The organism is Micrococcus sp. GPGPB33 (assembly GCF_037853785.1).
GTDB lineage: Bacteria > Actinomycetota > Actinomycetes > Actinomycetales > Micrococcaceae > Micrococcus > Micrococcus luteus.
Map to the genome: position 1 here is coordinate 1,188,955 of NZ_JAQMWO010000002.1, position 56,869 is coordinate 1,245,823.

Genomic DNA, 56,869 nt, shown 5'->3' on the forward strand with positions numbered 1-56,869 from the left:
TCGAGCATGCGCCCGTTCACGAGGTGGGCGGCCCGCACGCCGGCGTCGTGCTCGGGGAAGATCACGTGGTTCGCCCCGATCCGCTTGAGGATCGTGCCGTGCGCCTCGCTGATCGCCTTCACCCAGATGTGGGGGATCTCCAGGTCCACGAGGTTCACGGTGATCAGCACCGATGCCTCGATGGAGGTGCCCACGCCGACCACCGCCGTCGAGAAGTCCTGCGCGCCGAGCTGGCGCAGGGCCTCGGGGTCGGTGGCGTCCGCCTCCACCACGTGGGTGAGCGAGGGGGCGAAGCGCTGCACGAGGACGGGGTCCCGCTCGACGGCGAGCACCTCGCGGCCCTGTGCGACGAGCTCCTCGGCCGTGGCGGCGCCGAAGCGGCCCAGCCCCACGACGAGCACGGGGGCGTTGGGATCGGTGCGCTGCGGGGTGTCAGCCAATGACCGGCCTCTCGACGGGGTAGCGGTAGAGCACGCGCCGCTGGCGCAGGGCCAGGGCGGCGGCGAACGTGATCGTACCAACGCGGCCCGCGAACATCATGGCCGTCAGGACGTACTTGCCGGCCGGTGGGCTCTCCGCGGAGACGCCCACGGAGAGCCCGCACGTGCCGAACGCGGAGATCACCTCGAACAGGGGCCGCTGGAGGGACTCGTCGGTGATGTGCACCAGCGCCAGAGTGGCCACGAGCACGAGGGTGGCCCCGAGTGCGAGCACCGCGATGGCCACGCGCAGGGACTCGGGGGCGATCGTGCGGCCGTGCGCCGTCACCTCGCGGTCGCCGCGCGCCTCCGCCACGATCGCGAGGAACATGATCGCCAGCGTGGTCACCTTGATGCCGCCCGCGGTGGAGGCGGACCCACCGCCCACGAACATCAGCGCGTCCATGAGCAGCAGGGACTCGGGCTGGTGCGCGTTCGTGTCGTCGATCGCGAAGCCTCCGGAGCGGGTCATCATGGAGCCGAACAGGGAGTGCCCGACCCGCTGCCAGAAGCCCATGCCGGCCTGGGTCGCCGGGTTGCCCGCCTCGAAGAAGAAGAGGGCGACGGCGCCGAGCACCAGCAGGGCCAGCGTCACCTCGACCGTGAGCTTGGTGTGCAGGTTCCACTCCCGGAATCGCCACCCCTTCTCCAGCAGCACCATGACCACGGGGAAGCCGAGCGCACCCAGGAACACGCCGACGCCGAGCACCGTGATGATCACCGGGTCGTGCATGATCTCCGGCAGGCCGTCCACGTGGAGGGTGAACCCGGCGTTGTTGAAGGCGCTGACCGAGTAGAAGACCCCGTGCCACAGGCCGGTGAGCCACGAGCCGGAGATGGCCGCGAACCGCGGCACGAGGAAGAACGCCAGCGCGGCCTCGGCGGTCAGCACCGTCACGACGACGACGCGCAGCAGCCGGCCGACCTCGCCGAGATTCCCGGAGGTCATGCCCGCCTGCTGCGTCGCCAGCTTCGACCTCAGACCCAGATGCCGGGAGACGGCCAGCGTGAGCAGCGAGGCCATCGAGAGGATGCCCAGGCCGCCGATCTGGATGGCCACGAGGATGATCACCTGGCCCGCGGGGGACCAGTGCACGGCCGTGTTGACGGTGGTCAGACCGGTCACGGAGAAGGCGGAGACCGCGGTGAACATGGCGTCGTGCAGGGGGGTGGCGTGGCCGTCCGCCGCGGCCCACGGCAGGGCGAGGAGCCCGGTGAACACCAGGGCCATGAGGGCGAAGGCGGAGAGGGCGGCGCGGGCCGGGGAGCCGCCCACCACCGAGCTGACGGCGCGGCCCGAGCGCCGCAGCACCGTGCGCAGGTCGGTCGAGGACTCCAGCGTGGAGGCCTGGCCGGGCCGGGGAGGCCGCCGGGCCGGCGCACGCCGCCGTGGCGGCGGGCGCGCGGAGTCGGACGGAGACCTGCCACGGGGCACCTCCTGCGCGGGGGGACGGGGAACGGACCGGCTCCCAGTATCGCGCGCCCCGTGGCCCGCGCGTCACGCGGGCAGGACATCCGAGGCGATCGTCGCCACCGTGTCGCCCGGAGCCCTAGGCTGGACCGTGATGAGCACCACGTCCACCCCTCCCGCTCCCACCCCCGCCGCTGTGGTGTGGGACTCCAGCCTGCTCCGCTACCGGTTCAGCGCGGAGCACCCGATGGCGCCCCTGCGGCTGGACCTCACGCACCGGCTCGTGGAGGCGTTCGGCCTGCTGGACGCCCCCCACGTGCGGATCATGGAGCCGCCCGTGGCCACGGACGAGCAGCTCGCCCTCGTCCACGACCCCGAGTATGTCGCCGCCGTGCGCCGGGCCGCGGCGACGTCGTCGGCCGAGGACGGCCGCTTCGGCCTGGGCACCGAGGACTGTCCCGTGTTCCCGGACCTGCACGAGTCCGCCGCCCGGATCGCGGGCGGCTCCCTCGTCGCCGCGGAGGCGATCTGGTCCGGCGAGGTGGACCGCGCCGTGAACTTCGCCGGTGGCATGCACCATGCCGCCCGGTCCTCGGCGTCCGGGTTCTGCATCTACAACGACTGCGCCGTGGCCATCCAGCGCCTGCTGGACCTCGGCGCGGAGCGCGTGGCCTACGTCGACGTGGACGCGCACCACGGCGACGGCACGCAGTCGATCTTCTACGACGACCCCCGCGTGCTCACCATCTCCCTGCACGAGACGGGCATCAGCCTGTTCCCGGGCACGGGCTTCGCCAACGAGATCGGCGGCTCGGCCGCCCAGGGCACGGCGGTGAACGTCGCGCTGCCCCCGCGCACCGGCGACGCCGGCTTCCTGCGCGCCGCCCACGCCGTGGTCCCGCCCCTGCTGGAGGCGTTCGCCCCGGACGTGCTGGTCAGCCAGCACGGCTGCGACGGTCACCGCACGGACCCGCTCGCCGACCTGCGGCTGAGCGTGGACGGCCAGCGCCAGCTCGCGTTCGACGTCGGCGACTGGGCCGACCGGTTCGCGCACGGCCGGTGGCTGGCCACCGGGGGCGGCGGCTACAACCCGCTGCGGGTGGTGCCGCGCGCGTGGGCCCACCTGACCGCCGCCGTCCTGCAGACCCCGATCCCCGTGAGGAGCGAGATCCCCGCCGCCTGGATCGAGCACGTCCGGGCCCTCACCGCGGACGAGCTGACCGGGGACATGTCCGTGCACGAGGGGGACGACGCCGAGCGGATCCCCACCGTGATGGGCGAGGACGCGGACGTGTGGTGGCGCTCGTGGGAGGTGGGCTACGACCCGGCCGACCCGGTGGACCAGTCGATCATGGCCACGCGCCGCGAGGTGTTCCCGCTGCACGGGCTCGACCCCTGGTTCGACTGAGCCGGTCCCCGTCCCGGTTCGACCGGGGCCCGTGCGGCCGGTATTGTGGCCGAGAACGTTTCCAGGCGTTCCACATCCGGTGGAATGCGGGTCGGCGTGTCCGGCGCCCCGGATGCCTGCGGTCCCACGACCGCCGACCCTCGCCCCGATTCAAGGAGTCCCCATGGGATCTGTGATCAAGAAGCGCCGCAAGCGCATGTCGAAGAAGAAGCACCGCAAGCTGCTTCGCAAGACCCGTCACCAGCGTCGCAACAAGAAGTGATGCCCGCGCCCTCCGGGCGCTGACGAGACGAAGCCGCCGTCCCCTTCCGGGGGGACGGCGGCTTCGTCGTGGACGGCGATCCGTAGAGTGGGGCCATGACCGCCGACCTGCCTGCCGCCACCGCCCGCGTCCAGCTGCTCGTGAAGCCCGGCTGTCACCTGTGCGCCGAGGCCGAGGCCACGGTGGTGCAGGTGTGCGACGCGCGGGGCGAGGCCTGGGAGGCCGTCGACGGCGCCGCGCACCCGGCCCTGCTCGAGCGGTTCGCGGACGAGGTGCCCGTGCTGTTCGTCGACGGCGTCCAGCGCGACTTCTGGCGTGTGGACCCGGCCCGTCTGGGCCGGCTCCTGGACGCCCCGCGGGCCTGAGCGGGCTCAGCGGCGCGCGAAGCGCTGCCAGGCCTTCAGCCGCATGTACTCCGTGGCGTCCGGGCGGTAGGCGAGCACGATGCCGGCGACGCCGAGGCCCACCCACACGAGGTCCAGCGGGCTGAACGCCCCCATCACGGCGTTGGAGACCAGCACCAGCACGGACAGGGACGCCAGCACCGTTCCGACGATGCGCGCGGCGCGCGAGCCGCCGCGGATCGCGAACGCCACCCACAGGTAGACGAGGAACGCGAGCACGCCGAACACGGCCGCCGTCGTGGCGAGGGCCGGGAGCATCCCGTCCATCATGGTGCGCATCTGCTCCGCCTGGTCGGCGGGCAGATTCATCTGTTCGACGGACCGGTCCAGCTCCTGCTGGATCGCGGCCTGGCCCTCCGGCTGGGTGATGGCGAAGGCCGCCAGCAGGGTCGTCGCCAGCAGCAGGAGGCCGCCCGAGACGATCAGCCAGAACGCGGCCGTCAGGGAGCGCGGCCGCGGGGGCAGCTCGACCGGGCCGGGAGACTGCCAGCCGGCGGGGCCGTGGGGAGAGGGGGCCTGGGGCATCCCCGCCTGGCCCGGGGCGCCGTACGGAGCCGCCGGCGGTGCGCCGTAGGGGTCCTGGCCGTACGGGCTCGCGCCCGCCGGGTCGGAGGAGCCCGGGGTCGGCCCCTGCGGGGCGGCGCCGTAGGGGTCGGTGCCGTACGGGTTCTGGCTGCCGTGGGGATCGGTGGGCGAGGTGCCGGACATGGGGCCTCCTAGCGACGCCGACGCTCGCGGCGTCTCGGTGCGGACGGGGGTGGCGGCGCGGTCGCGCCGAGCTGTGCCCCACGCTACCGCCGGGGCCACCGGTCCGCCTCTGCCAGACTGGCCCCATGCAGACGCTCGCCACCGTCCACCTGGTCCGCCACGGAGAAGTCCACAACCCCGATCGTGTCCTCTACGGCCGCCTGCCGGAGTTCGGGCTCTCCGAGCTCGGCCATGAGATGGCCCGCGGCGCGGCCGCGTGGTTCGCGGAGCGCGCCGTGCAGACCGGCCGGGCACCCGCCGTCGTCGCCGCCTCCCCGCTGACCCGCGCGCAGCAGACCGCCGCGCCGATCGCGGCCGCGTTCGACCTGCCGCTGGTCACCGAGCCGGAGCTGATCGAGGCGGAGAACGCCTTCGAGGGCATGTCCCAGGTGGCCGCATCGCTCAAGCGGAACCCACGGCTGTGGCCCAAGCTGCGCAACCCCCTGCGCCCGTCCTGGGGTGAGCCCTACCGCGCGCAGGCGGCGCGCATGCTCGCCGTCGTGGATCGGATCCGGGCCGATGCTGTGGCGGCCGATGGACCCGGCGCCGAGGCGGTGCTCGTCTCCCACCAGCTGCCGATCTGGGTGACGCGCCTGGCCGTCGAGGGCCGTCCGCTGTGGCATGACCCGCGCCGCCGCGAGTGCTCACTGACCTCCGTGACCTCGCTCGTGTTCGACGAGGGGCGGACGGTGCCGCGCGTCGAGTACCACGAGCCCAACCAGGCCCTGCTCAAGGACGCCTCCTCCCTGCCCGGGGCCTGAGCCGGACCCCGCCCCTCCCACGGGCCGCGGGTGTGACGTCCAGGGTTCAGTCAGAATGCGGGGCGGACAGTAGACTTCCAAGGTCCCCGGAATCCAGCGCCGCGCATCCCCTGGAGGGCAGTCACGCCATGCACACCCCGCCCCGTCCGTCCCGCCGCACCCTGCTGACCGGCCTCGCCCTCGCCAGCCTGGCGCCGGCGCTCGCGGCCTGCTCGGGCGGTGACGACTCGCTGACGCAGCAGGCCGGGAACGCGGACGGCAAGAACTACATCGCCGGCGACGGCTCCGTCCTGGAGATCGCCCCCGCCGAGCGCGGCGCCCCCGTGGAGTTCGCCGCCGAGCTCTTCGACGGCACCCCCGTGACCGGCGCGAGCCTGCGCGGCACCCCCGCCCTGCTGAACTTCTGGTACGCCGCCTGCGCGCCGTGCCGCGTCGAGGCCCCCCACCTCGTCTCCCTGCACGAGCAGTTCGCCCCGCAGGGGGTGCGGTTCCTCGGCGTGAACGTCCGGGACACCGTCACCACCGCGCAGGCCTTCGAGCGCACCTTCGAGATCCCCTACCCGTCCATCGAGGACGCCCGCGGGGACGTGCTCCTGAACATGACCGACTACGTGCCCCCGCAGGCCGTGCCCTCCACCCTCGTCCTGGACGTCGAGGGCCGCGTGGCCGCCCGCGTGCTCGGCGCCGTGGAGGAGTCCACCCTGCGCGCCCTGCTCACCACCGTGGTGGACGAGGCCGCGGCCTGACCCGGCCGCCGTGTCCATGCAGAGCAACCCCTTCGCCGAGATCGCCCTCGACGGCTCCCTGCTGCTGGCCGCGCCGATCGCCGTGCTGGCCGGCCTGATCTCCTTCCTCTCCCCGTGCGTGCTGCCGCTCGTGCCCGGCTACCTCGGGTACGTCACCGGCCTCGGCGGGGACGTGCTCACCAGCCGCCGCCGCGGGCGCCTCGTGCTCGGCTCCGTGCTGTTCGTGCTCGGGTTCGCCGTGGTGTTCGTGGGCATCACCGTGGTGTTCACCCAGGCCATGGTCTGGCTGCGGCGCGACGGCGCCTGGGTCACCCCCGTGCTCGGCGTGCTCGTGATGCTCATGGGCCTCGTGTTCCTCGGCGGCGGCGGCCGGCTTCAGCAGGAGCGCCGCGTCCACTTCAAGCCCGCCGCCGGCCTGGTCGGCGCGCCCCTGCTGGGCATGACCTTCGGCCTGGGCTGGGCGCCGTGCATCGGCCCCACCATGGCCGCCGTCCTGGCCATGTCCACGGCCAGCTCCGGCTCCGTGGGCCGCGGCGCCCTGCTCGCCTTCCTCTACTGCCTCGGCCTGGGCCTGCCGTTCGTGCTCATGGCCCTCGGCATGGAGCGCGGCATGCGGGCCCTCGGGTTCTTCCTCCGGCACCGCGTGCTGATCATGCGCCTCGGCGGCGCCCTGCTGATCGCGCTGGGCCTGCTCATGGTCACCGGCGTCTGGACCGCCTGGACCACGCAGCTGCAGCTGTGGTTCGCCAACGAATGGGAGATGCCCCTGTGAGCTCCAAGGCCGCCCGGACGCGCTCCGAGCCCGTCACCCTGCCGCGCCTCGGCCTGGCGGGCACCCTGCGCTGGATCTGGACCCAGCTGACCAGCATGAGCACCGCGCTCATGCTGCTGCTCCTGCTCGCCGTCGCCGCCGTGCCCGGCTCCCTCGTGCCCCAGCGCCGTGCCGGCCCCGAGATCGTGGACCAGTGGATCGAGGACAACCCCGTGTGGGGCCCCGTCCTGGACGCCCTGCAGTTCTTCGACGTCTACAACTCCGTCTGGTTCTCGGCCATCTACCTGCTGCTGTTCGTCTCCCTCGTGGGCTGCGTGTGGCCGCGCGCCATCCAGCACGCCAAGGCCCTGCGCCAGCCCCCGGCCCGCACCCCCGCAACCTGACGCGCCTGCCGGCTTCCGGCGTCGTGGTCCTGGAGGACGGCGGCCCCGGCCCCGAGGAGGCCGTGGCCAGAGCCCAGGCGTGGCTGCGCAAGCGCCGCTACCGCGTGGAGCACCGCCCCGAGGCCGGCGGCGCGTCCGTGGGCGCCGAGCGCGGATACCTGCGCGAGATCGGCAACATCCTGTTCCACGTCTCGCTGATCGGCGTGCTCGTGTTCATGGCCTACGGCGGCATGACCAAGTACGGCGGGCAGAAGATCATCGTGGAGGGCGAGGGCTTCGCCAACAACCTCGTGGCCTACGACTCCTTCACCCCCGGCACCTACTTCAGCGCGGACGACCTCCAGCCGTTCTCCCTCACCCTCGACTCGTTCGACGCCGTGTTCGAGCGGCAGTCGGAGACCACCTACGGCCAGCCGCTGGACTACACCGCCGTCATGGACGTCCGCGAGGGCACCGGCGGCGAGCTCCAGCGCCAGATCCTTAAGGTCAACCAGCCGCTGGACATCGACGGCGTGCGCGTCTACCTCGTGGGCAACGGCTACGCGCCCGTGGTGACCATCCGCGACGGCGCCGGGGACGTGGCCTTCCAGGGCCCCGTGGTCACCCGCGTGTTCGACCAGAACTACGGCTCGCAGGCCACCATCAAGGTCCCCGACGCGCGGCCGGACCAGCTGGGCTTCGTCGGCTTCTTCCTGCCCTCGGCGGTGGAGGACGAGGAAGGCGCCGCGTTCTCCGCGGACCCCGAGCTGCTCAACCCGGAGCTGCAGCTGAACTCGTACTACGGGGACCTCGGCCTGGACACCGGCCGCCCGCAGAACGTGTACGTGCTGGACACCGCATCCCTCACCGAGCTCAACAGCCGCACCAACGAGAACGGCGGCATCGTGCTCAGCCCGGGCCAGACGTACGAGCTGCCCGAGGGCAAGGGCTCCATCAGCTTCGACGGCGTCCGCCGCTACGTCGGCCTGGACATCCACTACGACCCGGGCAAGTGGGGCGTCGGCGTGTTCGCCGGCACCGCCCTGCTCGGGCTGGTCATCAGCCTGTTCGTCCGCCGCCGCCGCGTGTGGGTCCGCGCCCGCACCGACGAGGCCGGCCGCACCCGCGTGGAGTACGCGCTGCTCGCCCGCGGCGAGGAGTTCGGCTTGCACGAGGAGCACGTGGCCCTGCGCTCGGCCATGGAGCGCTGGTGGCCCGTCGCCGCCACCGAGACGGCCGACGACGCCGCGGCCGGTGCCGCCCCCCAGTCCACCCCCACCGCCCCCGAGACCCCCGCCGGCCCCGCCGACGCCCGATCAGGAGACTGACAGTGTTCAACCCCACGGCCCCCGTGAACGAGCAGCTGGCGCTGTACAGCGACCTCTTCATGCTCATCGCCGCGCTCGTGTACGCGGCGGCGTTCATCCTGTTCACCATCGACATGGCCACCGCCTCGGCCACCATCCGCCGCCTCGAGGCCGACCTCGCGGCCCAGCGCGGGCAGGTGCGCACCGCTCCGGCCCGCGAGACCGTGGGGGTCGCCGTCGGCGGGTCCACGGCGGTCGGCGCGAGCGACTCCGACACGGCCCGGCCGGCCGCCGCCGAGCCCGGCGTCGACGCGGACGACGACCTCGTGGACGAGGACATGGACTACACGGGCGGCGGCCGCCGCCCGGTCGCCAACGTGGCCGTGGCCGTGCTGGCCGTCGGCTGGGCGCTGCACGCGTTCGCCGTCGTCGCCCGCGGCCTCGCCGCCTCCCGCGTGCCGTGGGGCAACCTGTACGAGTTCATGACCACGGGCGCGCTCGTGATCACGACCGTCTACCTGCTGTTCCTCTTGCGCAAGGATCTGCGCTTCGTGGGCACGTTCGTCACCGGCATCGTCGTGGCGATGATGTGCGCGGCCACCATGGGCTTCCCGACGCCGGTGGGCCACCTCCAGCCGCCGCTGCAGACGCCGTGGCTCGTCATCCACGTGTCCATCGCCGTGCTGGCCAGCTCGCTGTTCGCGCTGACCGCCGCGATGTCCGTGCTGCAGCTGCTGCAGGACCGCGCGGAGAAGCGCGCTGCGGCGGGCGAGCGCTCGTGGGCGTTCCTGCGCCTCGTGCCGGCCGCGCAGGGGCTGGAGAACTGGTCCTACCGCCTCAACGCCGTCGGCTTCGTCATGTGGACCTTCACGCTGATCGCCGGTGCGATCTGGGCCGAGGCCGCGTGGGGCCGCTACTGGAACTGGGACACCAAGGAGGTCTGGACCTTCGTGATCTGGGTGGTGTACGCGGCGTACCTGCACGCCCGCGCCACCCGCGGCTGGACCGGTGCCCGCGCCGCGTGGCTGAGCATCGTGGGCTTCCTGTGCATCGTGTTCAACTACACGATCGTCAACACGTACTTCCCGGGCCTGCACTCGTACGCGGGTCTGCCCGGCTGAGTCCGGCGGGGCCCCTCAGGCGCGCGGCCCGTCGCCGTCCGGGTCGGCGTCGTCGTCGCCCTGCTCCCGACGACGGCGCAGCTCCTCCTCGCGGGCCCGCAGCTCGGCCTCGCGGCGGTCCAGGTCCTGCTCGCGGGCGTCCTGGCGGCGCTGCACGCGCAGGCTGCGCAGGAACGCCTCGTCGTCGTCCGGGGCCCCGGAGGGCCGGGGTGCGGCCCGTCCGCCCGCGCCGGCCGGGCGGGCGCGGCCGAGCAGCAGCCACAGCAGCGGCCCCACGAGCGGCACGAGCACGATGACCGCCACCCACGCCGTCTTCGGCAGGCTGCGCACCTCGCGGGCGGGGGTGAGCAGCGCCTCGAACAGCGCGTAGAGGGTCAGTCCGGCGAGGATGATCGCGGCGGGGATGATGAAGCGGCCCATCCCGCCAGTCTAGGCGCGGGCTGTGGGGTCGGCGGGCGGGCGGGGCGTCCGTCCTCGTAGGATGGACCGGTGCGCATCTTCTTCTACGGTCTGGTCCGCGTGGTCGTCTTCGTCGCCCTGTGGGCGCTGTTCTACTACGTGATGGACCTCGGGATGATCTTCGGGGTGATCGCGGCCACGATCCTGACGTTCGCGATCAGCTACCTCTTCCTCGGCCGCCTGCGCACGGGGGCCACCGAGGACCTGTCCGCCGCGTGGGAGGGCCGCCCGGGCCGCCGGGGCCGCACCGAGACCGCCGACGCGGACGCCGAGGACGCCTACACCGAGGGCCGGTTCCGCGAGTGAGCCCCGCGGGGCGACGGGGCGGATGACGCCGCCGGCGCCGCCGTCATCCCGTGCGGCTCAGAGCAGCGCGCCGAGGGTGAACGTGATCGCGTAGACGATCCCGATCACGCCGGTCGCGCGCAGCACCGGAATCAGCGCCCGGCGGTCGTCGGCGCGCAGCACCGTGCGGATCGGCCGGATCGCGAGCAGGCCGCCGATCGGCACGAGCAGCAGCCCCGGGTGCACCGCCACCCAGAACAGCGGCAGCAGCAGGGCGACGGCCAGCATGACGGCGTAGGACGCCCGCGCGGGTCCGTCGCCCAGGCGGGCGGCCAGCGTCATCTTCCCGACCTCGCGGTCCGTGGGGATGTCCCGGATGTTGTTGGCCATGAGCAGGGCCGTGGAGATCAGCCCACAGCCGATCGCGCCGGCCCAGGCCAGGCCGCTGACGGCGTCGGCCTGGGTGTACGTGGTGCCGAGGACGGCCACCAGCCCGAAGAACACGAACACGAACACCTCGCCGAGGCCGAGGTACCCGTACGGCCGCTTCCCGCCGGTGTAGAACCACGCGGCCAGCACGCAGGCGACGCCGACCAGCAGGAACCACCAGTGCCCCGAGAGCAGGATGAGCCCCAGGCCGGCCAGCCCGGCGAGGCCGAAGGACGCGAAGGCCGCCTGTTTCACCTGGACCGCGGGCACGAGCCCGGAGACGGTGAGCCGGAAGGGGCCGACGCGCTCGTCGTCGGTGCCGCGGATGCCGTCCGAGTAGTCGTTGGCGTAGTTCACGCCGATCTGCAGCGCGAGCGACACCACGAGGGCCAGCAGCGCTGCGCCGAGGTGGAAGGAGCCGAGCTCCGCGGCGGCGGCCGAACCGACGATCACGGGGGCGATCGCCATGGGCAGCGTGCGCAGGCGCGCGGCGGCGACCCACTGGGAGAGCGTGGCGGCCATGGGCGGGGGTTCCTCCTGGGGAGCGGGGTGGGCAGCGGCGCGCGGCGGGCCGGGTCGACGGCGGAGCACGGCCGGGGCCCGACGTCGGCCGGGCCCGGCTCATTCTCCCACGCGGGCGGGGCGGCGCTCAGCCGGCGGTGAACCGGGCGGCCAGGGCCTGCCGGTCGGTCTTGCCGGTGGAGAGCAGCGGCAGTGCGTCGAGGACGAGCCACGTCTTGGGCACCGCGGCCGCACCCAGCGCCTCGCGCACGTGGGCGCGCAGGACGGCCTCGTCGGGGGCCGCGGCCGGGTGGGCGGGCACGACGGCGGCGCACAGCCGGGCGCCCCACTCGGGATCCGGCACGCCGGCCACGTGGGCCGCCGCGACGCCCGGGTGCGCCTCGAGCACCGCGGTCACGGCCGCCGCGGACACCTTCACCCCGCCCGTGATGACGACGTCGTCCAGGCGGCCGGTCACGGCCAGCCGCACGCCGCCGTCGTCGGTGGGGGAGAGCACGCCCGTGTCCTCGGTCAGGAAGGTGCGGGCGCCGTCCGCGGCGGTGACGAAGTGGGCGGCGGTGCGGGCCGGGTCGTCGAGGTAGCCGGCCGCCACCATGGGCCCGGCCAGGCGCACGCGCGGCGGGGCGTCGGGGTCGTCCGGGGCCACCGCGGCGGCGACGCCGGGCAGCGGCACGCCGTCGTAGACGCAGCCGCCGCACGTCTCGGCCATGCCGTAGGTGGCGGTGAGGCGCACCCCCGCCGCCTCGGCCGCGGCCCGCAGCGCGGGATCGAGCCGGGCGCCGCCCACGAGCACGCGGTCGAAGGAGCGCAGGGCCGCCCGCCCGGCCGGGTCGGCGTCGGCCGCGAGGAGGCGGGCGAGCTGGGTGGGGACGAGCGAGACGAGCCGGGGGCCGGCATCGTCGGGCAGGGCGGCCGCCCCGGTGGCGAACGCCGCGGGCGTGAACGGGCCCGGGGGCAGGGCCACGGGTGCGGTCCCGGCCGCGATCGAGCGGGAGAGCACGGCGAGCCCGGCCACGTAGTGCACGCCGAGGGCCAGCAGCCACGCCCCCTCGCCGCCGAGCCGCCGGGCCGTGGCCGCGGCCGAGGCGCGCAGGGCCGCGCCGGTCAGGACGATCTGCTTCGGCGTGCCCGTGGACCCGGAGGTGCGCACCACGGCGACGGCGTCCGGGTCCCCGCAGCGGCGCGGGTCGCGGGCCTCGGGCCGGGGGAGCGCGGCGCCGTCGGCGGTCAGCTCGACGGGGGCGCCGCCGTCGAAGGCCGCCGCGAGGGCGTCCGTGGCGCGGGCGAGGGCATCGGCGGTGGCGGGCATGGCCCCGAGTGTAGGAGGCCCGACGGTCGGACGGACCCGCCCGGCGGACCGGATCCGCCCGGCCGGTCAGAGCATGAACGGCACGGTGGCGATCTTGACCACCATGATCAGCGCGAACAGCTGGGCGTACCCCTCGGTCACGCGGGCGTCGGTGGACCGGGAGAGCGCGTAGTCCAGGATCGCCGGCTGGCCCGTGATGCCCGCCAGCGCCCCGTAGGTGCGATCCACGGACTGCCCCAGCAGCCGTGCCGCGGCGATGAGCAGGGCCGCGGTCAGCGCGGTGAGCACGGCGGACATCAGGATGGCCAGCCCGCCGACCCGGGTGAACACCGTCTCGATGAACGCCGGGCCGGCGGCCAGGCCCACCACGCCCAGGAAGAGCATGAGGCCGAACTGCCGCAGCGTCAGCGCGATCTCCGTGGACGGCTCCCACACCGTGGGTCCCGTTCGACCGATCGCACCGAGGGCGAGGCCGACGAGGATGCACCCGGCCGCCGGGCCGAGGGAGAAGGAGGCCCCGCCCGGAAGCGGGATCGTCACCAAGCCCAGCAGGTAGCCCAGCGCCATGCCCGTGCCCAGGGAGATCCAGTCCAGGTTCGAGAGCCCCCGGGTCGAGTTGCCGAAGAAGTCGCGCACCGCCTCCATCCGCGGCGCGGTGGTCACGATGAGCACCCGGTCGCCGACCTTGAGCTCGGTCTGCGGGGTGGCCAGCGACTCGACGTCGTCGCGCCGCAGCCGGGCGACGTCGGTGCCGAAGCGCTCGCGCAGGGACAGCGTGCCCAGGCGGCGATCGGCCAGGGCGCGGGCCGTGACGATGACCATGGAGGTCTGCAGCGGGGTCATCACCCGCGCCGGGTCGGCGTCGGTGCGGCGGCCGAAGGCCTGCACGGCCGCGTCGATGTTCTTCTCCGTGCCGTCCAGGACGACCTCGTCCCCGGGTTCGATCCGGTCGGCGGAGCCGGCGATCCGGGCCACGCCGCCGTGGCGCAGCGCCACCACGCGCACCAGTCCCTCGGAGATCCCGGGGATCTCCCGCACGGCGAGCGCGGAGGTGGCGACCGCGGCGGTGAAGCGCAGCTTGCCGTCGGTCACCGGCGCCGGATCGCGCGGGGAACTGCTCCACGGGCGGGCGGCGAGCAGGGTGATCGCGATGATGGTGCCGACCACGCCCACCAGGTAGGACAGCCCGTAGCCCACGGCCGGGGCCTGCCCGCCGGTGAGCTGGTTCGCCAGCGCCATCGCCGGCGTCGCGGTGAGCGAACCCGTCCACACGCCGATCGCCGTCGGCAGGTCCAGGTTGAGCAGCGCGGCCAGCGGGTGCACCGTGAAGGCGGTGAGGATCACCACGACGACGGCGGCCAGCATCAGGGGCAGGTTGCGGCGCAGGTCCCGGAAGAACACCTTGCCGGCGCCGAGCCCGATCAGGTAGGCGAACAGGGCCAGGCCGAAGCTCTGGAACAGGGCCAGCCGGTCGCCGACGTCGGGCAGCACCGCCCCGACGAGCAGGCCCACGAACAGTGCTCCCGAGGCGCCGAGGCGGATCTTGCCCAGGGGGATGGTGCCGACGGCGGCGCCCAGGGCGACGGTGGCCATGAGGACGAGGATGGGCTGGTCGTTGAGCAGTGCGAGCATGGGCGGGTCCCCGTCCTGCCGTGGCGGTCGGTCAGAAGTGGTACGGGAAGGCGGACCAGTCCGGGTCGCGCTTCTGCAGGAACGCGTCCCGGCCCTCCACGGCCTCGTCCGTCATGTAGGCCATGCGCGTGGCCTCGCCGGCGAAGACCTGCTGGCCGGCCATGCCGTCGTCGGGAAGGTTGAACGCGAACTTGAGCATGCGCAGGGCCTGCGGGGACTGACGGTTGATGTCCGCGGCGTACTCGAGGGCGACCTCCTCGAGGCGCTCGTGGTCCACGGCCTCGTTCACCGCGCCCATGGCCACCATCTCCTCGGCCGAGTACTCGCGCGCCGTGAAGAAGATCTCGCGGGCGCGCTTCTGGCCCACCTGCCGGGCGAGCAGGGCCGAGCCGTAGCCGGCGTCGAAGGAGCCCACGGTGGCGTCCGTCTGCTTGAACTTCCCGTGCTCGCGGGAGGCGAGGGTCAGGTCCGCGACCACGTGCAGCGAGTGGCCGCCGCCGGCCGCCCAGCCGTTCACGACGGCGATGATCGCCTTGGGGGAGGTGCGCATCAGGCGCTGGACCTCGAGGATGTGGAGGCGTCCGGCGCGGGCCGGGTCGATGGTCTCGGCCGTCTCCCCCTCGGCGTAGCGGTAGCCGTCGCGGCCGCGGATGCGCTGGTCCCCGCCGGAGCAGAACGCGTGGCCGCCGTCCTTGGGGGAGGGGCCGTTGCCGGTGAGCAGCACCGTGCCCACGTCCGGGGTCATGCGGGCGTGGTCGAGAGCGCGGTAGAGCTCGTCCACGGTGCCGGGCCGGAACGCGTTGCGGACCTCGGGGCGGTCGAAGGCGATGCGCACCGTGGGCAGGTCGCGCACCCAGCGGCCGTCGGCGTCGCGCTCCACCTGGCGGTGGTAGGTCAGGTCCTCGAAGTCGAAGCCCTCGACCACGCGCCAGCGCGTGGGGTCGAAGATGTCGGAGACCTGCTCGGGCAGGCGGTCGCGGTCGGGGCGGGCGGCGTCGGGCTGCGGGGTGCTCATGGGGCCCGAGTCTAGGCCCGCCGGGCGAGACGGGGGTGGGCCGCCCACAGTCGGCGGAGCCGCCGGCCCGCACCGCACGACGCCGTCCCCCTCGCCGCCGTGCGACCCACGGTCACTCCCGCGGATCACCTCTCCGGCCAGTCCTCCGGCCCCGAGGACCCGGCGGCGTACTCGTCGAGGGGCACCCGCCCCGCGTCCCACGCCTCGATCACGGGGGCCAGGATGCGCCAGCACTCCTCCGCGGCGGCGCCTCCCACCGAGAGCATCCGATCCCCGGTGAGCACGCCGCGCATCACCTCGCCGTACGCGTCCACGTCCTCCTCGGCCAGGTCCGCCGCGAGCACGCTGCGCTCCGCGACGAACGGGGTGTCCGGCCCGTCCACGGCCAGCTCCACCCGCAGGGCCCGCGGGTCCAGTCCCACCACGATCCGCTCCCGCCCCGCGGCCGCCTCCAGCCCCGCGGGCACCCCCTCGGGCGGCCGCAGCGAGAGCACGACCTCCCAGCGGCGCGGCTCGAGCGCCTTGCCGGACCGCAGCCGGAACGGCACGCCCGCCCACCGGTCGGTCCGGACCTCCAGCTCCACCTCGGCGAGCGTCTCGGTCCCGTTCTCCGGGTCCACGCCCTCCTCGGCGACGTAGTCGGGCACGTCCTGGCCTCCCACCGTCCCCGCGGTGTACCGGGCCCGGCGCGAGGAGGCGACCGCGTCGTCGTCGCGCACGCGCGTGGCCCGCAGCACCTCGACGACGGCGTCCTGCAGCGCGTCCGGGGTGAGACGCCGCGGGGGCTCCAGGGCCACCATGGCCAGCACCTGCAGCAGGTGGGACTGGAGCATGTCCTCGAGAGCCCCGGTGCCGTCGTAGAACCCGGCGCGCCCCTCCAGGGCCAGGGACTCGTCCGCCACGATGTCCACGTGCTCGACGTCGGCCGCGCTCCACACGCGCTCCAGCACGCGGTTGGCGGTGCGCAGGGTGAGCAGGCCCGAGACCATCGACTCCCTGAGGAAGTGGTCCACGCGGAACACGTCCTCCTCCTCGGCGATCCGCCCCAGCAGCGCGTTGAGCTCGCGCGCCGACCGCTGGTCCGAGCCGAACGGCTTCTCCAGCACGATGCGCAGCCCCTCCGGGCGGTCCTCCACCTGCTCGAGCGCCGCGCACGCCTCGGCGGCGAGGTCCGGGTCCAGCGCCAGGTACAGCACGACGACGGCCTCCTCCCCGGCGGCCTCGCGGGCGGCGACGAGCAGGGCGCCCAGGTCCTCGGGGTCCGAGGCGTCGGCGGTGCGCCAGACGGCGCGCTCGACGAGGCCCGCCCGTGCGTCGGCGTCCAGATCCGTCTTTCCCACGGCCTCCTCGATGACGCCGCGCCACTCCTCGAGCGAATGGCCGTCCGAGTGGGCCGAGCCCACCAGGGTCACCTCCGGCAGGTCGTGGACGGTGAGGGCCCGGGCCAGCCCCGGCAGCAGGAGCCGTCGGGTCAGGTCACCGGTCGCGCCCACGATCACGAGCGCCACGGACGCGGCGGCCCGGTCGTCGTCGGGTGCCGGGGATGCTCCGGCGGGGCAGGGGTTCTGGACGTCGGGCATGGGTCCTCCTGGACGGGGCGGGCGAACGGAACGGGGGAGCGGGGCGGGTGCGCGGGCGGCGGCCGGGAGGGACCCGGCCGACCACGCCATTCTCTCGGTGACGTCGTCGTGGGTCCACGCCGCGCCCTCGACTGGCCCCGCCTCCCCCGGGGTGATGGACTGCCCTGCATGAGCGCCCAGCCCCGCATCGACGACCACGCCTTCCTGTCCCACCAGCTCAGCGGGGCACTGGTGTCCCGGGAGGGGGCGATCACGTGGCTGTGCCTGCCCCGCTTCGACTCGGCCTCGGTGTTCACCTCGCTCCTCGGCACGCGGGAGCACGGCGAGTGGAGCCTGGGGATCGAGGACGGCGAGGTCGCGGAGCGCGCCTACCTGCCGGGCACCCTCGTGCTGCGCACCCTCTGGCGGTCGCCGTCCGGGGAGGCCGAGGGGCTGGACTTCATGCCGCTCATGGACGCGGACGGCGTGGGGGACGCCCAGGGGGACGACGGCGGCCCCGACGGGACCGGGGCGTCCGAGGCGGCGCCGCGGGCCGACGTCATGCGGCTGGTCCGCTGCCTCGCGGGACGCGTGCGCGTGACGCAGTCCGTGTTCGCCCGCCTCGACTACGGCGAGGTCGAGCCGTGGGTCTCGCGTCAGGAGGACGCAGACGGGGAGTCGTTCCTGGCCGTCGTCGCCGGCGGGGACGCGCTCGCGGTGCACGGGCCGGACCTGGAGCCGGTGGACGGGCATCACGAGGGCACGACGGAGCTGGTCGCCGGGGAGTCCGCCCAGTGGTGCCTGACCTGGTACCCGGCGTGGGGCATGGCCCCCTCCGCGCCCCGCGCCGAGGACGTGCTGGAGGCCACCGTGCGCAGATGGCGCGGCTGGCTGGAGGAGTCGACCCGAGAGGCCCCGCGGGCGGACGACCCGCTCGCCGATCGGGTCCAGCGGTCCCTCCTCGTGCTCAAGGGGCTCACGCATCGGGCCACGGGCGGCATCGTGGCGGCCCCGACCACGAGCCTGCCGGAGGACATCGGCGGGGTCCGGAACTGGGACTACCGCTATGTGTGGCTGCGGGACACGGCGCTCGCACTGGAGGCCCTGCTCGCGTACGGACACGTGGAGGTGGCGACGGCCTGGCGCGACTGGCTGCTTCGCGCCATCGCGGGGGAGCCCCACGAGGTGCAGGTCATGTACACGCTCTCGGGGGAGCGGTACATGCCCGAGCGCGAGCTCGAGCACCTCCCCGGCCACGCGGACTCCCGGCCCGTGGTCGTGGGCAACGGCGCCGCGGACCAGTGGCAGGCGGACGTCATCGGCACCGTGATGATGGCGCTGTGCGCCCTCCGGGACGCCGGCGTCCCGGAGGACGAGTGGTCCTGGCCGCTGCAGAAGCGGCTCGTGGAGCGCGTTGTCGCGCATCGGGAGGACCCGGACCACGGGCTGTGGGAGATGCGCGGGGAGCCTGCCTTCTTCACGCACGGCCGCGTCAAGATGTGGGCCGCGCTGGACCGTGCGCTGCACGCCGTGGCCACCCACGGCGTGCCCGCCACGGAGGCGGAGACCGCGGCGTGGGAGCGCCACCGGGACGAGCTGCGGGAGGAGATCCTCACCCGCGGCGTGCACGCGGACGGCCACTTCACCCAGACCTACGGCTCGGATGCGGTGGACGCCTCCCTCCTCCAGATCCCCCACACCGGGTTCCTGCCCCCGGACGACCCGCGCATGCTCGCCACCGTGCGGCGGATCGAGGAGGAGCTCGTCACGGACACCGGCCTGGTGCTGCGCTACCGCCCGGACGGCTCCGACGGGTTGCCCGGTGAGGAGGCGCCGTTCCTCGCGTGCGCCTTCTGGCTCGTGGAGCAGTACGCGCGCACCGGCCGCCTGGACGACGCCGACGCCCTCATGGAGCGGCTCGACGCGTGCGCGAACGACCTCGACCTCATGGCCGAGGAGTACGACGACGGCCAGGACCGCATGGCGGGCAACTTCCCCCAGGCGTTCAGCCACCTGGCGCTGCTGCGCGCTGCCGACGCGCTGGCCCAGGTCCGCGCGGGCGACGGGTCCGGGGAGGCCGGAGACTGACCGGTTCCGGGCGAACACCCCGCCCCCGTCACACCACGCGGCGGGTCGCCCCCAGCGCGGTCAGCAGGAACGCGTACTCCCAGGCGGTGTCCTCCCAGCCCTGGTACCGGCCGGACGCGCCGCCGTGGCCGCCGTCCATCTCGGTGCGCAGCAGGATCGGGGCGCCGCCCTCGGCCAGGGGCGTGGCCTGGTCGCTCGTCATCGTCCGCCGCAGCTGGGCCACCCACTTGGCCGGCTCGACGTAGTGCACGCGGGTGTCGTTCAGTGAGGTCACCGCGGCGATGGCCGGGTAGTCCACCGCCCGCACGTTCTCATACGGGGTGTAGGCACGCATGGCCTCGTACACGGCCGCGTCCTCGATCGGGTTGCCCCACTCCTCCCACTCGAGCGCGGACAGCGGCAGCTCCGGGTCGAGGATGGTGGTGAGCGCGTCCACGAACGGCACCACGGCCAGGCACGCCCGGTACAGCTCCGGCGCGAGGTTCAGCACCGCGCCCATGAGCAGGCCGCCGGCCGAGCCGCCCATGCAGGCCACGCGCGCCGGGTCCGCCCAGCCGAGGTCCACGAGGTGCCGGGTGGCGTCCACGAAGTCCGTGAAGGAGTGCCGCTTGGCCAGCTTCTTGCCGTCCTCGTACCAGCGCCGGCCCAGTTCGCCGCCGCCGCGCACGTGCGCGACCGCGAACACCACGCCCCGGTCCAGCAGGGACAGCCGGGCCACACCCAGCACGGGGTCCATGGACAGCTCGTAGGAGCCGTAGCCGTACACCACGCACGGGGCCGTCCCGTCCGGGTTCACGTCGCGGTGCCGGATCACGGTGACGGGGATCCGCACGTCCTCCCCGGTCACCGACGACGGCTCGGAGGCCGGCGCCCACACCCGCTCGGCCACGTAGTCGGCCGGGTCGTAGCCGGGCACCTCCGTCTCGCGGCGCAGGTGCACCTCGCCTGTCGCCGCCGAGACGTCCAGCACGCGCGCGGGCGTGATCCAGGACGTGTAGGCCAGCCGCAGGAACGGGGACTCGGCCGCCGTCGCGGACAGATGGCACGCGTAGAGCTCCTCGTCGAACGCGGGCTCGCGCCAGTGCGCGGCCTGTCCGGCCAGCACGGCGTCCAGCTCGGCGACGACGACGCGCGGGGTCGTCTCCCGGCGCACGGCCAGGGCGGCGTGGGTCAGGGTGACCATGACGCCGTCGACCTTCACGTCCTCGCGGTGCGGGACGACCGTGCGCCAGGCGCCGCGGTCGGCGACGTCCGCCTCGGCGACCACCGAGAGCATCCCGTTGGGCGCGGCGACGGGGGCGCCGTCGTCGTCCAGGGCGCGGTCGTGGACCACGAGCAGCCGGCGGACGCCGTCGGCGTCGGTGACGGGCTCGACGTCGGCGAGCATCCGCCACGCGCGGGGGATCAGCACGCGCGGGGCGGGCAGGGGTGCGGCGGGGTCCTCCGGAAGATCGACCACGAGGGTCTCGGAGACCTCCGAGTTGCCGACGCCGATCAGCAGCTGGGTGCGGTCGGCGACGCCCTCGAAGCCGGTCCACATGCCCGGGTCGGCCTCCTCGTGCAGGAGCACGTCCTCGGCCGGGTCGGTGCCGAGCACGTGCGCCTTGACCTGGTACGGCCGCCACGAGTCGTCCCACACGGTGTAGAACACGCGGGTGCCCGAGCGGTCGAAGCGGACGCCGTGGGCCACGTTCTCGACCGCGTCCGGCAGGTCCTCGCCCGTGGCGATCTCGCGCACGCGCAGGGTGAAGCGCTCGTCGCCGGTGTGGTCCACGGCGTAGGCCACCCGGGTGGCGTCCGGGCTGATGTGCAGGCCGCCGAGCGCGAAGAACGGGTGGCCCTCGGCCTCGGCGTTGCCGTCCAGGATCACCTGCTCGCCCGGCAGGGCGGCGTCCGGGGTGATGACGGGCGGGGTCCAGTCGGCCTCGAGGTCACCGGTGTCGCGTGCGGGCACGCGGCAGTGGATCGGGTACTCGGCGCCCTCGCGGGTGCGCACGAAGTACCACCACCCGTCCCGGCGGGCGGGCACGGAGCGGTCCGTCTCCACCGTGCGGGCCTTGATCTCGCCGACGATCGCCTCGCGCAGCGGCGCCTGGTCCGCGGTCACGGCCTCGGTGTACGCGTTCTCGGCGGCCAGGTGCTCGAGCACGCGGGGCTCCGCCTTGCCGCGCAGCCACTCGAAGTCGTCCTGGAACGTGTGGCCGTGGTGGCGGCGGGTCACGGGCTCGGCGGCAACGGACGGCGGGACGGGGGCGTGCGTAGTGGTCTGGGGCATGCGGCCCATCCCATCACGCCGCGCGGGGCGGGGCCGACACCCCCGCGCCGCACACGACGACGGCGGCGCACCGGTCCGGTGCGCCGCCGTCGGGGGTGGCGGGTCAGTTCAGGCCGAGCGCCGCCCGGACCACGCCGAGCCCGAAGTACGCGACGAACGCGAGCGCCACGAACCACAGCAGCGGGTGCACCTCGCGGCCGCGGCCCTGGCCCGTGCGGATCACCGCGTAGGCCACCACGCCGGCGCCGATGCCGTTGACGATCGAGTAGGTGAACGGCATGAGGATGAACGTGAGGAACGCGGGGAAGGCCGCGCCCGGGTCGGACCAGTCGATCTGCACCACGTGCTGGCACATCATGAACCCGACCACCACGAGCGCGGGGGCCACGGCCTCGAACGGCACGAGGTGGATGAGCGGGGAGAGGAACACGGCCGCGAGGAAGAACAGGCCGGTGAACACGGAGGCCAGGCCGGTCCGGGCGCCCTCGCCGATGCCGGTGCCGGACTCCACGAAGATCTGGTGCGCCGAGCCGGAGGCGCCGCCGCCCACGGCGACCGCGAGCGCGTCCGCGGCGAGCACCCGGTTCAGGTCGGGGATGGAGCCGTCCGGGTTCACGGTGCCGGCCTCGCGGGCCAGGCCCACGGAGACGCCCATCGCGTCGAAGAACACGGAGAGCAGGATCGCGAACACGAGCAGGGAGGCCATCAGCCCGCCCACGGAGGTGAAGGCGCCGAACAGGTCCACGCTGCCGAGCAGGTGCAGGTCCGGGGCGGTCCACTCGGGCAGGGAGGGGGCGATCAGGGACCAGCCCGTGGGCACGGCGTTCCCGTCGGCGTCCACGGAGGGGCCGATGTGGAACACGGCCTCAAGCACGTTGGCGAGGATCGTCGCCGCGACGATGCCGATCAGGATGGCGCCGCGCACCTTGCGGATCACGAGGACCGCGGTCAGCAGCAGCCCGACGACGAAGACCAGCACGGGCCAGCCCTCGAGCTCGCCGCCCGTGCCCAGGCCCACCGGGACCGTGGTGTCGGCGGCGTCCGGCAGCCGCCGCACGAACCCGGCGTTGACGAGGCCGATCAGTGCGATGAACAGGCCGATGCCCACCACGATGCCGGACTTCAGCGCCTCCGGGACCGCGTCGAACACGGCACGGCGGAAGCCGGTCACCACGAGCAGCAGCATCACGAGACCGGCGACGGTGACGAGGCCCATCAGCTGGGGCCAGGTGAGCCCCGGCGTCGTGGCGATGGTGATGGAGACGAACGCGGAGACGCCCAGGCCCGCGGCCACCGCGAACGGGTGCCGCGCCCACACGCCCATGACGATGGTCATGATGCCCGCCACGAGCGCGGTCACGGCGGCCACGGCGGGGATGCCCAGGGTGTTCCCGGCCGAGTCGGGCCCGGACAGGATCAGCGGGTTCAGCACCACGATGTAGCTCATCGCCAGGAACGTGGCGAGGCCGCCGCGGAACTCCTGGCCCACCGACGAGCCGCGCTCGGTGATGCGGAAGTACCGGTCCAGGGCGCCGCGGGCAGCGGCGGGGGACGGGGCGGGCGAGGGCGGCGGAGAGGCGGTGCGGGAGGCCATGGCACCAGCGTAGTGACCCGGTCCCACGACGATCGCGCGCGTGCCGTCCCGCTACGCTCGCGGGCATGCGTCCCCGCTCCGCCTCCGCCGCCCGCACCCGGGAGGCGCTGCGCGACGCCGTGCAGATCTACGCCCCCTCCACCGTCTACGCCGTCGGCCTGGGCGCCATGACGCCCGCGCTCGCGGTGGCGGCGCTGGCCCTCGGCCTGGACGCGGCGCGGGCGGCCGCCGTCGTGCTGCTGGTGGGGCTCGGCTCGCTCGTGGCCAACGGGCCGGCCTCGGCGCTCGCGGCCCGGGCGGGGAGCGGGTCACCATGGTCGTCTCCGCCGTGCTCGGCACGGCCGGCGCGGGCCTGGCCTGGGCGACGACGGCCGGGGTGTCCTCCGGGCCGTCGGCGGCGGGGGTGGCCGAGCCGGGGCGGCTGGCGCTGTTCCTGGCCGCGGTGCTCGCCGTGGGCATGGCCGGGGCCGGGTTCAACCTGGCCCGCCAGGCGTACCTGGCGGTGGCGGTGCCGGCCACGCACCGGGCCCGCGCGATGTCCACGCTCGGCGGGACCGTGCGGATCGGGACCTTCCTGGGCCCGTTCCTGGGTGCCGCCGCGCAGGCCCCGCTCGGGCTGGACGGCGCGTTCGCCGCGGCCGCCGCGGCCATGGCCGTCGGCGCCCTGCTGTGCCTGCGGATCCGGGATCTGCCGGTGCCGGCGTCCGGTTCGGCGGCGGGGGAGGAGTCCGCCCCGGCCGGCCGGCCCCGCCTGCTGGACGTGGCGCGCGCCCGGCGCGGAGCGTTGCTCACGGCCGGCTTCGGTGTCGTGGCCGTCTCCGCCGCCCGCGCGGCGCGCAACGCCGTCATCCCGCTGTGGGCCACACACCTGGGCCTGGACGCGGCGACGGCGTCGCTCGTCTTCGGCCTGGCCGGCGCGGCGGACCTGCTGCTCTTCTACCCCTCGGGCCGGCTCATGGACCGCTTCGGCCGGCGCGCCGTGGCGGTGCCGTGCCTGACCCTGCTGGGGGCGGGGTTCCTCACCGTCAGCCTCACCCGGGAGCCGACGGCGTTCGCGGCGGCGGCGGTGCTGCTGGGCATCGGCAACGGCTTCGGCGCGGGGATCGTGATGACCCTCGGGGCGGACCACTCGCCGCCGAACGCGCGCGCCCAGTTCCTCGGCCTGTGGCGCTCGATGTCCGACGCGGGGATGCTCGCCGGGCCGCTGCTGCTCTCCGGGGTGACCGCCGCGGCCGGGCTGGCCGTCGGCGTCGGCTCCCTCGCGGTCGTCTGCGGTCTCGGAGCGGTCGTGTTCGCCGCGGTGCTGCCGCGCGGGCCGGGGGCCGTGGCGGACCCGCCGGCCGTCGTCGTGCGCTCCCGCTGACCGGGGCGCCGGGCCGTCGGCTCAGTCGGCGGTCTCGTCCGGGGGGATGGTCTGCCCGGAGGCCTGGTCGTCGAACACCATGTACGTCTGCGTGTCGACGACGCTCGGCAGGGTCTGCAGTTCGTCGAAGATCACGCGGCGCAGGTCGGCGGTGTCCCGCGCGCGGACCAGCAGGATCACGTCCATGTTCCCGCCCACGAGGGAGACGTGGGAGACCTCGGGGATGGCCAGGAGCGTGGCGCGCAGCTCCCGCCAGTCGTGCTGACGCAGCTTCATGGTCACGTGGGCGGAGGCCCCGAAGCCGACCTTGACGGGGTCGACCCGCACGGTGAAGCCTGTGATCACGCCCGCGTCCTGCAGGCGGTTCAGGCGCGAGTAGCAGTGCGCGCGGGAGATGTGCACGCGCTCGGCCAGGGCCGCGACGGACATCCGCCCGTCCTGCGTCAGTTCGCGGACGATCGCGCGGTCCACGCGGTCCAGCGGCTCGGCGGCCATGGCTCCTCCTGGGGCGGGGCGGACGGGGTCGGCCACGCGGCGGCGGACCGTCTACGTGGCACGAGTCACCATAGCAGTTCGTCTGATGGAGTGCCTGGTTTGCCCCGGATCGTCTCGTGATCCCGGGCGGGCGAGCGACACATTGACCCTCTTGGGCACACTGAAGGCCACAGATCGAGAGGACCCGCCATGAGTGACCCCACCCCCGCCGTGCCCGGGGCCGCCCGGACCGACGAGGCCGAGACCCGCCCGAACGCCGGCGCCGCCTTCGGCATCTCCCTCGAGGAGTACCTGCTCCCCGCCGCCCGCCGCATCCAGCTGATCGGCGAGGACGGCACGCTGCTGGCCCCGGAGGAGCAGGGCACCGAGCCCGGCCACGAGTATCCCCTGCCCTCCGACGAGGAGCTGCTGGCCGCCTACCGCCACCTCGTCATCGGCCGCCGCGTCAACGACCAGGCCTACGCCCTGGTGCGCCAGGGCCGCATGGCCGTCTATCCGTCCTCGCACGGCCAGGAGGCCTCCGAGGTCGCCGCCGCCGTCTGCCTGGGCGAGGACGACTGGCTGTTCCCGACCTACCGCGACACCGTGGCCGTGATCGCCCGCGGCGTCCCGCCGCTCGAGGTGATGGTGGCCTACCAGGGCACCTGGCATCAGGGCTACGACCCCCAGAAGCACCACGTCTCCATCCAGTCCACGCCCCTGACCACCCAGATGCTGCACGCCGTCGGGATGGCCAAGGCCGCCCGTCTGCGCGGCGAGGAGGTCGTGTGCCTGGCCATGGTCGGCGACGGCGGCACCTCCGAGGGCGACTTCCACGAGGCGCTGAACTTCGCGGCCGTGTTCAAGCTGCCGGTGATCTTCTTCGTGCAGAACAACAAGTTCGCCATCTCCGTGCCGTTCGCCAAGCAGTCGGCCGCCCCGTCCCTGGCCCACAAGGCCGTGGGCTACGGCCTGGCCGGCGAGCGCGTGGACGGCAACGACCTCGGCGCCCTGCTGGCCGTGCTGGGCCGCGCCGTGGAGCTGTGCCGGCAGGGCCAGGGCCCCTTCCTCGTGGAGGCGGACACCTACCGCATGCAGGCGCACACCAACACGGACGACCCCTCGCGCTACCGCGACGACGCCGAGGTGAAGGAGTGGGAGGCGCGCGACCCGCTGCGCCGCATGACCGCCTACCTCGAGTCCACCGGCGCCCTCACCGAGGAGGTCTCGGCCCAGATCGCCCGCGACGCCGAGGACGTCGCGCAGCAGCTGCGCGACGCCATGAACGCCGAGACGGAGCTCGATCCGCTCGAGCTGTTCGACCACGTCTACTCCGTGCAGACCCCGCAGCTCGCCGCCCAGCGCGCGCAGCTGGCCGAGGAGCTGTCCCGTTCCGAGAACCAGGAGGCCTGAGCATGGCGACCCTGACCTTCGCCGCCGCGCTCAACGCGGCGCTGGCCGACGAGATGGCCGCCGACGACATGGTGGTGGTGTTCGGCGAGGACGTCGGCACCCTCGGCGGCGTCTTCCGCATCACGGACGGGCTGACCGCGCGCTTCGGCGAGGAGCGCTGCTTCGACACCCCGCTGGCCGAGTCCGGCATCGCGGGCATGGCCGTGGGCATGGCCCTCGGCGGCGCCCGCCCCGTGATCGAGATGCAGTTCGACGCGTTCGCGTACCCGGCCTTCGAGCAGATCGCCTCGCACGTGGCCAAGATGCGCAACCGCACCAAGGGCGCCACGCCCATGCCGATCACCATCCGCATCCCCTACGGCGGCGGCATCGGCGGCGTGGAGCACCACTGCGACTCCTCCGAGTCCTACTACGCGCACACCCCGGGCCTGAAGGTGTACACCCCGGCCTCGGTGAAGGACGCGTACATGATGCTGCGCTCGGCCATCCGCCTGGACGACCCGGTGGTCTTCATGGAGCCCAAGAAGATGTACTGGACCAAGGCCGAGCTCGACCTCGACCAGCTGCGCGCCGAGTTCGAGGAGGGCTGGGCCCGCGTCGAGGACAAGAAGGAGCACGGCGAGGCCTGGGCGCGCGCCGCCGTCGTCCGCGAGGGCACGGACGTCACCCTCGTCTCCTACGGCCCCTCCGTGCCCACCTGCCTCGCCGCCGCCCACGCGGCCGCGGAGGAGGGGCTCTCGGTGGAGGTCGTGGACCTGCGCACCGTGAACCCGCTGGACGAGGACACGATGGCCGCCTCGGTCGCCAAGACCGGCCGCGCCGTCGTCGTCGCCGAGCCGCAGGGCTTCGCGTCCGTGGCCTCCGAGCTGGTGGCCCGGATCCAACAGCGCTGCTTCCACTCGCTGGCGGCGCCCGTGGGCCGCGTGACCGGCTTCGACATCCCGTTCCCCGCGCCGAAGCTCGAGGAGCACCACCTGCCGAACATCGACCGCATCCTGGACGCGATCGACGACCTGAACTGGGACCTGGACGCCGAGGAGGCCCGCGCATGAGCAACACCTTCCTGCTGCCCGACCTGGGCGAAGGCCTGACCGAGGCCGACATCGTCCGCTGGCTCGTCGCCGAGGGCGACACCGTGGCCGTCGACCAGCCCATGGTCGAGGTCGAGACCGCCAAGGCCCTCGTCGAGGTGCCGAGCCCGTACGCCGGCACCGTGCTGACCCTGCACGGCGCCGAGGGCGAGACCATGGACGTCGGCAGCCCGCTGATCACCATCGGCGCGGCCGGCGAGTCCGGTGAGGGCTCCGCGCCCGCCGCCGGCACCGAGGCCCTGGCCGTCCCGCCGGCCACCGGTGCGGCCGCTGCCGAGGCCGCCCGCCCCGGCGCGCTGAGCTACCGCGAGGAGGAGATGGCCGGCGTCCAGCCGAAGCCGGACAAGGCCCGCGGCGGCGACGGCGACGTCGCCGGCTCCGACGACGAGGCCTCCGGCGCCGTGCTCATCGGCTACGGCACCTCCGGCCACAGGGCCACCTCCCGCAGCCGTCCGTCCAAGCGCGGCCGCGGCGCCACCCGCCCGACACCGGCCCCCACGGCCGGGGCCGGCGCCCCGCGCGTGACCTCCCCGATCGTCCGCAAGCTCGCCCGCGAGAAGGGCGTGGACGTGGCCGCGCTGACCGGCACGGGCCCGGACGGCCTGATCACCCGCGCCGACGTGCTCGCCGCGGCCGAGGGCTCCGCCCCGCAGGCCGCCCCGGCCCAGGCCCCGTCGGTCGCAGCCGTCCCGGCGGCCGAGGCCGCCGCGCAGCCGGGCGCCGTGGACGGGCGGACCGGCCTGGCCGTCGTCGCCCGCACCCCGATCTCGGGGGTGCGCAAGGTGATCGCGGACCAGCTCTCCCGCTCGCGCCGCGAGGTCCCGGAGGTCACGGCGTGGCTGGACGTGGACGTCACCGCCCTGCTCGAGCTGCGGGCCGCGCTCAAGGCGAAGGACCCGGAGAACGCGCCCTCGCTGCTCGGCCTGATTGCCCGCTTCACCCTGGCCGGCCTGCGCCGGTACCCGGTGATGAACGCGCGCATCGAGGCCGGGGCGGACGGCCAGGACGAGATCGTGGAGGTCGACGGCGTCCACCTCGGCCTGGCCGTGCAGACCGACCGCGGCCTCATGGTGCCGTCCGTCGAGCACGCGGAGAAGCTGTCCGCGGACGAGCTCACCGCCGCGATCAACGACACCGTCAGCCGCGCCCGCGCGGGCCGGGCCGCCCCGGCCGAGCTCACCCGCGGCACGTTCACGCTGAACAACTACGGCCCGCTGGGCACGGACGGCGCCACGCCGATCATCAACGTGCCCGAGGCCGGGATGCTCGGCATCGGCCGGATCATCGACCGCCCGTGGGTCGTGGACGGGGAGATCGTGGTCCGCAAGGTCACCGAGATGACCGTGACCTTCGACCACCGCGTCACCGACGGCGCCACCGCGAGCGCGTTCCTCACGTTCGTGGCGGACTGCCTCCACGACCCGACGGCGGCCCTCGCCCGGATCTGATCCGGACGATCCCCGCCCGCCCCGACCCCGGACGAGCCCTGCGATGTGGCGGCCATACCTCGCGGAAGGCCGCCACATCGCAGGGCTCGTCGCGTGGTGGGGGTGCGGTGAGCGTGCGGGGAGGGGTCAGTCCGCGCGGCCGCGGCGAAAGGCCGTGCCGAGCGCGCCCCACAGCAGGACCGCGGGGGAGGCGCTGAGCAGGATCCCGGCCGGCTCGGCCGCCGGGTGGGGGCCTGCGCCGCTGGTCGCGGGGGTGTCGAGGGTGAGGGCCAGCAGCGTCAGCCCGGCCGCCAGGCCCGCGACGCCCAGGGACCAGAGCGTGGCCTCCACGCCGCGGGCGCCGCGCGGTACGGGCCGCGGTGCGCCGTCGTACCGGGCGAACGGCACGGCGAGCAGGCCCCAGGCGGCGGACACGAGCGCCGCGGCGGCCATGTCCGACGGCCGGTGCCAGGCCTCCGTGTAGGCGACGGCGCCGGTGCAGGAGCTCACCACGGCGCCGAGGACGGTGGTGAGAGGTCGCCACCGGGCGGGCACGAGCAGCAGCGCGGCCACCGCGGCGCCCGTCGCGAGCGTCATGTGGCCCGAGGGCAGTGAGTTGCCGCCGGACCACGGGACCCCGTCGGCGTGCTCGGGCCGCGGAAGCGCCGCCTTGAGCAGCTGCGTGGTGAGGTTGGACCCGGCCAGCACGAGGAGGGCGAGCAGCCCCCGCCGCCGCCACCGGGCCACGGCGAGCGCGCCGAGCGAGGCCAGCGCCATGCCGACCGCCAACGCGAGCGGCAGGATCCGCACCACCTGGGAGGTCACGTCCGGCACGGTGTCCGCGTAGCGCTCCTCGACGGCGCGGAACACCTGGTACTCGAGCACCTGGCCGGCGGAGGACCACACCAGGGCGGCGTAGACCAGCACGACGCCGGCCACGCACGCGGCCAGCGCCAGCCACCACGTCCACGAGGGGAGGCGGCGGGGGGCGCGGGCGGTGGGGGGCATGGGTTCCATTGTGTCGGACGCGCAGCCGTCATGCAGGCTTCATCGGACGGTCACGCCCCCGTCGCCGTCCCGTCCTCCGCGCCTCTGAGCCGCCTGCCTAGCCTGGGGCCATGACCCGCGTGCCCCCCGCCCACGGACATCGCCCGGCCCTCCGCGACTCCACCGGCTCGGCTCACGGCCCGGGCGTCGAGCCGGGCGCCCGGCCCCGTCTCTCGGCCGAGGACCTGCTGGCCGCCCGGGACGCCCTGGCCCCCTTCGGCCGGCTGAGCCGGCAGGAGCCCATCGAGTGGGCCGCCGAGGAGCCCCTCGCCCCGGACCTGGCCGACTTCTACCGCTACGTGGGACCGGAGTGGCTGGAGATCGACACCCTCGGCCTGCCCGTGATGTTCTTCCCGCTGGACCGCCTGTGGGACGAGCAGGCCGGCTACCGGTGGAACCCCCGAACCGGTGCGCTGCTGGTGGACTGGAACGACGACTGGACCGTGGTGGCCAAGCAGGGCGCCGACCCGTTCATCCACGCGGCCTCCACCGGCCAGGTGCTCATGGCCCCGGGAGACGAGGGCTGGGAGGACCGCCTGGACGAGCCGCGACCGGTCTTCCGGGACCTCACCGAGATGACCCGCGCGCTCGCGGCCGTGGGCACGGCGTGGGCGCGCTTCGACGACCCGTTCACCGCCGACTGGCATCTCACCGAGGAGGTGACGGCCGCCGTCGTCGCCGGCCTGGAGGGGGTGCTCGGCGCCCACGACCGCGCCGTGGACCTGGCCCGAGCCCTCGGCTACCTCCGCGCCGTCTGAGCGTCGGCGCCGACACAGACAGTCCCACCCCGCCGGCGCCCGTCGGAACGGGAGCCGAGCGCCCTTCCTACACTGGCCGCATGAGCACCGCCCCCGCCCTGCCCCCGCTGCCCGGCGCGCCGGGCGGTCCCGCCCTGCCGAGCGTCGAGGAGCTGCTGGCCGACGCCGTCGCGGTCGCCCTGCCGATGCGCGTGCGGTTCCGCGGCACGGACCTCCGTCACGCCCTGCTGCTGCGCGGCCCGGCGGGCTGGGCCGAGTTCTCCCCGTTCCCGGAGTACGGTCCGCACGAGTGCGCCGCGTGGCTGGCCGCCGCGATCGAGGCCGGCTGGCAGGGCTGGCCCGGCCCGGTCCGCCAGACCGTCCCCGTCAACGCCACCGTGCCCGCGGTGGCCGCGGACGACGTCGAGGCCGTCCTGGCCCGCTACGGCGACGGCATCACCGCGGTCAAGGTCAAGGTGGCCGAGCACGGACCCGAGGGCGGTCTCGTCCCCGGCGGCCGCGAGGCCGACCTGGCCCGCGTGCGGCGGGTGCGCGCGCTGCTGCCCCACGCGCAGGTCCGCGTCGACGCCAACGCCGGCTGGACGCCCGCCGAGGCCGTCGACGTGCTCACCGCGCTGGCCGATGTCGGCCTCGAGTACGCGGAGCAGCCCGTGCCCGGCATCACCGCCCTCGCGGAGGTCCGCGCGGAGCTGCGCGCCCGGGGCGTCCCCACCCCGATCGCCGCGGACGAGGCGGTCCGCAAGGCCGAGGACCCGCTCGCCGTCGCGGCCGCCGGGGCCGCGGACCTGATCGTGGTGAAGGTCCAGCCGCTCGGGGGCGTGCGCCGCGCCGCGGCGATCGTGGCGGCCGCGGGGCTGCCCGCGGTGGTCTCCTCCGCGCTGGACACCTCCGTGGGCATCGCCGGCGGCGCCGCGCTCGCCGCCTGCCTGCCGTCCCTGCCGCACGCGTGCGGGCTCGGCACCGCGGCCCTCTTCGAGCACGACGTCGTCGCCCCGGCCTGGCGCCCGCGCGCGGGGGCCCTCCCGGCACCGGGGGAGCGGGCACCCGCCCCCGACCCGGAGCTGCTCGACCGCATCCGGGCGGACGGGACGCGGCAGGCGTGGTGGGCCGACCGCCTGCGCGCGGCCCACGCGGTGCTGGCCGCGCAGGGCTGACGAGCCCGCCCGGTCCCCGTCGACGCGGGGCATGTGAGCCGGATTACAGCATGTCGACGGGGCGAAATCCGGCGGCCGGGAAGAGTTCAACTCGCGGCCACCTGGGCGTGGCTCGCCGCTCGGAGCGAGGGGCCAAGGTGATGGCGGCCCCGGCCGGTCTCACCCCGGGGTCGTCTCCGGCCCGGCACCGGACCCCGGACCATCCCCACGACGCGAAGGACCCCGTCATGCTGAAGCGCCTCCTCCCCATGGCCGGCCACACCCGTGGCAACCGCTCCGCCGTCACGTGCGAGCTCAAGTGCGGCAACGCGTGCGCCCACCCGGTGCCCAACACCTCGGCGAACCCGACCTTCCAGCAGATCGCGGAGACCGCCATCTCGCGCCGCTCCGCCCTGGTCGGCGGCACCGGTCTCGCCGCCGCCGTCGTCATCGGCTCCCAGGTGGCCCAGGCCCCCGAGGCGCTCGCGGACAACGGCCGGCGCCCGACCGGCGGCGGCAAGCTCCCCTTCGAGCCCATCGCGCCGGTGAGCCGCACCGTGGACACCATGACCGTGCCGGAGGGCTACGACTGGGGCACCGTGATCCGCTGGGGCGACCCGCTGTTCGCCGACTCCCCGGAGTTCGACATCGAGCACCAGACCGGTGCGTCGCAGGCCGCCCAGTTCGGCTACAACAACGACTACCTGAACATCATCACCGACGGCGGCAACGACCGCTCCGGCTACCTCGTCTCCAACCACGAGTACACCAACGAGAACATCATGTTCTCCCCGGAGTACATCGCCTCGAACTTCGAGGACGTCGTCAACGTCGGCCTCCAGGCCCACGGCCTGTCCATCGTGGACCTCAAGCGCGCCAAGCGCGGCGCCCCGTGGGAGTACGTCCGCGGCGGCCGCCGCAACCGCCGCATCACCGGCACCACCGAGTTCGAGGTCCGCGGCCCGGCCGCCGGCCACGCGCTGCTCAAGACCGTCGAGGACCCGACCGGCACCCGCGTGCTGGGCACCCTGAACAACTGCGCCGGCGGCACCACCCCGTGGGGCACCGTGCTCTCCGGCGAGGAGAACTTCAACCAGTACTTCAAGGGCCGCGGCACGGCCGAGGAGAAGCGCTACGGCATCTCCGCCGCCGCCACCAGCCGCGGCTGGGAGAAGGTCCACGACCGCTTCGACCTGACCAAGCCCGGCTACGAGAACGAGGCCAACCGCTTCGGCTGGGTCGTCGAGATCGACCCCGAGGACCCGACCTCCACGCCCGTGAAGCACACCCTCCTGGGCCGCTTCAAGCACGAGGCCGGCACCGCCGTGATCTCCCCGTCCGGCCACGCCGTGGTCTACTCCGGCGACGACGAGCGCCACGACTACCTGTACAAGTTCGTCTCCGCCGAGAAGGTCCGCGAGGGCGACAAGAAGCACAACATGCGCCTGATGGACAAGGGCACCCTCTACGTGGCCAAGTTCTCCGGCGACTCCCCGGCCGCCCAGATCGACGGCAGGGGCACCCTGCCCTCGGACGGCGCCTTCGACGGCTCCGGCGAGTGGATCGCCCTGGCCGACGAGAAGACGTCCTTCGTCCCGGGCATGTCCCTGGCCGAGGTCCTCGTCTACACCCGCCTCGCGGCAGACAAGATGGGCGCCACCAAGATGGACCGCCCGGAGGACGTCGAGACCAACCCGGTCACCGGCAAGGTCTACGCGGCCCTGACCAACAACACCAAGCGCACCGCCGTGGACGAGGCCAACCCGGTCATCGGCAACCGCGACGGCCACGTCATCGAGATCACCGAGCGGGGCGGGGATCACACCTCCACCACCTTCACCTGGGTCATCCTGCTGCTCGCCGGCGACCCGGCGGTCTCCTCCTCGGCCTACTTCGCCGGCTACCCGAAGGAGAAGGTCTCCCCGATCTCCTGCCCGGACAACCTGGCGTTCGACTCCGAGGGCAACCTCTGGATCTCCACCGACGGCCAGCCCGGCACCATCGGCTACGCCGACGCGCTGCACAAGGTCACCCTCGACGGCGCCGAGCGCGGCCGCGTCCAGCAGTTCCTCGCCGTCCCCCGCGACGCCGAGACCTGCGGCCCCGTGATCCACGACCGCGACAACTCCGTGTTCGTCAACGTCCAGCACCCGGGCGAGGACGGCACCTGGGGCGCGCACACCTCCTACTTCCCGGACTTCCTGAGCCCGACTGGCCCGGTCCAGGTGGGCGACAAGGTCGCGGCCCCGCGTCCGTGCGTCGTCCAGGTGTTCAACGCCACCGGGAACAACGGCATCGGCAAGGGCGCCGGCAAGGAGAAGGGCAACAAGGGCAAGGGCAACGGCAACGGCAACGGCAAGGGCAACGGCAACGGCAAGGGCCCGAAGGGCTGACCCCCGCCTCCGCGAGGACCCTCGACGAGGCCGTCACGGCCGGCGCCACCGCGTCACCGTGGCGGCCTCGCCGCGTCCGGGGCCCGTCCGCGCCCGGGCCTAGACTGGTGGCCACCATGACCTCCGTCGACTCCCTCTCCGTGGCGCGCGCCGTCGCCACCGCCCTGATCGACGCCGGCATGCGGGACGCGGTGGTCTGCCCCGGCTCCCGCTCCGCCCCGCTGGCTTACGCGCTCGCGGCCCTCGAGCGCGCCGGCGAGGTCCGCCTGCACGTGCGGGTGGACGAGCGCTCGGCCGGCTTCCTCGCCCACGGGCTCTCGCTGGCCTCGGGGCGCCCGGTGGGCGTGCTGACCACCTCGGGCACCGCCGTCGGGAACCTGCTGCCCGCCCTGATGGAGTCCATCCACGCCGGCACGCGCGTGATCGCGCTGACCGCGGATCGTCCGCCCGAGCTGCACGGCACCGGCGCGAACCAGACCACGGACCAGAGGGGCGTGTTCGGCACGCACGTCCGCCATGCCGCCTCCCTCGGCTGCGACGCCGCCGACGGCGTGGATGCCGAGCAGCATCTGCGCCACGTGCGGGCCACCGTGCGCCGGGCCCTGCTGGCGGCCGAGGGGGTCGTCGCCGAGGCCGGTTCCGACGACGGCGCGCCCGGTCCGGTGACGATGGCAGAGGCCCCGGCCGGGCCGGTCCACCTGAACCTGCACTTCCGCGACCCGCTCGTGCCGAGTCCTGAGGAGGCGGCCGCCATGGGCGCCGCCGCGGCGCCGCACACCCCTGTTCCGGCCGTCGCCCCGACCGGCGCGAGCCCGGCCGCCGCCGCGTCGGCCTACCGGGCGCCCGGGGCGGTGCTCTCGGGGCTGCCCGAGCTGGACGTCGCCCGCCTGGACCAGCGGCGCACCGTCGTGCTGGCCTGCCACGGCGCCGGCCCCGTGGCCGCGGCCTTCGCGCTGTCCCTGGGCCTGCCCCTGCTGGCCGAGCCGTCGTCGAACGCGCGGTTCTCCGCCAACGCCATCGCCGCCTATCCGCTCCTGCTGGGCGCGGCCGGCGGGCGCGACGCGGACGCACACCCCCTTGCCGCCCGCATCGAACGGGTCGTGCTGTTCGGCCGGCCCACGCTCACCCGGACGGTCAACGCCCTGCTGGCCCGCCCCGACGTCGCCACGGCCCTGCACGCCCCCGAGCCCGCACCATGGTTCGAGCCGGGCCGGCGCCGGGAGACGCCCGTGGAGACCCTCGAGGAGCTCGCCGCCTTCGCCGGGCAGGGCGAGCCCGGCTGGCTCGCCGCGTGGCAGCACGCCTCGATGCGCGCCCAGGCCGCCGTGGAGGACGCGCTCGTCACCACCGACGCCGGCGACCGGCTCAGCCCGCAGACGGTGGCGCACGTGAGCGCCGCCATGGTCCGGGGTCCGCTCGTGCTGGGCTCGTCCTCGGTGATCCGGGACGTGGACCTGACCTGGCGGCCCCCCTCGGCGCCGGACGCGGAGGTGTACGCCAACCGCGGGCTCGCCGGGATCGACGGGACCGTCTCCACGGCCGCGGGCGTCGCACTGGCGCGCGGACGGCGGACCGTGGCCCTGCTCGGCGACCTCACCGCCCTGCACGAGGCGGGCGGCCTGCTCGTGGGCCCCACCGAGACCGAGCCGGACCTCGACCTCGTGGTCGTCAACGACGACGGCGGGGCGATCTTCGCGAGCCTCGAACACGGGGCCGTGGCCGAGGCGCCCGGCATGGCGGACCCCGTCGAACGGCTCTTCGGCACCCCGCACGGCGTGGACCTGGCCGCCCTGGCCGCCGCGTACGGCCTCCCGCACACGCGGGTCACCGACCGCGTCGACCTCGTCCGGGCCCTGTCCGACCCGGTGCGCGGCCGGCGTCTGCTCGAGGTCCGCTGCGACCGCGCCGACCGCCCGCGCGTCGCCGCCGCCCTGGCCGCGGCGGTGCGCGCCACGTTCCCGCCCGCGTGCCCCGTCCCGGACCCCGCGCCGGACGCCGGCCCGGCCCCCGCCCCGCCCACCGCCGAGCTCGCCGCCGAGGAGGCCCCCCAGTGACCGGCACGCCGACGTCGCCCGCGCCCGCCTCGACCCCCGCCGTCGTGCGCCGTGCCGACGTGCTGATCTCCGGCTGCGGCCCCGCCGGCGCCACCGCCGCCGCCCACCTCGCCGCGGCGGGGCTGGACGTGGTGGTGCTCGAGAAGACCGCGCACCCGCGTGAGAAGGTCTGCGGCGACGGCCTGACCCCGCAGGCGGTCCGGGAGCTGCAGCTGCTCGGCGTGCCCCACCGGGGTGAGCCCGGCGACGACGGCGGCTGGCGCGTCATCCGCGGCCTGCGGCTGCGCGCGGGCGAGCGCAGCGTGGACGTGCCGTGGGCGCCCACCCAGACGTGGCCGGACTACGCGCTCACCCGCACCCGCCGGGACTTCGACGCCCTCCTGGCGGACCTGGCGCGCACCCGCGGCGCCGAGGTCCGCGAGCGGCACGCCGTCACCGGCGTCGTGCGGGACGAGGCCGGACGCGTGGTCGGGCTGGACGCGGAGCTGATCGCGCCGAACGGCCGCAAGACCGGGGAGACCGCCCGCTTCACCGCGCCGATCGTGCTCGCGTGCGACGGCGTCTCCGCCCGCGCCGCCGTCTCCGCGGGCCTGCACCGCCGCGAGGACCGGCCCATGGGCGTGGCCGTGCGGGCCTATTACACCGCCGGCGCCGCCGTCGACGGGGCGAACCCCGCCCCGCCCGGCGACCGGGGGGAGTGGATGGAGTCCTGGCTGCGCCTGCCGGATGCCGAGGGCAACCCGCTGCCCGGCTACGGCTGGCTCTTCCCGCTGGCGGACGGCACCGTGAACGTGGGCCTGGGCATCCTGGACACCTCCCCGCAGTTCGGGAAGCTGGACTACCGCGGGCTGCTGAAGTCCTGGACCGGGGCGCTCACCGCGGACTGGGGGATCGCCGAGCAGACGCGCACCTCGCGGATCCTCGGCGCGGCCCTGCCGATGGCGTTCAACCGCACCCCGCAGCACGTGCCGGGCATGCTCCTGGTGGGCGACGCGGCCGGCATGGTGTCCCCGTTCAACGGCGAGGGCATCGGGTTCGCGATGGAGGCGGCCCGCCTCGCCGCGGACCTGGCCGTGCAGGCGCACGCGGCCGGGACCGACGGCGCCGCGGACGCGATCCTGTCCCGTTACCCGGTGATCACCCAGCACCTGTGGGGCCGCCACTTCGCCCTCGGCGCCCGGTTCGCCCGCCTGATCGGCGATCCGCGGGTGATGAAGGCGGCGCTGGGCGCCGGGATGGCCGCACCCCCGCTGCTGCGGGCCGCGGTGAAGGTCATGGGCAACACGGTGGACGCGCGGGGCGGCGACGCCGTCGACCGGGCCGTCCGCGTGCTCGAGGCGCTCACCCCCGCGCTGACGACCGCGGGCGGCGCGCCGTTGGGTAGGCTTGCCCGGTGACCTCCGCAGACCCCGGCTTCGCCCTGCCCTCCGGCTTCGAACCCCTCGCCGAGCATGGCCGTGTCCTGGAGGTCGTGCTGACCGCGCTCGAGCAGGTCGAGGAGCAGCTGGACACCGCCCTCGGCTTCGACGACCTGTTCTCCGACACCGCCGCCCACCACCTGATGGCCGCCGGCGGCAAGCGGGTCCGTCCGGTCCTGACGGTGCTCGCCTCCCTCCTGGGCGATCCCGCCCTGGCCTCCGGCGAGGTCGCCGACGTGGACGCGCCCGCCCGCCAGGCCGCCGTCGTGATGGAGCTGACGCACCTGGCCACGCTGTACCACGACGACGTGATGGACGAGGCCCCCGTGCGCCGCGGCGCTCCCGCCGCCCACCGGCTGTGGGGCAACTCGGCGGCGATCCTGGCCGGCGACCTGATCTTCGCCCGCGCCTCCCAGCTCATGGCCGAGCTGGGCCCGCGGCCCGTGCAGATCCAGGCGGACACCTTCGAACGCCTCGTGCAGGGCCAGCTGTGGGAGACCCGCGGCCCGGCCGAGGGCGCGGATCCGATCGAGCACTACTACGCGGTGCTCTCCGGCAAGACCGGCTCGCTGATCGCCGCGGCGGGCATGCTCGGCGCGCTGCTGGGCGGGGCCGACGAGGCCGCCGTCCAGGTGATGCGCGCCTACGGCGAGAAGGTGGGCCTGGCCTTCCAGCTCGCCGACGACCTGATCGACCTCACCGGCGACGCCGAGCGGATCGGCAAGGTCCCCGGCACGGACCTGCGCGAGCGCGTGCCCACCCTGACCACGCTGCTGCTGGCCCGCGCCGCGCAGGGCGAGGGGCCGGAGGCCGAGGACGCCCGCCGGGTGCGCGCGCTCGTGGACGGGCCGCTCGACACCGACGAGCAGCTGGCCGCCGCCGTCGCCGCGCTCACGGGCCACCCCGCCATCGACGAGGCGTGGGCGATCACCCGCGGCTGGGCGGAGCAGGCCAAGCAGGCGCTCGACCCGTTGCCGGACTCCGCCGTGAAGGCGGCGCTCGAGGCGTTCGCCGACTACGTGGTGGGGCGCTCGGCCTGACGCCGCGGTCCGCGGCGTCACCGCCGTGATCCGGGGCGGCCGCTCAGTCCAGGCGGGTCGGGGCGGGGTCCAGCGCGGCCGCGAGCTCCCGGGCCTTGAGGGCGCGGACCTCCGGGGCCACCGGGTGGCGCAGCTGCCGGTAGAGCAGGTCCCCCTCGAAGCGCGGGAAGACGTGCAGGTGGTAGTGCCACACGTGCTGGTTGCCGGCGGGCTCGTTGTGCTGGCGCGTGGAGATTCCCTCCGGGGCCCACGCACGCTTCATGGCCAGCGCCACCTGCTGGGCCATCAGGGCGATGCGCTGCAGCACGCGCGGGGGCAGGTCGTAGAGGTTCTCGTAGTGCTCGGCCGGGCAGACCATGGCGTGTCCCTCGTGCTCGCCGAACCCGTCCACGGCGATGAGCACGAGCAGGTCCTCGTCCTGGTAGACGGTGTCCCCGAGCTCGCAACGGTTGCCCGGGTCGGAGACGTCGCCGGCTGCGAGCCCGCAGAACGGGCAGACGTAGCCGTCCGGGGCGTGGGAGACCGGGGCGGGCGCGGTCACCGGTCCGGACCCTCGTCGTCGTCCTCGGGGTCCTCGAAGGTCCACGCGAGCAGGTCCGTGAGGAACTCGCTGAAGGTGCCGCCCTCGTCCTGCCACTGACCCTCGGGGGCATCGGCACCGGCGGAGCGCCGCCACACCAGTGGGTCCGGCAACGCCAGGTTGTCCACCGGCAGGCCCCACACGACCGTCTCGTCCGCATCCTCCAGGAACATGAGGAAGCCGTCCCGCACCTCGAGGTCCTCGGGGTCCCACACGTAGTGGTCCGTCTCCATGAGGTCGCCGCAGTTGCCCAGGGCGAGGTAGAACTCGCGGAGAGCAGCCGGGATCATGAGCCCGGCGCCGAGCTGCTCCGCCGCGGGGGACTGGGCCAGCCGGGCGTCGACGTCGGCGGGGGCGAGGCCGTCGTCCTCGGCCCAGGCGTCGCCCAGCAGGTCCGGGACGAGCCGCTGGAAGGCCGGGAGGTACACGGGGGCGGGGGGCTTGGCGGGCATGCCGCCAGTCTAGGCGTGCGCGCCCTGCCCGGCCCGGACCGCCCGACGCTGCAGGCGGGAGGCGTTCAGCTGGTCGAGGGTGAAGACCGCCAGCGAGAGCCAGATGAGCCCGAAGCCCGCCCAGCGGGCCGCGGGCATCTGCTCGCCGAGGACCGTGACCGCCACGAGGAACTGCAGGATGGGCGCCGTGTACTGCAGCATCCCGAGCGTGGTCAGCGTCAGGGAGCGGGCCGCCGCCGAGAACAGGATGAGCGGAACGGCGGTGAGCACGCCGAGCCCGGCCATGAGCCAGAAGTGGCCGGGCCCCTCGGTGACGGTGGTGAGCAGCCCGGCCTGCGCCAGCAGCACGCTGCCCACCACGAACACGGGGATCAGCACCACGGTCTCGGCGGTCATCGCGGTCACCGCGTGCACGGGGAGGGGAAGCGCTTCTTCACGAAGCCGTAGAGCCCGAACGAGGTGGCCAGCCCGAGCGCGATCCACGGCACCTGCCCCATCGCCGCGGACATCACGACGACGGCGGCCACCGCGATCCCGACGGCCACCCACTGGCCCCGCCGCAGCCGCTCCCCGAGGAAGAGCACGCCGAGCAGGACATTCACCAGCGGGTTCATGAAGTAGCCCAGCGACGCCTGGAGCACGTTGCCCGTGGTGACCGAGACCGCGTACAGCAGCCAGTTCACCGCGATGATCCCGGCGGCCAGACCCGTGGTGCCCCAGCGGCCGGGCGTGGCCAGCGCCGTCCCCAGCTCGCGCAGGCGGCGCATCACGGTCAGCAGCAGCAGGCAGAAGATCAGGGCGAAGCCGATGCGCACCACCACGATCTCCAGGGCCCCGGCGGGCGCGAGCACCGCCATGTAGAGCGGCAGCAGGCCCCACACGAAGTAGGCGGTGAAGCCGAGGGCCAGCCCACGCGGGTCATCGGCCGGGGCGGGGGAGACGGTGGGCAGGGCGCCGGTGTCGGGGGCGGCGCCGTCGGGGGTCACGCCGGGCCGGACAGCGGGGGAGGAGGGGCTCACGCGGACCACTGTACGGTCCGGGTGAGCACTCTCACCCAGGTTCCTCCCGGTCACGGCGGTAGACTGGGGGGTCGATCCCGCGCGCCGGTGCCGGGCCTTGCCCCGCGCTCCGCCGGCGTGCCCCGCCGTCGTCGAAAAGGACCCACCCACCGTGACCGTTCGCCCTGACCGCCCGTTGCGCATCGCCATCATCGGTGCCGGACCCGCCGGGGTGTACACGGCGGACATCCTGACCAAGGAGGAACGGGACTTCCGTGTCAGCATCGACCTGTTCGACCGGTACCCGGCCCCGTTCGGTCTGATCCGCTACGGGGTGGCTCCGGACCATCCGCGCATCAAGGGCATCGTGACCGCGCTGCACAAGGTCATGGACCGCGGGGACATCCGTTTCCTGGGGAACGTGGACTACGGCACGGACCTGAGCCTGGCGGATCTGCGTCGGCATTACGATGCGATCGTGTTCTCCACCGGGGCTGTGCGGGACGCGGTCCTGGACGTGCCGGGGGTGGAGTTGGCCGGCTCGTTCGGTGGCGCGGATTTCGCGTCCTGGTATGACGGGCACCCGGATGTGCCGCGGCACTGGCCGTTGGAGGCCACGCAGGTGGCGGTGATCGGCAACGGGAACGTGGCCCTGGATGTGGCCCGGATCCTGTCCAAGCATGCCGAGGATCTGTTGCCCACCGAGATCCCGGACAACGTGTACCGGGACCTGGCCGCTTCCCCGGTCACGGATGTGCACGTGTTCGGTCGGCGTGGGCCGGCGCAGGTGAAGTTCACCCCGTTGGAGCTGCGGGAGCTGGCGCATTCCCGGGATGTGGACATCGTGTTGTACGAGGAGGACTTCGACTTCGATGAGGCCTCGGAGAAGGCGATCGAGGAGAACAACCAGGTCCGCACGATGGTGGGGACGTTGACGAACTGGCTCATGGAGCAGGAGGACCGTCAGCAGAGCGCCTCGCGTCGGCTGCACCTGCATTTCCTGCAGGCCCCGGAGGAGTTCCTGGACGAGGACGGGGACGGCCGGGTGGACGGTCTGCGGATGCGCCGGATGGAGTTGGACGGTTCCGGTGGGGTCCGTCCGACGGGGGAGACCGTGGACTATCCGGTGCAGGCGATCTACCGGGCCGTGGGGTATTTCGGTTCGCCCGTGGAGGGGGTGGAGTTCGATGAGGTGCGCGGGGTGATCCCGAACGCGGAGGGTCGTGTGCTGGATGCGGACGGCGCCCCGGTGCCGGGTCTGTATGCCTCGGGGTGGATCAAGCGGGGCCCGGTGGGGTTGATCGGGCACACCAAGGGTGACTCCCTGGAGACGATCAAGCATCTGATCGAGGACGAGCCGGGGCTGTGGACGGCCCAGGAGCCCTCCGAGGAGTCGGTGATCGAGCTGCTCGAGTCCCGTGAGGTCCCGTACACCACGTGGGCCGGTTGGCATGCTCTGGATGAGCATGAGAAGTCCCTGGGTGCGCAGGCCACGGAGGCCGGTCCGGTGGCGCGGGAGCGGGTGAAGGTCGTGGACCGGGAGGAGATGACCCGCATCTCCCGCGACGGGGCCTCCGTCCCGACCGCCTGATCCGGGGCGGGCCCTGGCCGCCCCGGCGCTAGGCTTCCGGGGTGGCCCGCCTCCTCGTCGACATCACCCCGCTGCGGGTCTCACCCGCCTACCGGCGGCTGTGGCTCGGCAACACGCTCGCGTACGTGGGCACGCAGCTCACGCTCGTGGCGGTGTCCCTCGAGGTGTTCGCCCTGACCGGCTCCTCGTTCGCGGTGGGCCTGCTCGGCCTCGCCGCGCTCGTGCCCCTCGTGGTCGCGGGCCTGTACGGCGGCGCGATCGCGGACCGGCACGACCGCCGCCGCGTCGCACTGACCTCGTCGGCCGTCATGTGGCTGACCACGGTCGGCATCGCCGCGCAGGCCTGGGCCGGGCTCGAGTCGGTGCCGGTGCTGTACGCCCTCGTGGCCCTGCACTCCGGCGCGTCCGGCATCAACCAGCCCACCCGCGGCGCGATCATCCCCGCGCTCGTGGGCCTGCCGCTCGTGCCGGCGGCGAACGCGCTGAACATGATGACGTTCTCCGTGGCCCTGATGGTCGGCCCCGTGCTGGGCGGCGTGCTCGTGGCGGCGGTCGGCTACGCGTGGACCTACTCGATCGACGTCGTCACCTTCCTCGCCGCCCTGTACGCCGTGTGGCGGCTGCCGTCCCTGCCGCCGCAGCGGGCCGAGACCGCGACCGCCTCGGGGACGCGCTGGGGCCTGGCCTCGGTGGTCGAGGGCCTGCGCTTCCTCGGCTCGCGACCGAACCTGCGGATGACCTTCCTGGCGGACATCGTGGCTATGACGACGGCGTTCCCGCGCGCCCTGCTGCCCGCCATCGGCGCCGTGGTGCTCGGCGGCGGTGAGGCCGCCGTCGGGGTGCTGCTGGCCGCGATGGCGGCGGGCGCGTTCCTCGCGGGACTGTTCTCCGCGCCGTTCACACGCCTGCATGCGCAGGGCTGGGGCGTGTACGTCTCGATCCTCGTGTGGGGCGCGGCGGTGGCCGCGTTCGGCGGCGTGGTGTGGTGGGCGCAGTCCCTGCCCGACGGCGATCCCCGCCTCACGCTCGCGTTCGCCCTCGCCGCGCTGTGCATGGCGGTGGGCGGGGCCGCGGACTCGCTCTCCGGCGTCTTCCGCGGCTCGATCCTGCAGTCCGCGACCCCGGACCACCTGCGCGGCCGGCTGCAGGGCGTGTTCGTCGTCGTGGTGGCGGGCGGGCCGCGCCTGGGCGAGCTGATCACCGGCGGTGCGTCCGTGGGCCTGGGGGAGGGGCCGACTCTGCTGGCCGGCGGTGTGCTGTGCATGCTCGGCGTGAGCGCGCTGATGCGGTGGCAGCCCGGCTTCCTGCGCTACGACGCACGGAACCCCACGCCCTGAGCGGGCGCGGGGTTCCGTGGCGGGAGGCTGCGAGCCCGCGACCGCCGAGGAGCGCCGAGCCAGACGTTTCTGCCCGTGAGCCAGATGATTCTGCTGCAGATCGGGCCGCGAAACCGCCGAAACGTCTGGCTCGCGGCAGCCTGAGCCGCCGTCCACGGGAGCCACCACGACGACGGCGGCCGGCGGGTCAGCGGTCGCGGTCGGCCTGGAGCGTGGCCGGCACCGCGCCGCCCAGGCGCGTCCAGTGGCGGACGAGGTCCTCGTCCGGGGCCGCCTGGAGCGTCTCGCGGGCCGCCTCCTCCGCCTTCGTGATGCGGCGCTCCAGATCCTGGTCCGCGCCCTCGTAGGCGGCCGCGTGCCGGTGGGAGCGCAGCGATCCGACGTCCTCCGTGCGACGCTCCACCACCGCGAGCTGCTCGGCGATCGCGTCCTGGTTGGCGCGCTGGGCCTTCAGGTTCGCGGGGGCGAGCACCTGGGCCACGAACCCGTGGTCGAGGAGGAGGCCGCGCGGGGCGGCGACCCCGTGGCGCAGCGCGAGGTCCACATGGTCCTCGAAGGTCAGGAGCATGGCGGCCTTGGTGAACTTCAGGTCGTCGACCGGGCGGCCGTCCACGCGGGCCCGGGCCCGCGCCCGGCCGATCGTGGTGTCGGCGGACCACACGGCCCCGCGAGGGTCGATCAGGTACAGCATGGGGACTCCTGGTGGGCTCGGAGGGGAGGCGGCGTGCGGATCAGCGGAAGTTCACGAACTGCAGGTCCGCGTCCTCGAAGTCCTTGAGCATCGCGATGACCGACTGCAGGTCGTCGCGGGACTTGGAGGACACGCGCAGCTCGTCCCCCTGGATCTGGGCCTTGACGGACTTGGGGCCCTCGTCGCGGATCAGCTTCGTGATCTTCTTCGCCGTGGGCTGGTCGATGCCCTCCTTCATGGTCGCCTCGATGCGGTACTCCTTGCCGGAGGCGAACGGGGCGCCGGCGTCGAGGGACTTGAGGGAGATGCCGCGCTTGACGAGCTTGGACTCGAACACGTCCTTGACGGCCTTGACGCGCTCCTCGGAGGAGGCCTTCATGAGGATCTTCTCGCCGGAGAAGTCGATCTCGGCGCCGACGCCCTTGAAGTCGTAGCGCTGGGCGATCTCCTTCTGCGCCTGGTTCAGGGCGTTGGACACCTCCTGGCTGTCCACCTTGCTGACGATGTCGAACGTGGAATCGCTGGCCACGGGTGCTCTCCTTCAGGGTCTGCGGACGGGGCGCGCCCGTCGTCGACGGCCACTGCGGGGCCGCGCGGGGCGCTCTGCGGATCAGCCTACCGGGGACGACGGGCGCGGTCCCGGGCCGATTGGCGGCGTGGCGCGGGGATGCTGTACAGTCGACTCTCGCCCGACCGGTGCGGTCGTCCTCGAGACGCCCAGCAGCCGCCGGGTGGCACGGCAGATTTCCCGAGCGGCCAAAGGGGGCTGACTGTAAATCAGCTGGCACTGCCTTCACTGGTTCGAATCCAGTATCTGCCACCGGAACGAAGACCCCGGGACCGTACGGTCCCGGGGTCTTCTGCCGTCCGGGGCCGTGGCCCACCCCGCGTCCCCGCCCCGGGAGGTGGCGGCCTCCCGCCAGGCGACGTAGCCTGCCTGTGGTCCGTGTCACACCCGATGCCCTCCGCGGTCCGGCGGCGGCACGGCCGTGCATCGTGACGCCGTGCGGCGTCGCCCGACCGTCCGCGAGGAGCGCCCGATGACCGAGTCCACCGCCCCCGAGTCCTTCACCCAGGGACCGACCGACGTCGAGCTGCTCGAGCAGACCCTGGCCCAGAACCTCGACGACACCGCCCGCCGGTTCGCCGACCGCGCCGCCCTCCTGGAGTGCGGACCGGACGGGGACCCGGCCACCGGACGCACCTGGACCTACGGGCAGCTGCAGGAGGAGTCCGTGACGGTGGCCAAGGCGCTCATGGCCGCGGGCTACGAGGCGGGGGACCGGATCGGGATGTGGAGCCCCAACGTCGCCGAGTGGGTCTCGCTGCTCTACGGCGCGGCACGCGCCGGCGTCATCCTCGTGAACCTCAACCCGGCGTACCGCGCCCACGAGCTGACGTACGTGGTCGAGCAGTGCGACATGCGCGGGCTGGTGGTGGCCTGCGCGGACGCACGCATGGACCCGCCCGCCACCGCGCGGGCCGTGGCCCGTGAGTCGGCGCCGCACCTGCGGCAGCTGATCATGCTGCCGGCCGGGAGCGGCGAGGACGCCTACGCCCACGTGCAGGACGGTGACGTGGCCGGCCGGCACGCCGCCGATCCCGTGGCCGAGGGCACGTGGGCCGCCTTCCTGGCCGGGGCCGCGCGGGTCTCGGACGAGGACCTGGCCGCGCGCGAGGCCGCCACCCGGCCGGCGGACCCCGTGAACCTGCAGTACACCTCGGGCACCACCGGCTTCCCCAAGGGCGTCACGCTGACGCATCGCAACGTGCTGAACAACGGCTTCCACATCGGCGAGCTGCTGGGCTACACGGAGGAGGACACCGTGGTGATCCCGGTGCCGTTCTTCCACTGCTTCGGCATGGTGATCGGCGTGATCGCCACCGTCTCCCACGGCTCGCTCGCCGTCATCCCGGCGCGCAGCTTCGAGCCGGTCTCGGCGCTGCGGGCCGTGGCCGCCACCGGCGCGACGAGCCTGTACGGCGTGCCGGCGATGTTCATCGCCATGCTCGCCCGGCCCGAGGCGGACGAGCTGGACCTGTCCACGCTGCGCACCGGCGTGATGGCCGGCTCGACGTGCCCTGTCGAGGTGATGAAGAAGGTCATCGACCGGTTCCACATGTCCGAGGTCGCCATCTGCTACGGCATGACGGAGACCGCGCCCGTGTCCACCATGACCCGCCGCGACGACTCCCTACAGGTGCGCACCCAGACCGTCGGCCGGACCATGCCCCACGTGGAGACGAAGATCGTGGACCCCGCCACCGGTGACGTCGTCCCGCGCGGGGCCACGGGCGAGCTGTGCACTCGCGGCTACTCCGTGATGCTCGGCTACTGGGACGCCCCCGAGAAGACCGCCGAGGTGCTGGACGCCGACGGCTGGATGCACTCCGGCGACCTCGCCTCCATGGACGAGGACGGCTCCGTGCGCATCGAGGGCCGCATCAAGGACCTCGTCATCCGCGGCGGCGAGAACATCTCCCCGCGCGAGGTGGAGGAGTTCCTCTACACCCACCCGGACATCCAGGACGTCCAGGTGGTGGGCGTGCCGGACGAGAAGTACGGCGAGCAGCTCATGGCCTGCGTGATCATGAAGGACGGCGTCGAGCCGCTCACCGTGGACGCCGTCCGCGAGTTCGCCACGGGCCGGATCGCGCACTTCAAGATCCCGGCCTACGTCCGCGTGCTCGACGCCTTCCCCATGACCGTCTCCGGCAAGGTCCGCAAGGTCGAGCTGCGCGAAGAGGGCGCGAAGGTCGTCCAGGCCCAGGCCCACGCCCAGGGTGCGGGCTGACGACGACCGTCACCCTCAGGCGGCGGGCAGCGGGAACACGTCCCAGATGGTGCAGACCGCCTCGGGGGCGGCGCCCAGGATCGTGGCACGGTACGTGGTCGACCACGCCCGCGGGTCGGCGTCGCGCAGGCGCCACGTGCCGTCCGCGAGCACCGCGTCCACGAACGCGGAGGTGTCGGCGGGGCTGCCGTCCTCGTGGACCAGGGGGCCGCGACGCAGGGCTTCACCCAGGTCGCCCGCTCGGCCGACGGCGTAGAGCGCGGTCTCGTCCGTGTCCAGCACGAGGCCGCAGTCCTCCTCGAAGGCAGTGATCCAGGCCATCGCGTGCCGCATGGCCTCGTCCGGGTCGGGGTGGCGGGTCACGATGAGCACGGAGCCGCGCTCGCCCGGACGCAGGGAGCCGGGCGTGCCGGGGCCGTGCGGGTCGGGTTCGCGCGGGGCGGCGGCGGTGTGCGGGCGGGGCTCGAAGGCGGTGGTCATGGCGGTCTCCTCCCGGGTGGGGACTCATCAGGGTCCCGGCGGCGCCGCACCGGTCGGAGCGGCATCGCCCACGCTAGGAACCCGGGGCGGGCGGCCGGCCGGACCCGGCCGGGGCTGGGGAGGACACGCCGGGAGCAGCGGCCTGTGCAGGAGCGGAGGGGTCGCGCGGACGCGCCGGCACGGCCTCGGCCGGCCCGGCGTCGCGTCAGTGGGCGCGGTGGTCGGCCGGGGCGAGCTTGGGCCCGAACGCCTGCTTGCGCTCTCCGGAGAGCCCGATCATCCGCACCACCCGCTGCCGGTGCCCGGCCCATGGCGCGAGCAGGCGGAGCATCCCGGCGTCGTCGGTCCGGCGTCCCGTGAGGACCTGCCCCACGTACTGCGCCAGGTGGTAGTCACCCACGGAGACGAGGTCCGCCGCCCCGTGGCTGCGCTGCAGCGCCTCGGCCGTGGTCCACGGCCCGATCCCGGGCACCGACTCCAGGCGCCGGGCCAGCGCGGCCACCCCGGCCGTGTCCCCGGGGGCGACCGCGTCGCCGAGCCGGTCGATGCTCGCGGCCCGCCGGGCGACCTCCAGCATGGTCCGCGACTGGGAGGGCTGCACCCAGGCCCGCGCATGCCAGTCCCACGAGGGGATCCGCAGGACGGCGGCCGGGGTCGGCGGCGGCAGCATCCCCGGCGGCACCGGGCCGGGGGCGGGCCCGTCGTCGTCGATCCGGGCGGCCAGCCGCACGAGGGTGCGCCAGCCGTGCCGCGCCTGGTCGTGGGTGACCTTCTGCTCGAGCACGGCGGTGAGCAGCTGCCGGGACAGCGCGCCCGCCGCCGGCAGCCGCAGCCCGGCCCGCATCCGCCGCGCCTCGCGCACGTGCGGCGGCAGCGCGGGCGCGCCGGAGTCCGGCCGCAGCAGGGCGTCGAAGGCTTCCCAGCCGTCGTCGTGCAGGCCGAGCAGGCGTTCCACGCCGGCGACGGCGGCGCTCGCGCCCGCGCCCCACGCGCGGGCCGTCACCGCGGTGCCGCCCCCTGCGGCCTCCCGGACGCCGGAGACCAGCAACGACGTCGGCCGGCCCGGGCCGTCCGACGCCACGTCCGGGGCGGGGGAGCGCAGAGTGAGCCAGACGCCCTGCGGTGTGGCGCGGACCGTGGGGTCGGCCGCACCGCGCTGCAGGGGGCGCAGGGTGAGCGCGACGTCCACGGGGACGGGCACGCGCACGCGGCGCTCGGCGTCCGGGGCGGTCATGCCCGCACCGTACACCCGGGCCCGGACAGGACGACGTCGGCCGTGACGGCGCGCACGCCGGGCGTTGCCCCGCGTGTCCGGAGCCCTCCTTCGGCGTCCGGCCCCTGGCGTAGCGTGGGGTGCGTGAGTGAAAAGACCCCCGCGCCCACCCCTGCGCAGCCCATGCAGTACGCCGAGAACGTCCTCGAGCTGATCGGGCACACCCCGCTCGTGAAGCTGCACTCCGTGACGGAGGGCATCGAGGCCACCGTCCTGGTGAAGGTCGAGTACCTGAACCCCGGCGGCTCCGTGAAGGACCGCATCGCGCTGAAGATGATCGAGGAGGCCGAGCGCGAGGGCCTGCTCGGCCCGGGCGGCACCGTCGTGGAGCCCACCTCGGGCAACACGGGCGTGGGGCTGGCCCTGGTCTCACAGCTCAAGGGCTACCGCACCGTGTTCGTCACCCCGGACAAGGTGGGTCAGGAGAAGCGGGACGTGCTCAGCGCGTACGGCGCCGAGCTCGTCGTCACGCCCACCGCCGTGGACCCGACGTCCGAGGAGTCCTACTACGGGGTCGCCGACCGCCTCGTGCGGGAGATCCCCGGGGCCTATCAGCCCAACCAGTTCTTCAACCCCGCCGCCCCGGCCTCCCACTACGAGACCACCGGCCCCGAGATCTGGGAGGACACGGCCGGCCGCGTCACCCACGTCGTGATGGGCGCCGGCACGGGCGGCACCATCACGGGCACCGGCCGCTACCTCAAGGAGGTCTCGGCGGACCGCCCGTCCGGTCCGGTCCGCGTGATCGGCGCGGACCCCAGCGGCTCGGTGTACTCCGGCGGCGCCGGCCGGCCCTACTTCGTCGAGGGTGTCGGCGAGGACATGTGGGTGGACAACTACGACCCCGCGGTCCCGGACGAGGTCATCGCCGTCGAGGACGCCGAGGCCCTGGCCATGACCCGCCGCCTCGCCGCCGAGGAGGGCCTGCTCGTGGGCGGCTCCTCCGGTCTGGCCGTCGTCGCCGGCCTGCGCGCCGCCCGCGAGCTCGGCCCGGAGGACGTCATGGTGATCGTGCTGCCCGACTCGGGCCGCGGCTACCTCGCCAAGATCTTCAACGACCCGTGGATGGACGAGCGCGGCTTCGACTACGACGTCCGCGAGACCGTGCTGCCGGCGTGGGCGCGCGGGCGCACCCGCTCGGCGGTCCCGCAGATGGACGACGACGGCGCCACGGGGGCCGCCGGCGGGGCCGGCACGCCCGTCGAGGTGCTCGAGCACGCCGACGCCGAGCCGGCGACCCGCGCGGGCGCCCCCGCCGAGGCCGACCGCTGGTCCGCGACGGCGGGGGAGCTGCTGACCGAGAAGGCCGACCTGTTCCCGGGCTCCGTGCCCACCCTCGTCACCGCGGCCCCGACCACCTCGGTGGCGGACGCCGTGGCGACCATGAACCGGTACGGCGTCGACGCCCTGCCCGTGATCCTCGAGCCCCGGCACGACCTGCGGATCGGCGAGGTCCGCGGCACCGTCTCCTCCGCCGCGCTCGCGGACGCCCTCGCTGAGGGGCGGGCCACCGCGCAGACCCCCGTGGCCGACGTCATGGGCCCCGTGCTGCCCTGCCTGGGGGCGCGCACCCCGCTGCGCGCCGTGGCCCGGCGCCTCGCCCAGGACCCCGTGCTGCTGGTGCTCGAGGCCGGCCGCGTCCAGGGCGTCGTCACCCTGCACGACGTCCTCGCCCACGTCACCGCCTGAGGCCGGCCGCACCGGCCGCGCCCGCCCCACCCGACCCGATCTCTCCGAGGAGGCTCCCGAGATGACCGAGCAGAACGTCCACGAGGACCCGCACGCCACCACCCCCGACACCGGCGCCGAAGACGCCGCCGCCCACCCCCAGGGGGAGGCTTCGGCACGCGCGCCGTGCACGCGGGCCAGCACCTGGACGAGGTGTTCGGCGCCGTCGTCCCGCCGATCCACCTCTCGAGCACCTACGCGCCCACGGCCGTCGGCGAGCTGCGGCGCGGCTACGACTACGGCCGCGGCACCAACCCCACCCGGGACGCGCTGCAGGAGCAGCTGGCCGCGCTCGAGGCCGGCGTCGACGAGTCCGGCGCCCCCCGGGCCACCGGCCTCACGTTCGCCTCCGGCCTGGCCGCGGAGACCGCGCTGATCATGGGCGCGGGCCGGCCGGGCATGACGATCGTGCTCGGCAACGACGTGTACGGCGGCTCCTACCGCCTCATCTCCCGCGTGCTCGCCCCGTGGGGCGTGGAGCACGTCGTCGTGGACATGGGGGACGCCGAGCAGGTCGCCGCCGCCGTCGAGCGCGCCGCCGCCACGGGGCCGGTCATGGTGTGGCTGGAGACCCCGTCCAACCCGATGATGAAGATCTCCGACGTCGCCGCGGTCGCGGAGGCGGCCCACGCGCACGGCGCCCTGCTCGTGGTGGACAACACCTTCGCGACGCCGTACCTGCAGTCCCCGATCGCCCTCGGCGCGGACGTGGTGGTGCACTCCACCACGAAGTACATCGGCGGCCACTCGGACGTGATCGGCGGGGCGCTCGTGATCCCGGACGCCGCACTCGCCGAACAGGTGAAGTTCCAGCAGTTCGCGGCGGGGGCCGTGAACGGGCCCATGGACGCGTACCTGACCACGCGCGGCCTCAAGACGCTCGGGGTGCGCATGGACCGCCACCAGGCCAACGCCCAGGCCGTCGCCGAGTGGCTCACCGGCCGCGCCGAGGTCTCCCAGGTGCTGTACCCGGGGCTGCCGGACCACCCCGGCCATGAGCTCGCACAGCGGCAGATGCGCGGTTTCGGCGGCATGGTCTCGCTGCGCCTGTCCGGCGGCGCCGCGGCGGCCCGCCGCGTGGCCGAGTCGACCCGCCTGTTCCAGCTCGCCGAGTCCCTGGGCGGCATCGAGTCGCTGATGAACTACCCGGCGGAGATGACCCACGCGTCCGTGGCCGGCACGGAGCTGGCCGTGCCGGACGACCTGCTGCGCCTGTCGGTGGGCATCGAGGACGCCGAGGACCTCGTGGCGGACCTGGAGCGGGCTCTGGGCAGCCTCTGACCCGCCGACGTCCGCCAGAGGTCTAGCGCACGGGTGGGGAGCACGGGGCGGCGTAGTGTGACGGGCATGACCCTCACCGCCTTCGTCAACGCCCACGTCGTCCCCGTCGCCGCCGAGCCGTTCGACGGCGCCCTGCTCGTCGAGGACGGCCGGATCACCGCGCTCGGCCCCGACGTCCAGGCACCCGACGGCGCCGACGTCGTGGACTGCGAGGGCCGCTGGCTGCTGCCCGGCTTCGTGGATGCCCACGTCCACCTCGGCATGCACGCCGAGGGCGAGGTCGGGGCGACCGCGGACGTCAACGAGATGACGGACCCGGTGATGGCCGGGGTGCGGGCGATCGACGCCGTCGACCCGAACGAGCCGGGCTGGAAGGACGCCCTGGCCGGCGGGGTGACCACCGTGAACGTCAACCCCGGCTCGGGCAACCCGATCGGCGGCCAGGCGGTGGCGCTGCACACCCACGGACGCACCGTGGACGAGATGGTGCTGCGCAGTCCCTCGGGCGTGAAGTCCGCCCTCGGCGAGAACCCCAAGAACGTCTACAAGGAGAAGGGCCGCACCCCGTCCACGCGGCTGGGCACCGCCCTCGTGATCCGCGAGGCGTTCCTGCGGGCGCAGGGCTACATGGCCCGCCGCGCGGAGGCCGAACGCGAGGACAAGCCCTTCACCCGCGACCCCCACCTCGACGCCCTCGCCCTCGTCCTGGAGCGCACGATCCCCTGGCGCCAGCACTGCCACCGCACCGACGACGTCGCCACCGCCCTGCGCCTGGCCGACGAGTTCGGCTACGACCTCGTCCTGGACCACGGCACCGAGGCGCACCCGCTGGCCGACCAGCTCGCGGCCCGCGGCGTGCCGGTGCTGATCGGCCCGCTGTTCACCACCAAGTCCAAGCCGGAGCTGCGGGGTCGCTCGATGCGCAACCCGGGGCGTCTGGCGCGGGCCGGCGTCGAGATCAGCATCATCACCGACCACCCGGTGGTGCCCATCGACTTCCTCGTCTACCAGGCCGCGCTGTCGGTGAAGGAGGGCCTGGACCGGGAGACCGCTCTGCGCGCCATCACCCTCCATCCCGCGCGCGTGCTGGGGTTGGACGACCGCATCGGCTCCCTCGAGGTGGGCAAGGACGCCGACCTCGTGCTCTGGTCCGGCGACCCGCTCGATGTCATGCAGCGGGCCCTGAGCGTGTGGATCGGCGGCCGTCAGGTCATGGAGTACGACCTCGCCACGGCCCGGCCCGTCGTCGCCTCCGCCCGTCCCGCGGAGGACTGAGCGGCGCCGCCGCCCGGCGGCGTGGGCGGGACGCGCGGGTTCAGCGCCGCAGGCGCGAGCGCACGGGTGGCAGCCAGACGAGCGCGGCGCCCAGGAGCATCACGACGGCGAGGATGATCAGCAGGCCGTTGGCCCGCAGGAACGCGGGGGCGGCCAGCAGGACGGCGATGAACGTCAGGGTCCCGATCGCCGAGCGACGGCGGCGCAGCAGACCGATCCAGCCCCACAGGGACGCCGCGGCCAGCAGGCCGACGGCGGTGCCCATCGTGAACTGCCCCGTCGCGCCGCCCAGCACGCCCACCGACTCCATGCCGGTGAGCGGATCGATGACGGGCTCGCCGCTGTCCTGTGCGCGGGCCCCGTTCCAGATGAACGCGCCCGCGATGCCGACCAGCACCACGGTGACCGCGAGCCAGTAGATGCGCGCGACCTTCAGGAGCGGGTGGACGAGGCCGGCGTCGGACTCGGCCGCGTCCCGCTCGGCCAGGTCGCGCTCGCGGTCCGCGCGGCGCCGTTCCAGGCGCTCCTCGTCCTCGGCGGTGAGGCGGGCGCGCACGGCGCGCAGCCGTGCGTCGTCGGCCCGCTGACTCTCCCGGAAGGACTGGGCGGCGCGGCCGGCGGCCCGGCCGAGTCCGCGGGCGAGGGGGCGGTCTTCGCTGTTCTGGGGCACGTGCCGAGCCTATCGTCCCGGCCGGTGAGCGACCGGGGTGTCCGAGGGCACAGCCCGGCCCGGGGTCCGGTGGCGTAGACTGGGCGGACCGGATCCGGTCTCTCCCCCTGTGATGAGTGAGCGTGGACGCGTGTGCCACGCCGGACTGCAGATGTCTGTGCAGATGTGTGTGCGGGCCACGAACGTCGTGGCCCTCGGGGGCTGCCGGGTGGACGGAATCATCTGACCCAGCTGGCCCCTGCGCCCCACGACGTCGACCCGCGACCGACGTCCTCCGGCGTGCGCCCGCGCATCCCCACAGGAGGACCCATGTCCGACATCCTCGATCCCCAGACCACCGCCGAGGCCCCGACCGCCGCGCCCGTGGAGACCGCCCCCGAGGCGGAGACCGTCGCCCCCGAGCTCGCCGAGGCGGAGCAGGAGGCCACCGGGACCGTCCCGCAGGTCGACGCCGCCGAGCCCGCCGCCCCCGAAACCCCCGCCGAGCCCGCCGGCCCCACCTTCCTGGACCTCGGCCTGGACGCCCGCGTGCTGGCCGCCGTCGAGGACCTGGGCTACACCCACCCCTCGCCGATCCAGGAGGCGACCATCCCGCTGCTGCTGGACGGCCGCGACGTCGTGGGCCTGGCCCAGACCGGCACCGGCAAGACCGGCGCGTTCGCGCTGCCGGCCCTGTCCCGCCTCGCCGAGACCACGGACGTGACCGGGCGCGCGGACACCCCGCAGGTGCTCGCGCTCGCCCCGACCCGCGAGCTCGCCCTCCAGGTGGCCGACGCCTTCGACAGCTACGCCAAGCATCTCGACGACGTCTCCGTGCTCGCGGTCTACGGCGGCTCCCCGTACGGCCCGCAGCTGGCCGGACTGCGGCGGGGCGCGCAGGTCGTCGTCGGCACGCCGGGCCGCGTGATCGACCACCTCGAGCGCGGCTCGCTGGACCTCTCCGACCTGCAGACCCTCGTGCTGGACGAGGCGGACGAGATGCTGCGCATGGGCTTCGCGGAGGAGGTGGACCGCATCCTCGCCTCCACCCCGGACACGAAGCAGACCGCGCTGTTCTCGGCCACCATGCCGCCGGCCATCCGCCGCATCTCCGCGCAGTACCTGAACTCCCCGGAGGAGGTGGCCGTGTCCCGCCAGTCCACGACGTCCGCCACCATCCGCCAGCGCTACCTGCAGGTGGGCCACCAGTACAAGCTCGAGGCCATGACCCGCATCCTCGAGACCGAGGACCACGAGGGCGTGATCGCCTTCGTGCGCACCCGTGCCGGCACCGAGGAGCTCGCCCAGAAGCTCACGCGCGCCGGGTTCAAGGCCGTCGCCATCTCCGGTGACATCGCCCAGAAGCAGCGCGAGAAGACCGTCGAGGACCTGAAGGCCGGCCGCGTGGACATCCTCGTGGCCACCGACGTCGCCGCCCGCGGCCTCGACGTCGAGCGCATCTCGCTCGTGGTCAACTACGACATTCCGCAGGACGCGGAGTCCTACGTGCACCGCATCGGCCGCACCGGCCGCGCCGGCCGGCAGGGCGACGCCGTGCTCTTCATGACCCCGCGCGAGCGCTTCCTGCTCAAGCAGATCGAGCGGACCACCCGCCAGCAGGTCGAGGAGATGGCCGTGCCCTCCGTCGCCGACGTCAACGCGGCCCGCAAGCGCCGCTTCGCCGACGGCATCACCCGCACCCTCGAGCGCGCCTCGGAGGAGGAGCTGGCGGTGTTCGGTGAGATCGTCGCCGCGTACGTCGACGAGCACGAGGTCGAGCCGGCGCGTGTGGCCGCCGCGCTGGGCATGATGACCCAGGGCGGCCGCCCGCTGCTGGCCCGCGAGCAGGAGATCCCGTTCGGCGGCGCCCGCGGCCGCAAGGACCGCGACGGAGGCCGCGAGGGTGGGCGCGACGGCGGCCGTGAGCGCGGCACGAGTGACGGCCGCGGCTCGCGTGGCCCGGCCCGGGAACCTGCGGCCGGCAACGCGACGTACTGGATCGCCGTGGGCCACCAGGACCGCGTGCGGCCGGGCAACATCGTGGGTGCGCTGGCGAACGAGGTGGGCCTGCCCGCCTCGGCCATCGGCGCGATCGACCTGCGTGGCAACCACTCGCTCGTCGAGCTGCCGGCAGACCTGACCTCGGCCCAGCTCGAGGCCGCGGCCAACGCCGAGATCAACGGCCGTCGCCTCGGCCTGCGCAAGGACACCGGCCGCCCGACCCGCGCCGAGCGCGACGGCGAGGACCGCGGTGAGCGCCGCGGCGGCTTCCGCAAGGACCGCGGCGAGCGCGGCGGCTTCCGCGGGGACCGCGACGGCGGCCAGCGCGGCGGCTTCCGCAAGGACCGGGACGACCGCGGCTTCCGTGAGGATCGCGGTGGCTTCCGCAAGGACCGGGACGACCGCGGGGGACGCCCCGGCGGCCGCAAGCCCCGTTGGGGCGCCCAGGAGCGCTCGGATCGGGGCGCCCGCCGCTGATCCGGCCGGGGTGCGGACCCCCGGAGGCCGTAGCCGGGGCCGATTTTGCATCGGCCCCGGGGCCCTGGTAGAGTCTCACCTCGTTGCCCCGATAGCTCAGTGGTAGAGCGCCATCTTGGTAAGATGGAGGTCCCGGGATCGATTCCCGGTCGGGGCTCTGACATGAGAGCCCGCCCTCGCGGCGTGAAACCGTGAGTGCGGGCGTTCTTGTGTCGTGGCGGCGTAGCTCAGCTGGTTAGAGCGCACGACTCATAATCGTGAGGTCGGGGGATCGAGTCCCCCCGCCGCTACGGAATCGGACGGACCCGGTCACCTCCTCGGAGGGGCCGGGTCCTTTCGCGTTCCGGGGCCCGTCCGTCGCCCCGGTAGCCTGGCGGGCATGTCCACGCGTCGCCCCGCCCCCCAGCCCGCCCGCGGCACCACCGCGCCCCGCGGCTTCGTCTCCCCGTGGGAGCACGGCTCCCGGCTGTACCGGACCCTCGTGCTGACCGGCTCCGCGCTGTTCCTCGTGGGCATCGTGCTGGCGGTCGTCGGCGGGACCACCGGACGCCTCGCCGTCTCCGGGACCGCCCTGGGCGTGCTCGGCGCGGGCGTCGCCGTGCACCTGTCCGCCCAGCTCGTGCGCTTCCGCCAGGCCGCCCGCCGGCAGGGGGAGCGGCGCCCCGGCCGTTAGGCTGGACGGCAGTCGAGAACCGTCCCGCAG

General features: G+C 74.4%; 47 protein-coding genes, 3 tRNA genes and 2 pseudogenes (1 of these 52 cut by a window edge). 31 read left to right on the top strand and 21 right to left on the bottom strand.

Features of this window, described 5'->3' with window-relative positions; all coding sequences use genetic code 11:
- A protein-coding gene (locus POD19_RS05685; RefSeq protein WP_178329098.1) for a potassium channel family protein crosses the window boundary here: on the bottom strand, positions 1-440 show its 5' portion. The gene continues 238 nt to the left of window position 1, outside the view; the window shows 440 of its 678 coding nt (coding positions 1-440); it begins with the start codon at positions 438-440; the stop codon falls past the left edge of the window.
- Positions 433-1,791, bottom strand: a complete 1,359-nt coding sequence (locus tag POD19_RS05690) for a TrkH family potassium uptake protein (protein WP_340309367.1) — start codon at positions 1,789-1,791, stop codon at positions 433-435. Before POD19_RS05690 ends, POD19_RS05685 begins: the two co-directional genes overlap by 8 nt.
- A gap of 253 nt (positions 1,792-2,044) precedes the next feature.
- Here POD19_RS05690 and POD19_RS05695 point away from each other — a divergent pair, with 253 nt between their 5' ends.
- The 3 genes from POD19_RS05695 (at position 2,045) to POD19_RS05705 (ending at position 3,925) form a co-directional block, all read left to right on the top strand.
- Positions 2,045-3,298 carry an acetoin utilization protein AcuC gene (locus tag POD19_RS05695; RefSeq protein WP_073116734.1) on the top strand — a complete coding sequence of 418 codons (1,254 nt, stop codon included), beginning with the start codon at positions 2,045-2,047 and terminating at the stop codon, positions 3,296-3,298.
- Between the two features lie 163 nt (positions 3,299-3,461).
- Positions 3,462-3,560, top strand: a complete 99-nt coding sequence (locus POD19_RS05700; protein ID WP_005504750.1) for a 30S ribosomal protein bS22 — start codon at positions 3,462-3,464, stop codon at positions 3,558-3,560.
- 95 nt (positions 3,561-3,655) lie between these two features.
- Positions 3,656-3,925 carry a glutaredoxin family protein gene (locus POD19_RS05705; RefSeq protein WP_060775647.1) on the top strand — a complete coding sequence of 90 codons (270 nt, stop codon included), beginning with the start codon at positions 3,656-3,658 and terminating at the stop codon, positions 3,923-3,925.
- 6 nt (positions 3,926-3,931) lie between these two features.
- Here POD19_RS05705 and POD19_RS05710 read toward each other — a convergent pair whose 3' ends face one another.
- Positions 3,932-4,672, bottom strand: coding sequence for a hypothetical protein (locus POD19_RS05710; RefSeq protein ID WP_060775648.1), 741 nt, complete (start codon positions 4,670-4,672; stop codon positions 3,932-3,934).
- 125 nt (positions 4,673-4,797) lie between these two features.
- Here POD19_RS05710 and POD19_RS05715 point away from each other — a divergent pair, with 125 nt between their 5' ends.
- The 5 genes and pseudogenes from POD19_RS05715 (at position 4,798) to ccsB (ending at position 9,780) form a co-directional block, all read left to right on the top strand.
- Entirely contained in the window at positions 4,798-5,472 is a 675-nt protein-coding gene (locus POD19_RS05715; protein WP_073116735.1) for a histidine phosphatase family protein, read from the top strand.
- Between the two features lie 128 nt (positions 5,473-5,600).
- A complete protein-coding gene (locus POD19_RS05720; protein WP_073116736.1) occupies positions 5,601-6,218 on the top strand; it encodes a TlpA family protein disulfide reductase in 618 nt (205 codons plus the stop codon).
- A 16-nt stretch (positions 6,219-6,234) separates the two neighbouring features.
- Positions 6,235-6,990, top strand: coding sequence for a cytochrome c biogenesis CcdA family protein (locus POD19_RS05725; protein WP_069941757.1), 756 nt, complete (start codon positions 6,235-6,237; stop codon positions 6,988-6,990).
- Positions 6,972-8,680, top strand: a pseudogene (gene resB, locus POD19_RS05730) (cytochrome c biogenesis protein ResB). The gene POD19_RS05725 and the pseudogene resB overlap by 19 nt, the downstream one beginning before the upstream one ends.
- Positions 8,681-8,682: 2 nt before the next feature.
- On the top strand, positions 8,683-9,780 hold the full coding sequence (ccsB, locus tag POD19_RS05735) for a c-type cytochrome biogenesis protein CcsB (RefSeq protein WP_049147932.1): 1,098 nt from the start codon (positions 8,683-8,685) through the stop codon (positions 9,778-9,780).
- 15 nt (positions 9,781-9,795) lie between these two features.
- Here the strand turns inward: ccsB and POD19_RS05740 are convergent, their stop codons facing one another.
- The gene (locus POD19_RS05740) at positions 9,796-10,200 is read right to left on the bottom strand and encodes a PLDc N-terminal domain-containing protein (protein WP_036381004.1); all 405 of its coding nucleotides are present in this window, start codon (positions 10,198-10,200) and stop codon (positions 9,796-9,798) included.
- A gap of 69 nt (positions 10,201-10,269) precedes the next feature.
- On the opposite strand from POD19_RS05740, the gene POD19_RS05745 reads away from it, so the two are divergent.
- Positions 10,270-10,545, top strand: coding sequence for a DUF4229 domain-containing protein (locus tag POD19_RS05745; protein WP_036381007.1), 276 nt, complete (start codon positions 10,270-10,272; stop codon positions 10,543-10,545).
- Between the two features lie 57 nt (positions 10,546-10,602).
- On the opposite strand, the gene POD19_RS05750 is transcribed toward POD19_RS05745, so the two are convergent.
- From POD19_RS05750 to POD19_RS05770, 5 genes are all read right to left on the bottom strand, one after another.
- A complete protein-coding gene (locus tag POD19_RS05750) occupies positions 10,603-11,475 on the bottom strand; it encodes a 1,4-dihydroxy-2-naphthoate polyprenyltransferase (protein ID WP_036381010.1) in 873 nt (290 codons plus the stop codon).
- A gap of 127 nt (positions 11,476-11,602) precedes the next feature.
- Positions 11,603-12,784: an AMP-binding protein gene (locus tag POD19_RS05755; RefSeq protein ID WP_144820110.1), complete on the bottom strand. Its 1,182-nt coding sequence runs from the start codon at positions 12,782-12,784 to the stop codon at positions 11,603-11,605.
- Positions 12,785-12,850: 66 nt separating this feature from the next.
- Entirely contained in the window at positions 12,851-14,416 is a 1,566-nt protein-coding gene (locus tag POD19_RS05760; RefSeq protein ID WP_144820109.1) for an aspartate:alanine exchanger family transporter, read from the bottom strand.
- A 31-nt stretch (positions 14,417-14,447) separates the two neighbouring features.
- Entirely contained in the window at positions 14,448-15,431 is a 984-nt protein-coding gene (locus POD19_RS05765; RefSeq protein ID WP_051995303.1) for a 1,4-dihydroxy-2-naphthoyl-CoA synthase, read from the bottom strand.
- A gap of 125 nt (positions 15,432-15,556) precedes the next feature.
- Entirely contained in the window at positions 15,557-17,011 is a 1,455-nt protein-coding gene (locus tag POD19_RS05770) for a glucose-6-phosphate dehydrogenase (protein WP_083325339.1), read from the bottom strand.
- Positions 17,012-17,179: 168 nt separating this feature from the next.
- On the opposite strand from POD19_RS05770, the gene POD19_RS05775 reads away from it, so the two are divergent.
- Entirely contained in the window at positions 17,180-19,078 is a 1,899-nt protein-coding gene (locus POD19_RS05775) for a glycoside hydrolase family 15 protein (RefSeq protein ID WP_070709599.1), read from the top strand.
- Between the two features lie 28 nt (positions 19,079-19,106).
- Here the strand turns inward: POD19_RS05775 and POD19_RS05780 are convergent, their stop codons facing one another.
- Positions 19,107-21,353 (bottom strand): S9 family peptidase, encoded by a 2,247-nt coding sequence (locus tag POD19_RS05780; protein ID WP_036316702.1) that lies wholly within the window; start codon positions 21,351-21,353, stop codon positions 19,107-19,109.
- 103 nt (positions 21,354-21,456) lie between these two features.
- On the bottom strand, positions 21,457-22,947 hold the full coding sequence (locus POD19_RS05785) for an NCS2 family permease (protein WP_036316717.1): 1,491 nt from the start codon (positions 22,945-22,947) through the stop codon (positions 21,457-21,459).
- A gap of 313 nt (positions 22,948-23,260) precedes the next feature.
- Here POD19_RS05785 and POD19_RS05790 point away from each other — a divergent pair, with 313 nt between their 5' ends.
- Positions 23,261-24,310 (top strand): MFS transporter, encoded by a 1,050-nt coding sequence (locus POD19_RS05790; protein ID WP_340309368.1) that lies wholly within the window; start codon positions 23,261-23,263, stop codon positions 24,308-24,310.
- 21 nt (positions 24,311-24,331) lie between these two features.
- On the opposite strand, the gene POD19_RS05795 is transcribed toward POD19_RS05790, so the two are convergent.
- Positions 24,332-24,805, bottom strand: a complete 474-nt coding sequence (locus tag POD19_RS05795) for an Lrp/AsnC family transcriptional regulator (protein WP_036316705.1) — start codon at positions 24,803-24,805, stop codon at positions 24,332-24,334.
- A gap of 189 nt (positions 24,806-24,994) precedes the next feature.
- Here POD19_RS05795 and POD19_RS05800 point away from each other — a divergent pair, with 189 nt between their 5' ends.
- Genes POD19_RS05800 through POD19_RS05810 form a run of 3 tightly spaced genes read left to right on the top strand, consistent with a single transcriptional unit; the run spans position 24,995 to position 28,736 of the window.
- Positions 24,995-26,197, top strand: coding sequence for a thiamine pyrophosphate-dependent enzyme (locus POD19_RS05800; protein ID WP_036316708.1), 1,203 nt, complete (start codon positions 24,995-24,997; stop codon positions 26,195-26,197).
- Positions 26,198-26,199: 2 nt separating this feature from the next.
- Entirely contained in the window at positions 26,200-27,249 is a 1,050-nt protein-coding gene (locus POD19_RS05805) for an alpha-ketoacid dehydrogenase subunit beta (RefSeq protein ID WP_036316710.1), read from the top strand.
- Positions 27,246-28,736 carry a dihydrolipoamide acetyltransferase family protein gene (locus POD19_RS05810; protein ID WP_340309369.1) on the top strand — a complete coding sequence of 497 codons (1,491 nt, stop codon included), beginning with the start codon at positions 27,246-27,248 and terminating at the stop codon, positions 28,734-28,736. The genes POD19_RS05805 and POD19_RS05810 overlap by 4 nt, the downstream gene beginning before the upstream one ends.
- 126 nt (positions 28,737-28,862) lie before the next feature.
- On the opposite strand, the gene POD19_RS05815 is transcribed toward POD19_RS05810, so the two are convergent.
- Positions 28,863-29,723 carry a phosphatase PAP2 family protein gene (locus POD19_RS05815; protein WP_041104931.1) on the bottom strand — a complete coding sequence of 287 codons (861 nt, stop codon included), beginning with the start codon at positions 29,721-29,723 and terminating at the stop codon, positions 28,863-28,865.
- 110 nt (positions 29,724-29,833) lie between these two features.
- Here POD19_RS05815 and POD19_RS05820 point away from each other — a divergent pair, with 110 nt between their 5' ends.
- The 6 genes from POD19_RS05820 (at position 29,834) to POD19_RS05845 (ending at position 38,558) form a co-directional block, all read left to right on the top strand.
- The gene (locus POD19_RS05820; protein ID WP_036317999.1) at positions 29,834-30,520 is read left to right on the top strand and encodes a hypothetical protein; all 687 of its coding nucleotides are present in this window, start codon (positions 29,834-29,836) and stop codon (positions 30,518-30,520) included.
- 80 nt (positions 30,521-30,600) lie between these two features.
- Positions 30,601-31,674 carry an o-succinylbenzoate synthase gene (locus tag POD19_RS05825; RefSeq protein WP_036318002.1) on the top strand — a complete coding sequence of 358 codons (1,074 nt, stop codon included), beginning with the start codon at positions 30,601-30,603 and terminating at the stop codon, positions 31,672-31,674.
- 227 nt (positions 31,675-31,901) lie between these two features.
- Positions 31,902-34,046 carry a PhoX family protein gene (locus POD19_RS05830; protein ID WP_169577776.1) on the top strand — a complete coding sequence of 715 codons (2,145 nt, stop codon included), beginning with the start codon at positions 31,902-31,904 and terminating at the stop codon, positions 34,044-34,046.
- Between the two features lie 116 nt (positions 34,047-34,162).
- Positions 34,163-36,100, top strand: a complete 1,938-nt coding sequence (gene menD, locus POD19_RS05835; RefSeq protein WP_101965863.1) for a 2-succinyl-5-enolpyruvyl-6-hydroxy-3-cyclohexene-1-carboxylic-acid synthase — start codon at positions 34,163-34,165, stop codon at positions 36,098-36,100.
- Positions 36,097-37,497, top strand: a complete 1,401-nt coding sequence (locus tag POD19_RS05840; RefSeq protein ID WP_101965862.1) for a geranylgeranyl reductase family protein — start codon at positions 36,097-36,099, stop codon at positions 37,495-37,497. Before menD ends, POD19_RS05840 begins: the two co-directional genes overlap by 4 nt.
- Positions 37,494-38,558 (top strand): polyprenyl synthetase family protein, encoded by a 1,065-nt coding sequence (locus tag POD19_RS05845; RefSeq protein ID WP_340309370.1) that lies wholly within the window; start codon positions 37,494-37,496, stop codon positions 38,556-38,558. The genes POD19_RS05840 and POD19_RS05845 overlap by 4 nt, the downstream gene beginning before the upstream one ends.
- Before the next feature lie 43 nt (positions 38,559-38,601).
- Here the strand turns inward: POD19_RS05845 and POD19_RS05850 are convergent, their stop codons facing one another.
- From POD19_RS05850 to rarD, 3 genes and pseudogenes are all read right to left on the bottom strand, one after another.
- Positions 38,602-39,099, bottom strand: coding sequence for an HIT family protein (locus POD19_RS05850; RefSeq protein WP_036318075.1), 498 nt, complete (start codon positions 39,097-39,099; stop codon positions 38,602-38,604).
- Positions 39,096-39,590, bottom strand: coding sequence for a hypothetical protein (locus POD19_RS05855; RefSeq protein ID WP_036318078.1), 495 nt, complete (start codon positions 39,588-39,590; stop codon positions 39,096-39,098). Before POD19_RS05855 ends, POD19_RS05850 begins: the two co-directional genes overlap by 4 nt.
- A 9-nt stretch (positions 39,591-39,599) precedes the next feature.
- Positions 39,600-40,618, bottom strand: a pseudogene (gene rarD / locus POD19_RS05860) (EamA family transporter RarD).
- A 142-nt stretch (positions 40,619-40,760) separates the two neighbouring features.
- On the opposite strand from rarD, the gene POD19_RS05865 reads away from it, so the two are divergent.
- Positions 40,761-42,179 (top strand): FAD-dependent oxidoreductase, encoded by a 1,419-nt coding sequence (locus POD19_RS05865; protein ID WP_036317798.1) that lies wholly within the window; start codon positions 40,761-40,763, stop codon positions 42,177-42,179.
- Positions 42,180-42,220: 41 nt separating this feature from the next.
- Entirely contained in the window at positions 42,221-43,516 is a 1,296-nt protein-coding gene (locus POD19_RS05870) for an MFS transporter (protein ID WP_095353652.1), read from the top strand.
- Positions 43,517-43,703: 187 nt separating this feature from the next.
- On the opposite strand, the gene POD19_RS05875 is transcribed toward POD19_RS05870, so the two are convergent.
- Positions 43,704-44,207 (bottom strand): hypothetical protein, encoded by a 504-nt coding sequence (locus tag POD19_RS05875; RefSeq protein WP_115165934.1) that lies wholly within the window; start codon positions 44,205-44,207, stop codon positions 43,704-43,706.
- Positions 44,208-44,247: 40 nt separating this feature from the next.
- Positions 44,248-44,736, bottom strand: a complete 489-nt coding sequence (locus POD19_RS05880; protein ID WP_036317682.1) for a YajQ family cyclic di-GMP-binding protein — start codon at positions 44,734-44,736, stop codon at positions 44,248-44,250.
- A 209-nt stretch (positions 44,737-44,945) separates the two neighbouring features.
- Here POD19_RS05880 and POD19_RS05885 point away from each other — a divergent pair.
- Positions 44,946-45,027, top strand: a tRNA-Tyr gene (locus tag POD19_RS05885).
- Positions 45,028-45,247: 220 nt separating this feature from the next.
- The gene (locus POD19_RS05890; RefSeq protein ID WP_340309371.1) at positions 45,248-47,002 is read left to right on the top strand and encodes an AMP-binding protein; all 1,755 of its coding nucleotides are present in this window, start codon (positions 45,248-45,250) and stop codon (positions 47,000-47,002) included.
- A 15-nt stretch (positions 47,003-47,017) separates the two neighbouring features.
- Here POD19_RS05890 and POD19_RS05895 read toward each other — a convergent pair whose 3' ends face one another.
- Together POD19_RS05895 and POD19_RS05900 are read right to left on the bottom strand one after the other, a co-directional pair.
- Positions 47,018-47,482: a hypothetical protein gene (locus POD19_RS05895; RefSeq protein WP_041103583.1), complete on the bottom strand. Its 465-nt coding sequence runs from the start codon at positions 47,480-47,482 to the stop codon at positions 47,018-47,020.
- Between the two features lie 205 nt (positions 47,483-47,687).
- Positions 47,688-48,716, bottom strand: coding sequence for a DNA-3-methyladenine glycosylase family protein (locus tag POD19_RS05900; RefSeq protein ID WP_102708520.1), 1,029 nt, complete (start codon positions 48,714-48,716; stop codon positions 47,688-47,690).
- A gap of 162 nt (positions 48,717-48,878) precedes the next feature.
- Between POD19_RS05900 and POD19_RS05905 the strand changes: the two genes are divergently transcribed.
- From POD19_RS05905 to POD19_RS05915, 3 genes are all read left to right on the top strand, one after another.
- Positions 48,879-50,444 carry a pyridoxal-phosphate dependent enzyme gene (locus POD19_RS05905; RefSeq protein WP_036317690.1) on the top strand — a complete coding sequence of 522 codons (1,566 nt, stop codon included), beginning with the start codon at positions 48,879-48,881 and terminating at the stop codon, positions 50,442-50,444.
- Between the two features lie 165 nt (positions 50,445-50,609).
- Positions 50,610-51,764, top strand: a complete 1,155-nt coding sequence (locus POD19_RS05910) for a cystathionine gamma-synthase (protein WP_070709901.1) — start codon at positions 50,610-50,612, stop codon at positions 51,762-51,764.
- 66 nt (positions 51,765-51,830) lie between these two features.
- Entirely contained in the window at positions 51,831-53,039 is a 1,209-nt protein-coding gene (locus POD19_RS05915) for an amidohydrolase (RefSeq protein WP_070709897.1), read from the top strand.
- Positions 53,040-53,079: 40 nt separating this feature from the next.
- Here the strand turns inward: POD19_RS05915 and POD19_RS05920 are convergent, their stop codons facing one another.
- A complete protein-coding gene (locus POD19_RS05920) occupies positions 53,080-53,709 on the bottom strand; it encodes a hypothetical protein (protein ID WP_041103579.1) in 630 nt (209 codons plus the stop codon).
- 309 nt (positions 53,710-54,018) lie between these two features.
- Here POD19_RS05920 and POD19_RS05925 point away from each other — a divergent pair, with 309 nt between their 5' ends.
- The 4 genes from POD19_RS05925 to POD19_RS05940 all read left to right on the top strand — a co-directional run bounded on the left by POD19_RS05925 (position 54,019) and on the right by POD19_RS05940 (position 56,839).
- Complete coding sequence (locus tag POD19_RS05925; protein ID WP_340309372.1) at positions 54,019-56,166, top strand: DEAD/DEAH box helicase; 2,148 nt, start codon at positions 54,019-54,021, stop codon at positions 56,164-56,166.
- Between the two features lie 85 nt (positions 56,167-56,251).
- Positions 56,252-56,323, top strand: a tRNA-Thr gene (locus POD19_RS05930).
- A gap of 59 nt (positions 56,324-56,382) precedes the next feature.
- A tRNA-Met gene (locus tag POD19_RS05935) sits at positions 56,383-56,456 on the top strand.
- Between the two features lie 89 nt (positions 56,457-56,545).
- Entirely contained in the window at positions 56,546-56,839 is a 294-nt protein-coding gene (locus POD19_RS05940; protein ID WP_036381486.1) for a hypothetical protein, read from the top strand.
- Positions 56,840-56,869: the final 30 nt, after the last annotated feature.

Coding starts and splice junctions, on each gene's coding strand:
- POD19_RS05820 (WP_036317999.1), top strand. CDS start 29,834: ATGACCCGCGTGCCCCCCGCCCACGGACATCGCCCGGCCCTCCGCGAC.
- POD19_RS05905 (WP_036317690.1), top strand. CDS start 48,879: ATGCAGTACGCCGAGAACGTCCTCGAGCTGATCGGGCACACCCCGCTC.
- POD19_RS05805 (WP_036316710.1), top strand. CDS start 26,200: ATGGCGACCCTGACCTTCGCCGCCGCGCTCAACGCGGCGCTGGCCGAC.
- POD19_RS05700 (WP_005504750.1), top strand. CDS start 3,462: ATGGGATCTGTGATCAAGAAGCGCCGCAAGCGCATGTCGAAGAAGAAG.
- POD19_RS05760 (WP_144820109.1), bottom strand. CDS start 14,416: ATGCTCGCACTGCTCAACGACCAGCCCATCCTCGTCCTCATGGCCACC.
- POD19_RS05720 (WP_073116736.1), top strand. CDS start 5,601: ATGCACACCCCGCCCCGTCCGTCCCGCCGCACCCTGCTGACCGGCCTC.
- POD19_RS05925 (WP_340309372.1), top strand. CDS start 54,019: ATGTCCGACATCCTCGATCCCCAGACCACCGCCGAGGCCCCGACCGCC.
- POD19_RS05705 (WP_060775647.1), top strand. CDS start 3,656: ATGACCGCCGACCTGCCTGCCGCCACCGCCCGCGTCCAGCTGCTCGTG.
- POD19_RS05715 (WP_073116735.1), top strand. CDS start 4,798: ATGCAGACGCTCGCCACCGTCCACCTGGTCCGCCACGGAGAAGTCCAC.
- POD19_RS05770 (WP_083325339.1), bottom strand. CDS start 17,011: ATGCCCGACGTCCAGAACCCCTGCCCCGCCGGAGCATCCCCGGCACCC.
- POD19_RS05800 (WP_036316708.1), top strand. CDS start 24,995: ATGAGTGACCCCACCCCCGCCGTGCCCGGGGCCGCCCGGACCGACGAG.
- POD19_RS05725 (WP_069941757.1), top strand. CDS start 6,235: ATGCAGAGCAACCCCTTCGCCGAGATCGCCCTCGACGGCTCCCTGCTG.
- POD19_RS05710 (WP_060775648.1), bottom strand. CDS start 4,672: ATGTCCGGCACCTCGCCCACCGATCCCCACGGCAGCCAGAACCCGTAC.
- POD19_RS05695 (WP_073116734.1), top strand. CDS start 2,045: ATGAGCACCACGTCCACCCCTCCCGCTCCCACCCCCGCCGCTGTGGTG.
- POD19_RS05890 (WP_340309371.1), top strand. CDS start 45,248: ATGACCGAGTCCACCGCCCCCGAGTCCTTCACCCAGGGACCGACCGAC.
- POD19_RS05900 (WP_102708520.1), bottom strand. CDS start 48,716: ATGACCGCCCCGGACGCCGAGCGCCGCGTGCGCGTGCCCGTCCCCGTG.
- POD19_RS05790 (WP_340309368.1), top strand. CDS start 23,261: ATGGTCGTCTCCGCCGTGCTCGGCACGGCCGGCGCGGGCCTGGCCTGG.
- POD19_RS05815 (WP_041104931.1), bottom strand. CDS start 29,723: ATGCCCCCCACCGCCCGCGCCCCCCGCCGCCTCCCCTCGTGGACGTGG.
- POD19_RS05875 (WP_115165934.1), bottom strand. CDS start 44,207: ATGCTGTACCTGATCGACCCTCGCGGGGCCGTGTGGTCCGCCGACACC.
- POD19_RS05740 (WP_036381004.1), bottom strand. CDS start 10,200: ATGGGCCGCTTCATCATCCCCGCCGCGATCATCCTCGCCGGACTGACC.
- POD19_RS05825 (WP_036318002.1), top strand. CDS start 30,601: ATGAGCACCGCCCCCGCCCTGCCCCCGCTGCCCGGCGCGCCGGGCGGT.
- POD19_RS05830 (WP_169577776.1), top strand. CDS start 31,902: ATGCTGAAGCGCCTCCTCCCCATGGCCGGCCACACCCGTGGCAACCGC.
- POD19_RS05855 (WP_036318078.1), bottom strand. CDS start 39,590: ATGCCCGCCAAGCCCCCCGCCCCCGTGTACCTCCCGGCCTTCCAGCGG.
- POD19_RS05795 (WP_036316705.1), bottom strand. CDS start 24,805: ATGGCCGCCGAGCCGCTGGACCGCGTGGACCGCGCGATCGTCCGCGAA.
- POD19_RS05750 (WP_036381010.1), bottom strand. CDS start 11,475: ATGGCCGCCACGCTCTCCCAGTGGGTCGCCGCCGCGCGCCTGCGCACG.
- POD19_RS05780 (WP_036316702.1), bottom strand. CDS start 21,353: ATGCCCCAGACCACTACGCACGCCCCCGTCCCGCCGTCCGTTGCCGCC.
- POD19_RS05765 (WP_051995303.1), bottom strand. CDS start 15,431: ATGAGCACCCCGCAGCCCGACGCCGCCCGCCCCGACCGCGACCGCCTG.
- POD19_RS05785 (WP_036316717.1), bottom strand. CDS start 22,947: ATGGCCTCCCGCACCGCCTCTCCGCCGCCCTCGCCCGCCCCGTCCCCC.
- POD19_RS05915 (WP_070709897.1), top strand. CDS start 51,831: ATGACCCTCACCGCCTTCGTCAACGCCCACGTCGTCCCCGTCGCCGCC.
- POD19_RS05775 (WP_070709599.1), top strand. CDS start 17,180: ATGAGCGCCCAGCCCCGCATCGACGACCACGCCTTCCTGTCCCACCAG.
- POD19_RS05940 (WP_036381486.1), top strand. CDS start 56,546: ATGTCCACGCGTCGCCCCGCCCCCCAGCCCGCCCGCGGCACCACCGCG.
- menD (WP_101965863.1), top strand. CDS start 34,163: ATGACCTCCGTCGACTCCCTCTCCGTGGCGCGCGCCGTCGCCACCGCC.
- POD19_RS05895 (WP_041103583.1), bottom strand. CDS start 47,482: ATGACCACCGCCTTCGAGCCCCGCCCGCACACCGCCGCCGCCCCGCGC.
- POD19_RS05755 (WP_144820110.1), bottom strand. CDS start 12,784: ATGCCCGCCACCGCCGATGCCCTCGCCCGCGCCACGGACGCCCTCGCG.
- POD19_RS05810 (WP_340309369.1), top strand. CDS start 27,246: ATGAGCAACACCTTCCTGCTGCCCGACCTGGGCGAAGGCCTGACCGAG.